The organism is Bradyrhizobium tropiciagri (assembly GCF_001189845.1).
Classification (GTDB): domain Bacteria; phylum Pseudomonadota; class Alphaproteobacteria; order Rhizobiales; family Xanthobacteraceae; genus Bradyrhizobium; species Bradyrhizobium tropiciagri.
The window spans coordinates 1-57,671 of sequence record NZ_LFLZ01000043.1; the positions used below are offsets into that span (position 1 = coordinate 1).

Below are 57,671 nucleotides of genomic sequence, written 5' to 3' on the forward strand. Positions count from 1 at the left end.
CCCTTGCCGCCGACTTCCTTGGCGAAGGTGTCGCGCAGGCCGATGGTGCGGTTGAACACGAGCTTGTCCGGCCTCGAATCCGCGTCACGCACGAAATAGCCCTGCCGCTCGAACTGCATCGCGTCAGGCGAGTTGCCCTCGGCGATCGCAGGCTCGACCCGCGCATCCGTCAGCACTTCCAGCGATTGCGGGTTGAGGTCGGCGGCGAAATTGGCGGCGTTCGGGCTAGGGTTCGCGAACAGCTGATTGTAGATCCGGATCTCCGCCGGCTTCGACTGGGCTGCCGGCAGCCAGTGCATCGTCGCCTTCACCTTGCGGCCGTCGGGCGCATTGCCGCCCTTGGTCGCCGGATCATAGGTCGCGCGGAGCTCTGTGATCTCGCCGGCGGCGTCCTTGATCACGCCCGTGCACTTGATGAAGTAAGCATAGCGCAGCCGCACCTCGTTGCCGGGCGAGAGGCGGAAGAACCTCTTCGGCGGGTTCTCCATGAAGTCGTCGCGCTCGATGTAGAGCTCGCGGCCGAACGCGATCTTGCGGGTGCCGGCTTCCGGATTGTCGGGATGGTTGATCGCCTCGATCTCCTCGACCTGCCCTTCCGGATAGTTCTCGATCACGACCTTGAGCGGCCGCAGCACCGCCATGCGGCGCAGCGCGGTGCGGTTCAGTTCCTCTCGGATGCAGAATTCGAGCATGCCGACATCGACCACGCTGTTGGCCTTGGCGACGCCGATGCGCTTGATGAACTCGCGCACCGCGGCCGGCGGCACGCCGCGCCGCTTCAGGCCGGCGATGGTCGGCATGCGCGGATCGTCCCATCCCGAGACATGCCCGTCACGGACGAGCTGGGTCAGGACGCGCTTCGACAGCAGCGTGTAGGTCAGGTTCAGCCGCGCCATTTCGTACTGGCGCGGCTTCGACGGCACCGGCAGCTTGTCGAGCAGCCACTCATAGAGCGGGCGGTGGTCCTCGAACTCCAGCGTGCAGATCGAATGGGTGATGCCCTCGATCGCGTCCGACTGGCCGTGCGCGTAGTCGTAGCTCGGATAGATCGACCACTTGTCGCCGGTGCGCGGATGATGGGCGTGCAGGATGCGGTACAGCACGGGGTCGCGCAAATTGATGTTGCCGGCGGCCATGTCGATCTTGGCGCGCAGCACGCGGGCGCCGTTGGAGAACTCGCCGGCCTTCATGCGGCGGAACAGGTCGAGGTTCTCCTCGACCGAACGGTCGCGGAACGGCGAGTTCTTGCCGGGCTCGGTCAGCGTGCCGCGGGACGTGCGGATCTCCTCCTGCGACTGATCGTCGACATAGGCATAGCCGGCCTTGATCAGGCCCTCGGCCCAATCGTACAGGCGCTCGAAATAGTCCGAGGCGAAGAAGAGGTTCTTGCCCCAGTCGTAGCCGAGCCAGTGGACGTCAGCCTGGATGGAGTCGATGTACTCCTGCTCCTCTTTTGTCGGATTGGTGTCGTCGAAGCGCAAATTGCACTGGCCGCCGAACTCCTGCGCGATGCCGAAGTTCAGCGCGATCGACTTGGCGTGACCGATATGCAGGTAGCCGTTCGGCTCCGGCGGGAAGCGGGTCACGATCCGGTTGTGCTTGTGGGAGGAGAGATCGGCCTGGACGATGTCGCGGATGAAGTCGCGCCCTGCCTCTGCCGTCGTGTCAGTCGTCATCAAAGGGTTCCCTGGAGGATTAAGCTCAACCTTCTGCCAAATTCGCGCCGTCCGGCCAAGTCCGGTGTCGGGCCGGTTTCAAGTCCGGTTTGACGGGCAAAAGGTCAACCGAGGCTTTAGTTATGTCCTGTTCCTGCTATACACCACCGCCCGTTCCAGCATACGTCTCGCTCGATCATGACCAATCCCGTCGTTACCCGCTTCGCCCCCTCACCGACCGGCTTCCTCCATATCGGAGGTGCCCGCACCGCGCTGTTCAACTGGCTCTATGCCCGGAAGCTCGGCGGCAAGATGCTGCTCCGGATCGAGGACACCGACCGCGAACGCTCCACCAAGGAGGCGATCGACGCCATCCTCGACGGCCTGAAATGGCTGGAGCTCGATTGGGACGGCGACGTCATCTACCAGTTCAGCCGCGCCGCCCGCCATCGCGAGGTCGCCGAGGGCCTGCTCGCCGCCGGGCGCGCCTATTACTGCTACGCCACGCCCGAGGAGTTGGCCGCGATGCGCGAGAGGGCACGCGCCGAGGGCCGCACCCGGCTCTATGACGGCATGTGGCGTGACCGTGATCCGGCCACCGCGCCCTCGGACGTCAAGCCGACCATCCGCCTGAAAGCGCCGCAGACCGGCGAGACCGTGATCGAGGACCAGGTCCAGGGCCGCGTGGTCTGGCAGAACGAGAACCTCGACGACCTCGTCCTGCTGCGCGGCGACGGCACCCCGACCTACATGCTCGCGGTCGTGGTCGACGACCACGACATGGGCGTCACCCACATCATTCGCGGCGACGACCACCTGATCAACGCCGCGCGCCAGAAGCAGATCTACGACGCGCTGGAGTGGGAGCTGCCGAGCATGTCCCACATTCCGCTGATCCACGGCCCCGACGGCTCGAAACTGTCGAAGCGCCATGGCGCGCTCGGCGTCGATGCCTACCGCGCGCTCGGCTATCTGCCGGCCGCCCTGCGCAACTACCTCGTCCGGCTCGGCTGGAGCCATGGCGACCAGGAGATCTTCTCGACCCAGGAGATGATCGACGCGTTCGACCTCCCGGGCATCGGCCGCTCGGCGGCGCGGTTCGATTTCGCCAAGCTGGAGAACCTCAACGGTCACTATATCCGGCAGAGCGACGATCAATCCCTCGTGACCCAGTTCGAGAGCGTGCTGGACTATGTTCCTGAAGGCGCCGCGCTGAAGGCCAAGCTCAACGACGCCACCCGCGCGCAGTTGTTGCGCGCAATGCCGAGCCTGAAGGAGCGCGCCAAGACGCTGATCGAGCTGATCGCGGGCGCCTACTTCATTTTCGCCGATCGGCCGCTCGAGCTCGATCCGAAAGCTGTGGCGCTACTCACGCCGGAAACGCGCGCATTGATCGGCCGGCTGCGTACCGCGCTGGAAGCCGTGAATGAATGGACGGCGGAAACCACCGAGTCCGCCATGCGGAATTTCGCCGAGCAGAACAATCTGAAACTCGGCGCCGTCGCCCAGCCGCTGCGGGTGGCGCTGACCGGGCGCACAACGTCGCCGGGCATCTTCGACGTGCTGGCCGTCCTGGGACGCCAGGAGTGCCTGGCCCGCCTCGCCGATCAGGCGGCGTAATCCTGCATGGACCCCCTCCAGGGTCCATCTTGCAGCGCACATTGCAATGAGCTACCCATCCCCGGACGCTTTCTCAACAAGCCGTTCCGCCCGGCCATGGGCCGCACATTAGCGACTGGGCATGGTCGGTTTTCGCAACGAATTCATCGGGGATATCGCGATGGACGCAAAATCCAGCAAGACAGCCACACTCACCATCGGCAACAAGAACTACGATTTCCCGATCCTGAGCGGCACGGTTGGGCCTGATGTCATCGACATCGCCAAGCTCTACGGCCAGGCCGGGGTGTTCACCTACGACCCCGGCTTCACCTCGACCGGCAGCTGCCAGTCGAAGATCACCTATATCGACGGCGACGCCGGCGTTCTCGAATACCGCGGCTATCCGATCGAGCAGCTCGCCGAGCACGGCGACTTCCTCGAGACCTGCTACCTGCTGCTCTACGGGGAGCTTCCGACCCCGGCGCAGAAGAAGGACTTCGACCATCGCGTGATCCATCACACGATGGTGCATGAGCAGATGGCCCGCTTCTTCCAGGGCTTCCGCCGCGACGCTCATCCGATGGCGATCATGGTGGCGGCCGTCGGCGCGCTGGCTGCGTTCTACCACGACTCCACCGACATCAACGATCCGCGGCAGCGCATGATCGCCTCGATGCGGATGATCGCGAAGGTGCCGACGCTGGCGGCGATGGCCTACAAGTACACCATCGGCCAGCCCTTCATCTATCCGAAGAACTCGCTCTCGTTTGCCGAGAACTTCCTCAACATGTGCTTCGCGGTGCCCTGCGAGGAATACAAGATCAATCCGGTGCTGGCTGACGCACTCGACAAGATCTTCATCCTGCATGCCGACCACGAGCAGAACGCCTCGACCTCGACGGTGCGCATTGCCGGCTCCTCGGGCGCCAACCCGTTCGCTTGCATCGCGGCCGGCATCGCCTGCCTGTGGGGCCCGGCGCATGGCGGCGCCAACGAGGCCGCGCTCAACATGCTCTACGGCATCGGCAAGGTCGAAAACATTCCGGACTTCATCGCCAAGGTGAAGGACAAGAACAGCGAAGTCCGCCTGATGGGCTTCGGCCACCGCGTCTACAAGAACTACGACCCGCGCGCCAAGATCATGCAGAAGATGTGTCACGCGGTGCTCAAGGAGACCGGCCACGGCGACGATCCGATGCTCAAGGTCGCGATGGAGCTCGAGAAGATCGCGCTCAGCGATCCCTACTTCATCGATCGCAAGCTCTACCCGAACGTCGACTTCTATTCGGGCATCACGCTGAAGGCGATGGGCTTCCCGGTCTCGATGTTCACCGTGCTGTTCGCCGTCGCCCGCACCGTCGGCTGGATCAGCCAGTGGAGCGAGATGATCGAGGATCCGCAGCAGAAGATCGGCCGTCCGCGCCAGCTCTACACCGGCGTCGCGCGCCGCGACTATGTGCAGATCGACAAGCGCACGTAAGCTGCATTCCTGAGTGAGTCCGAGACGGCGCCATCATTCCCGATGGCGCCGTTTTCGTTTGCCGCGCGCGACTTCGGTCGCGAGCGCATCGAGGCGCGGCAGCCAGAACGCCCTGAAGCGATCGAGCCAGTCGTCGACCTCGCGCAGCCGCCGCGGCTCCACCGCGTAGATGCGGCGGGTGCCGTCGGCGCGCACCGACGCGAAACCGGCGTCGCGCAGGATCCGCAGCTGCTGCGAGACCGCCGACTGGGTGATACCGAATTCGCGCTGCACGACGGCGACGACATCACCCGAACTGTGCTCGCCAGTCGCCAGCAGTTCCAGGATGCGCCGGCGAACGGGATCGCCGAGGATGTCGAAGGCGTGCACGGTTACGAGCCTCCACCCGGCTCGGGCTCGCCGCAATAGAACGCCGTGGTGTTGGCCCCGGCCCGGCGCGCGGCGGCCTCGTCCGTGCCAGCCTTGATCGAGGCCGTGCACCAGTCTGCGCTGCTGCGGCGGATGAACTCCCTGCCGTCATCGGAGCCGGGCCACGCCTCCGCGGCCGCGCGATCGAACTGCGCACCGGGGCCCGAGGCGATGTAGAGCGCGAGCCCGATCAAGGCGAGGTCCCAGCCGACGCCAACCGCGCCGGGTCCATAGCGATCCCAGAAATCGCCCTCGATCAGCGAGAGATGCTCGAGTTCCAGGCGCGTGCCGCCGGCGCCATCGTCAGCCAGGGTGACGGCGAGCCAGCTGACGGTGCCCATCGCCTCCCAGGTCACGGCAAGCCGGCGCGGCGGCTCGCACGTTGTGATCTCGCCGCCGGCCTGGCCCTGGAACTGGTAGCGGCCGCCGAGCTTCAGATCGCCCGAGACGGGTAAGAACCAGCGCGGAATGCGCTCGGGATTGGTCAGCGCGTCCCAGAGATCGGCGATGTCGGTGTCGTAGCTGCGCGTTGCAATCACTGCCCGCGCCGGTTTGCCGTCGCGTTCCCGGACGGCAACTTCGCGAACGACCGCTCCGACATAGGCGACAGGATCGATCTTCATGGAGGGCTCCGCATTAATATTAGACCACGCTAATATTAGCGCAGTCTAAATATCAGAGGCAAGCGGAACCGTTGCGACCGGATGTCGCCGCAGAGCGCAGCATGAGTGAACGACTAGGCCGAACGCCGGCCCAATTCCGCCAGCACGATGTCGGCGGCGCGGACGCTCGGCGGCTGGTCGCCGGTCGACATCTTGCCGTCCATCGTCGCGAACGCCACAAGCTGCCGCAGGCGCTCAGGTGAATCCTTGATCACCTCGACCAGCGCCTGCGCAAGCTTGTCCGGCGTGCAGTTCTCCTGCAGGAACTCGGGAATGATATCGCTGCCGATCACGAGATTGGCGAGGATCACCGACGACACCCGGATTGCGCGGCGCAGGATGAACGCCTCGGCGGCGCCGACGCGATAGGCCGTTACCATCGGAATCCCTGACAGCGCGAGCTCCAGCGTCACTGTGCCCGACTTCGCGAGCGCGGCGCGGGCGACGCGGAATGCGGCGCGCTTCTCGGTCTCGCCGATCGCAAGCCGCGGCGCCACGGGCCACGAGGCGACGCCTTCGCGCACCATCGCCTCGAGATGCGGCATGGTGGGAAGCACGAGCTCGAACGGCGTTTGCTGGTTGAGCTGGCCGAGCGCGGCGCCAAACAGCGCCAGATGATGCTTGATCTCGCTGCGCCGGCTTCCGGGCAGAACCAGCAGGACCGGCGGTTGCGCGTCGCGCCGCTTCTGCTCCTCCTCGTTCGGCCGCAGCGAGGCGAGTTGCTCGGTCAGGGGATGGCCGACATAGCTGCATGGCGGTCCCTGCAGCTTGCGATATTCTTCCGGCTCGAACGGCAGCAGCGCGAGCACATGATCGACATAGCTTCGCATCGCGCGTGCCCTGCCCGGCCGCCAGGCCCAGACCGACGGTGACACGTAATCGATGATCGGAATATTCGGATTGCGTGCACGGACCCGGCGCGCGACGCGATGGGTGAAGTCCGGGCTGTCGATGATGACGAGCATGTCGGGCGCGTCGGCGAGCACTGCGTCGGCGGTGCGGCTGATCAACCGCAGGATTTTCGGCAATTGCTTCACGACCGCGGAAAGGCCGACGATCGAGAGCTCCTCGATCGGAAATAGCGGGTCGATGCCCTCACCCGTCATCTGCCGGCCGCCGACGCCGGCAAATTGCACGTTATCGCCGAGCCGCTGGCGCAGCACCTGCATCAGTGCCGCGCCGAGGCGGTCACCGGATTCCTCGGTCGCGATGAGGAAGATCTTGCGGCCGGTGCTGGGACTGCGCGCCTGCATCAGCCTGCCAACCCGATGACGAACAGCCCCTTGGCGTCGGCGGCCTCGATCAGGGCCTGCGGTTCGGCGGCGAGCGTATTGCCCGCGATCACGGCGATCCCGGCAATCCCCGCCGCGGCCGCACCCTCGACCGTCCGCGGGCCGATGGTCGGCAGATCGAAGCGCAGATCCTGCTTGCTCTTCGGCGCCTTCACCAGCACGCCGCGGCCGCTTTGGCGCGGATCCGGCCCTCGGCGCGCAGCCGCGCCACGCGCGCGAGCAGCCCGTCGGTGCCTTCGATGTCTTCGACCGCAACCACGTGACCGTCGACCACCACGGCCGCCTGTCCGATGTCGAACGGCCCGAGCGCGTCGAGCACGCCGCGGCCGCGCGCGATATCGGCGAGCGCTGCGCTGTCCGGCGTCGCGCGCGTCACGGCGCCCTCGGGCATCAGGAGATCGGGCGCGACGTCCTTGATCCCGACCATGCGAAATCCCTGCTGCTCGAGGATGCGGCCGACGCTCGACAGCAAATGATCGTCGCCGCCACGGAACGCGCGCACGACATGGCCGAGCAGGCGCAGCGTCCCCCAGTCGAGCCGGATCTCCGACAGCGCCGGGCGGACCAGGGTGCCGATGAAGATCAGGTCGCGGCAGCCTTCATCGCGAAACAACCGTGTCGCCCGCCCAAGCTGGCCGACCGAGATCCAGCGATGACGAAACTTCTGCAAGCGCGCGGGATCGCAGGCGCCGCGCAGTGCGAACAGCACCGGCGTGATGCCGCGCGCGGCGAGCTGATCCGCAACCGCGAACGGCATGGCGCCGCCGCCGGCGATCACGCCGACCGGCGAGGAAAGCGAGGGAGCCGCTGACGTCATGCTGGCGGCCATCCCCTGCTCAATTGGTATCGGCGGGAAGACAGAGCGGTCGCAGCTTGCCGCCCTCGATGAAGGTGAGGATCTCCGCGATCGCGGGATCCTCGCTTGCCAGCGGCTGCACCGAAGCCAGCCGCTCGGCGAAGATGCCGGGGCCGTGGAACAGTTTTTGGTAGAACGCACGCACGGTTGCGAGCCGCGCCTTGGTGAACTGGCGGCGCCGCATACCGATGATGTTGAGGCCTTCGAGCACCGCGTACTGGCCGTTGGCGAGCCCGAACGGGATGATGTCGCCGCGCACGCCGCAGACGCCGCCAATCATCACCTGCGAACCGACGCGGGTGAACTGGTGCACCGCCGACAGGCCGCCGATATAGACGAAGTCGCCGATCTCGCAGTGACCGCCCAGCGTCGCCGACGTCGCGAAGATCACGCCGTTGCCGACCATGCAGTCATGGCCGACGTGGCTGTTATTCATGAAGAAGCCGCGATCGCCGACGCGGGTGAGCCCGCCGCCCTTGATCGTGCCGACATTCATCGTCACGCCCTCGCGGATCGTGCAGGCTTCGCCGACTTCGAGACGGGTCGGCTCGCCGCGATAGCTGAGATCCTGCGGCGGCCCGCCGAGCGCGGCAAACGGCGAGATGACGCAGCCGGCGCCAATCCTGGTATGTCCGCTGACCGTGACATGCGCGATCAGCTTGCAGTTCTCACCGAGCACGACATTGGGGCCGATGATGCAGTACGGACCGATCTCGGTGCCGGCCCCGATCACAGCGCCATCCGCAATCCGCGCAGTGGGGTCGATCATGCTCATGAAGTTTCGATCCGGAATTCGTTAATCGCGCCAAGGTGCTATCAAGGCGCCATGCTGTCGATTTGGCTGGTCGTTAGCGCGACTTTGACCGCCCTGTCCAGTGACGTATCATGACGGCCTGTTGCAAACGAGAAGGTCGCAACCGATCCATGGTCCGGGCCGCCGCGCTGATCCTCAGCCTGCTCTCTGCGCCGATCGGCACCGAGATCGTCGACCTCGGCAACAGCACGGCTGTCGATCTCTCGCGCTTCGACTGCCGCGACATCAATCGCAGCACGATCGTCCAGCGGGTCTGCTACAGCGCGGGCGAGCAGACATTGCTGGTCGCGGTCAGGGGCAGCTACCAGCACTATTGCGGCGTGCGTACTGAAACCTACGACGCGCTGATGATCGCACCATCGATGGGCGTCTTTCTCAACCGCGTCCTGCGCATCGCAGGCGCGGACGGCCGATACGCCTGCCGGACGTCGTGAGCCCTGCAGCGCGAAAGCGCTTTAGTCCGTCAGCATCGCGCCGACATCGGCTTCAGCGACCACCTGGCCGTTGACCTTGGCATCGCCGTGAAACCACCACATCGTCTTGCGGCGGCCGAGCGAGCGCATGTGGTATTCGATGGTGTCGCCCGGCATCACCGGCTTCCTGAACTTGCACTTGTCGATGGTGAGGAAATACACCGCGCGCGGCTTCTCGGTGCCCTCGACCGACTTGATGCCGATCACACCGGCGGTCTGGGCCATCGCCTCGATCATCATCACGCCGGGATAAACCGGGCGCTCCGGGAAATGTCCCTGGAACGGCGGCTCGTTGAATGTGACGTTCTTGATGCCGATACCGCTGTAGTCGGTGCGGATATTGATCACGCGGTCGATCAGCAACATCGGAAAGCGATGCGGGAGCGTCTTCAGGATATCGTTGATATCCACCAGCTCGAATTTGACCGGTGCCTCCTCCATCACTCCTGTTCCTTGCCCTTGGCTTCGTTGTCGCGCACCAGGCGCTCCACTGCGATAATTTCCCTGAACCACTGCTTGGTCGGCTTGGCGAAATGCCCGCCCCAGCGGCCATTGGCCGGGATGTCGTCCTTGACCGCGCTCATCGCCGTCACCTGGGCGCCGTCGCCGATCTTGAGGTGGTTGTTGATGCCCACCTTGGCGCCGAGCGCGACATTGTCGCCGATCGTCAGACTGCCGGCGAGCCCGATCTGGGCCGCGAGCAGACAGTGCCGGCCGATGGTGACATTGTGGCCGATCTGGACCTGATTGTCGATTTTGGTGCCCTCACCGATCACGGTGTCGCGGAGGGAACCGCGGTCGATGGTCGAGGCGGCGCCGACCTCGACATTGTTCTGGATCACCACGCGACCGGTCTGCGGCACCTTCACGTGGCCCTTGGGCCCGAAGAAGATGAAGCCGTAGCCGTCCTGGCCGATATTGCAGCCGGGATGGATCAGGACGTTGTTGCCGATCAGCGCGAACTGAATGGTGGTCTTGGCGCCGACATTGCAGTCGCGGCCGATCTTGACGTCGGCGCCGATCACCGCGCCGGCGCCAACGATGGTGCCCGAGCCGATCTCGACCCGCGGGCCGATCACGACCAGCGGATCGACGATGACACCATCCTCGAGGCGCGCGGTCGGATCGATGATCGCCGACGGGGCGATCCCCTCGGTATCGAACCAGGATTGCGGCCGCAGCGCATCGGCGTGCCATTCGCGGGCAAGCTCGACGAACACCTGGAACGGCTTTGCGGCCCGCAGCACGGCGGTGCCCTTCGGCACCTGCGCCTCGAAGCGCGGGCTGACCAGGCAGGCGCCGGCCTTGGTCGCGGCAAGCTGGTCGGCGTATTTGAGATTGTCGAAAAACGCGAGATGCATCGGACCGGCCTCGTCGAGCGAGGCCAGCCCCCTGATCTTGTGCGCGCCCCTTTCGGGGTCGACCAGTTGCGCCTTCGTCAGCGCGGCTATTTCAGCCAGCGATGACGAAGGAGGACTTTTGAAGAAGATCGGCTGCGCCATTCCATCCGTCGCAGTCCGGTCGGGTCGCGGTGTTAGAAAGTCGTACCGCCACCAAACCGGAATTCTTGCACGCGGTCATACGCACCCTTGGTCAGCGGCACGGCGTAGTCGAAGCGCAGCGGACCAAACGGCGACTGCCAGATCAGACCGACACCGACCGAACTACGGACAACCTTGCTGTCGTCGAACTGCAGGCCAAGGCAGGTGCCCGGAGACGCCGGGTTGTTCGTCGGCTTGACGCAGCCGGGCACATTGACTTCGCCGGTTCTCGCCCACGATGTCGGGCCCTGATAGTCATACAGCCCGCCAGCGTCGGCATAGACCGCGCCCTTGAGCCCGACTTCCTTCGGCAGGAACCAGAACGGCATCTGCAGTTCCGCCGACACGCCCCAGTACTTGGTGCCGCCGATGGCGTCCATCGTGCCGTACGGGTTGATGTCACGCGGACCGATACCGTTCGGCGCGAAGCCGCGGACCAGGTTCGGGCCCATCTGGAAGTGATCCAGCATACGCAGTTCGTCGCTGCCGAGCTTGTTCAGGATGCCGCCCTGCGCGTGGATCACGCCGACGATGTCCGACACCAGCGGGGTGTAGTACTTCGCGTCGATCGCGCTCTTGATGTAGCTGACGTCGCCGCCGACGCCGGCGAAGTCCTGCTTGAAGTCGATGATCAGACCGTCGGTCGGGTTCTTGTTGTTGTCGAGCGTGTTGTAGTTGAGCGTATAGCCCAGCGCCGAGGTCAGGGTCTTGCCGCCATACAGTTCCTTGCGGACCGGCAGCGAGGCTTCACCGTCGGAGAAGCAGCCCAGACCATTGGTCGACACCAGGCTGATCCCGTTCAGGTTGGCATAGGCGGGGCTCGGATTGAACGCGGGATTCGGCGTTCCGTCCGGCAGCAGCGGCACGTTGTTACAGTTGTTGAGCGTCGACGGCAGCGTGATTTCCTGCTGATAGATCGAGTAGCGCAGCTGCAGCGACAGATCTTCCCGCAGGCTGAAGCCGAGCCGCGGGCTGAAGCCCAGCGTCTTGGTGCCGTAGGCGATGTAACTGTTGGACAGCTGCTGGCGCTGGTAGAAATCGAGGCCGAGCGCGACGCGGTAGTCGAGCAGATAGGGCTCGACGAACGACAGCGAGTAGCCGCGGGCGTACTGGCCGTAGGTCACCGAGGCCTTCGCGAACAGGCCGCGGCCGAGCAGGTTGCGCTCGGAGACGCTGACTTCGGCCAGCGCGCCGTCGGTGGTCGAATAGCCGCCCGACACCGAGAAGTCGCCGGTCGACTTCTCCTCGAGATCGACGATCAGGATGACGCGATCGCTGGAGGACCCGGGCTCGGTGGTGATTTTCACGGTCTTGAAGAAGTCGAGGTTCTTCAGCCGGCGCTCGGCACGGTCGACCAGCGCACGGTTGTAGGCGTCGCCTTCGGAGATATCGAACTCGCGGCGGATGACGTAGTCGCGCGTGCGGCTGTTGCCGCGGATGTTGATGCGCTCGATATAGGTACGCGGACCTTCATCGATCGCGAAGGTGATCGACACCGTGTGACTGTCGAAATTGCGATCGCCGCGCGGCCGGACCACCGCGAACGCGTAGCCGCGGCGGGACGCCTCGATCTGCATCTCCTCGACCGACTTCTCCAGCGCCTCGGCGTTGTAGAGCGAGCCGACATTGACGCGCGAGAACGAGCGCAGCGCGTTCGGATCGAGCGTGTTGATCGACGACGTGAAGTTGACGGATGCGACGCGGTACTGCTGGCCCTCCTCGATCTTGAAGGTAACCAGGAAGCCCTTCTTGTCGGGATCGTATTCGGTCAGCGCGGCCACGACCTGCACGTCGGCATAGCCGTTCTTGAGGTAGAAGCGGCGCAGCAGGTCACGGTCGGCCTCGACCCGGTCGGGGTCGTAGACGTCGTTACCGCCGAGGAAGCTCAGGATGTTCGATTCGCGGGTCTTGATGACATCGCGCAGGCGCGACGCCGAATAGGCATTGTTGCCGACGAACTCGATCGACCGCACGCCGGTCTTCACGCCTTCATTGACCTCGAAGATCAGGTCGACGCGGTTATTCGGCTGCTCGATGATCTGCGGATTGACCCGCACGTCGTAGCGGCCGGAGCGGCGGTAAATTTCCGCGATTCGCAGGGCATCCGACTGCACCATGGACGCGAGAAGGTGCCGCGCGGCTTGGACTGGACTTCGGCGGTGAGCTGCTCGTCCTTGACCTTCTTGTTGCTTCGAAGGCAACGCGGCCAATCACCGGGTTCTCGACCACGACCACGACGAGGCGTCCGCCCCGCTGGTCGATATGGACGTCCTGGAACAGGCCGGTCTCGATCAGCGCCTTCAGGCCGTCGTCGATCTGGGCCTGGCCCAGCCGACCGCCCGGTCCGGGATGGAAATAAGAGCGGATGGTTTCGAGCTCGACGCGGCGGTTCCCCTCCACCGTGATCGAATCAACCGTCTGCGCATACGCAGGCGCAGACACAGCTACGGCCGACAGAGTGGCCGCCACCGGCGCGGCGAACATGACCAAGGCGGCGAACAAGCCCCCCTCACTCGCATTCCAAACATCATGCGCAACGCGCCCTTATCTTAACAGTGCCAAGTCGTTCCCCAACGACCCGACAGATTCCCAACCTGCCGCTCAGCTTGTAGCCAAATTTGCCAAGGGGGCAAACTTACTAGAGCTGAACATTTCCATTTTCGTTCCAAGACGTTGCCCATTGGCAACGTCACAGAAAAGCCCCGTTTCAGGACCCGGCGATCCTGAGGATGTCGTTATACGTCGCAAACACCATCAACATCAGAACCAAACCCAGACCGATTCGGAAACCCACCTCTTGCGTCCGCTCGGAAAGCGGGCGTCCACGGAGCGCCTCAGCGCTGTAGAACAGCAGGTGTCCGCCATCCAGAAGCGGGATCGGGAACAGGTTCAACAGACCGATCGAGACCGACAGGATGGCGCAAAGATTGACCACGAACTGGAACCCGGCGCTCGCCGCCTGGCCCGAAAGCTTCGCGATTCCAATGACTCCGCTCACCTCGGCCGGATTGCCGGTCCCGACGAACAGCGACCCCAGGAACTTGAACGTGCTGGCAATGATGTACCAGACCTGCTCGACGCCGATCTTCATGGCCTCGAAGACGCCAACCGGCGCGCTGGAGGCTTCGCCGACCTGAGCCTTGTGCTCGATTCCGAGCACGCCGATCTTGTGCGCGTTGCCGAAGGGATCCTTGACCTCCTTCAATGCCGGCGTCGCCTTGAGCGCGACGACCGCGCCATCCCGCTTCACCTTGAAGCCAAGCTCTGAACCAGCATTCGATGCTACGATCCGCTGCATGTCAGCAAAGCTCTGGATGGCGCTGCCGTCGATATCCACGACGACGTCGCCGACCTTGAAGCCCGCATTCGCGGCGACGCTCTCGGCGACCAGGCCGTCGACCCGGGCGATCGTGCTGGGCTTGCCGTAATAGAGTGCCATGCCGGCAAAGATCAGGGCACCAAGAATGAAGTTCGCGATCGGGCCGGCCGCGACGATGGCGGTGCGCTTGCCGACCGACTTGTGGTGGAAGCTGCCCTCGCGCTCTTCCGCCGTCATGGCGGCGAGCGTCTCCGTCGACGGCGTCGACGCCTCGCTGTCGTCACCGAAGAACTTGACGTAGCCGCCGAGCGGAATCGCCGAGATCTTCCAGCGCGTGCCATGCCGGTCATTGAAGCCGGCAAGCTCCGGCCCGAAGCCCAGCGAGAAGGTCAGCACCTTCACGCCAGCCCAGCGCGCGACCAGGAAATGGCCAAGCTCGTGGAAGAAAACGACGATGGTCAGGACGAAGAGAAACGGAACGATATAGCCGAGAAGCCCATGACTCAACGCATCGATACTATGAAGAAAATACTCGGGCATCCGAATTCCCCTCGACAAGAGCGATTAAGCTCCGTCCCCAACCCTCTAGGTTGCCTTTAAGGCAATTTGAGGCAATAGGGCGGCAGCTTTATTTCGCGCGATATGGTCAACGGAAATCGCATCATCCGCCGAATGCAGTGGTGGCTGATTCCCCGACCTGATCCAATCATTCATCGTCGCCTCGACCAGCCGGGCGATCGCACCGAACTTGATCTTGCCAGCGATAAACGCGGCGACCGCGATCTCGTTCGCGGCATTATAGACCGTCGTCGCGCCGTACCCCATCCGCAGCGCCTCGTAAGCCAGCCGCAGCCCCGGGAAACGCTCGAAGTCCGGCGCCTCGAAGGTGAGCTGTCCGATCTTGGCGAGATCGAGCTTGGCCGATGGGCCGACGACGCGGTCGGGCCAGCCGAGGCAATGCGCGATCGGGATCCGCATGTCGGGTGTGCCGAGCTGGGCCACCACCGAGCGATCCGAGAACTCGACCATGCCGTGGATGATCGACTGCGGGTGCACCAGCACGTCGATCTCGTCGGGCGCCAGGGCGAACAGATAGGACGCCTCGATCACCTCGAGGCCCTTGTTCATCATCGAGGCGGAATCGATCGTGATCTTCTGCCCCATGCTCCAGTTCGGATGCTTCAGCGCCTGTTCCAGCGTCGCCTGCTCGATGTCGGCCGGAGCCCAGGTGCGGAACGGCCCGCCGGATGCGGTGATGATCACCCGCGTCAGTTCCTCGCGATTGCCGGAGGCGAGCGCCTGGAACAGCGCATTGTGTTCGGAGTCCGCCGGCAGGATGCAGGCGCCGGCCTTCTTGGCCCGCTCCATGAAGATGTCCCCGGCGCAGACCAGGCACTCCTTGTTGGCGAGCGCGACGGTTGCGCCGCGATCGACCGCGGCAAGCGCCGGCTTCAATCCGGCAGCACCGCTGACCGCCGCCATCACCCAATCCGCCGGCCGTGCGGCGGCCTCGATGATGGCGCTCTCCCCGCCCCCGCATTCGATCCGGGTTCCAGCCAGTGCGTCCTTCAGCTCGGAAAGCTTCGCCGGATCGGCAATGGCGGCGAACCGCGCACCGAACTCCCTGGCGAGCTTGGCAAGACCCTCGACATTGCTGTTCGCGGTCAGCGCCTCGACCTGGTAGCGGTCGCGCGCGCCACGCAGCAGATCCATCGTGCTGTCGCCGATTGAGCCGGTGGCACCGAGGACAGTCACGGTCCGCACGGCGGATGCCGCCGCGGCCTTGTTGTTACGCAACGGAACTGCGCTCATCTCATCACCAAACCATAAGACCGCGTCCGACGCCATCGGCGCCACCACGGAGAAAGCCGAAAATCGCCGCCACAATGACGGCCGCGACAAATCCGTCCAGGCGATCCAGCAGGCCGCCATGGCCGGGAATGATGTGGCTCGAATCCTTCACCCCGAACCGCCGCTTCACCGCGGATTCGAAGAGATCGCCGAGTTGCGAGACCACCGACAACACGGCTCCGAGCATCAACAACGGCCCTGTCGTCCCGATCTCGAAGGCGGCAAAGCCGGCCGCAACAACCAGGCTCGCCACGAAACCGCCGATCGCGCCAGCCCATGTCTTCTTCGGGCTGACCCGCACCCAGAGCTTCGGCCCGCCGATGCTGCGGCCTGCGAAATAGCCGCCGATATCGGTGACCCACACGACCAGCAGCACGAACATCAGCGCGGCGAAGCCGTTCGCCGGATCGAGACGCAGCACGACCGCTGCGATCTCGGCGGCCGCCGCATAGAGCAATCCCGCAATTGCCCAGCCGCGCCGCTCGCCCGACGTCAACGCCACCGCGACCACACCGACCACGAGCACGTCCAGCGCCGCATCGATGCGGCCGACCATCAAACAAAGTCCGATCAGCAGCAGCGCTAAGGCACCGGGCACCACGACGCGGAGTTCGCGTCCGAACCCGGTTACAGCAAGCCATTCCACAAACAAGCCGACCGCCGCCAGCGTCACCAACAGCGACCAGGCGATACCGCCCAGATAGGCCAGTGCGATCGCGACCGGCGCCAGCACCAGCGCCGCAACCACGCGCATCGCGAGGTTGCGCGCCCCCTGATCGCCTGCTGCCTCAGGCGGCTGCTCGCTTGCTGCCGCCGGCGCGGCTTCGCCCTCGCTCACGAGCCGGTTTTCGCGGCGAGGCCGCCGAACCGGCGCTCGCGTTTGCCGTATTCCGCAATCGCGCCCTCGAGCGCCGCCTTGTCGAAATCCGGCCAGTGAATCGGCACGAACACCAGCTCGCTATAGGCCGCCTGCCACATCAGGAAGTTCGACAGACGCTGCTCGCCGCTGGTGCGGATGATCAGATCCGGATCCGGAATGTCGGGCGCATCGAGGTAGTGCCCGAGCGTGTCGGCATCGATCGAGTTGGCGTCGCGCTTGCCTTCGGCAACCTCGCGCGCAAGGCGCCGCGCGGCGGCGGCGATCTCCGCCCGCGAACCGTAGTTGAAGGCGACAACAAGGTTGAGCTTGGTATTGTTCCTCGTGAGCTCTTCGGCCTCGTTGAGCAGCGCGCAGATGTCGCCGTCGAGCCCGTCGCGCTCGCCGATCACGCGCACCCGCACCCCGTCGCGGTGCAGCGTCGCCAGATCGTTGCGGATGAAGCGGCGCAGCAGGCCGAACAGATCGCCGATCTCGCTGGCGGGTCGCGACCAGTTTTCCGAGCTGAACGAAAAGATCGTAAGGTAGACGATGCCGAGTTCATGAGCTGCCCGCACCACGCGGCGCAGCGCCTCGACGCCGCGGCGATGGCCCTCGACGCGCGGCAGGCCGCGCGACGCGGCCCAGCGCCCGTTGCCGTCCATGATGATCGCCACATGCAACGGACCGCCGGAGCGATCCGGTCCGTCAGTTGCTGGGGCGGCGGCGTTCGACATCTGCTGTTCCTGTACCGTCTCAGACCGTCAGGATTTCCTTCTCCTTGGCGGCAAGCAGCTGATCGATTTCGACGATCATGCCGTCGGTCGCCTTCTGCACCTCGTTCGACAGGCGCTCCTGATCGTCCTCGGAGATCTCGTGATTCTTCTCGAGCTTCTTGATCACGTCGAGGCCGTCGCGGCGCACATGGCGCACCGCGACCTTGGCCGCTTCGGCGTATTTGTGCGCGACCTTGACGAGCTCCTTGCGGCGCTCCTCGTTGAGCTCGGGAATGCGCAGCCGCAGCACCTGACCTTCGGTCGCCGGCGACAGGCCGAGATTGGAATCGACGATCGCCTTTTCGACCGCCTTCACCATCGTCTTGTCCCAGACCTGCACCGAGAGCAGGCGCGGCTCGGGCACGCTGATGGTTGCAACCTGGTTGAGCGGCATATGCGAGCCGTAGGCCTCGACCTGGACCGGCTCCAGCATGGAGGCCGCGGCGCGGCCGGTACGCAGACCGCCGAGTTCGTGCTTGAGCGATTGTGTGGCGCCCTGCATGCGGCGCTTCACGTCGTTGATGTCAAAACCAGGTGCGGCCATGACGTTCTCCCTTTCACTAGAAACCGGCTGTCGACGCCCTCGGGTCCAAAATCCGGACCCGGAGGCGCGGCAATCAGCCGGCGACGACCGTGCCGTGTCCAGACCCGCGCAGAATCGCACCGATCGAACCGGGCTCCGCGATCGAGAACACGATGATAGGCAGCGACGTCTCGCGGGCAAGCGCGAAAGCAGTCGCGTCCATGACCTTGTAGCCGCCCTCGATCGCCTGCGAATGGGTGAGACGGTCGAAGCGCTTGGCTTTGGGGTCCTTCTTCGGATCGGCGTTGTAGACGCCGTCGACATTGGTGGCTTTCAGCACCGCCTGCGCGCCGATCTCGGCCGCGCGGAGCACGGCCGTGGTATCGGTGGTGAAGAACGGGTTGCCGGTTCCACCGCCGAGCAGGACGATGCGTCCCTCGGCGAGATATTTGTGCGCCGCACCACGGGTGAACAGCTCGGAAATCTCCGGCATCACGAATGCCGACAAGGTCCGCGCCGGGGCCCCCTTGCGCTCGATCGCCGCCTCGAGCGCGAGGCAGTTCATCATGGTGGCAAGCATGCCCATGGTGTCGCCGGTCGGCCGCGACACGCCGCGCGAGGACACCTCGACGCCGCGGACGATGTTGCCGCCGCCGATCACGACGGCGACCTCGATGCCGAGCTTGCGGGCCGCGATCAGGTCGTCGGCGACGCGGTCGACCGTCGGTTGATCGATACCGAACCCGTGGGAGCCGGCCAGATATTCGCCGGACAGCTTGATCACCACGCGACGATAGATCGGCTCAGCCATGATGCGATCGCTTTCTCATCCCGCGCAGGCAGGCCTCCGGCGCAAAGCGCCGGACGCCCGGTGTCAGCGGTTACTTCTTGCCGCTGGCGGCCGCGACTTCGGCGGCGAAGTCGCTTTCCTGCTTCTCGATTCCCTCACCGAGAGCATAGTTCACAAAGCCAGCGATTTTGATCGGCCCGCCGACCTTACCCTCAGCTTCCTTCACCGCCTGGGCAACCGACTTGCCGCTGTCGTGGATGAAGGCCTGATCGAGGAGGCAGACCTCCTTGTAGTAGGTCTTCAGGCCGGAATCGACGATCTTCTCGATGACGTTCTCCGGCTTGCCCTGCTGGCGGTACTTGTCGGCCAGCACGTCCTTCTCGCGCTTGACGGTCTCCGGATCGAGTCCGGCCGGGTCGAGCGCCAGGGGCTTTGCCGCCGCGACATGCATGGCGAGCTGGCGGCCGAGTACCGCGAGCTCGTCGGTCTTGCCGGTGGACTCCAGCGCCACGATCACGCCGATCTTGCCGGCGCCTTCGATGACGGCGTTGTGGACATAGCTCGACACCACGCCCTGGCTCACCTCGAGCGAGGCGGCGCGGCGCAGCGACATGTTTTCGCCGATGGTCGCGATCGCGTCCGAGATCGCCCGCTCCACCGTGAAGTCGCCAACCTTGGCGGCCTTGATAGCCTCGACGTCGGAGCCGTGCTTCAGCGCGACCTGAGCAATCATCTTGACCAGCCCCTGGAACTGCTCGTTGCGCGCGACGAAGTCGGTCTCCGAATTGACCTCGACCAGCACGCCCTTGGTGCCCGCGGTCAGCGCACCGATCAGGCCCTCGGCTGCAACGCGGCCGGCCTTCTTGGCGGCCTTGGAGAGGCCCTTCTTGCGCAGCCAATCCTGCGCCGCCGTCATGTCGCCGTCGGTCTCGGTCAGCGCCGCCTTGCAATCCATCATGCCCGCGCCGGTCGACTCGCGGAGTTCCTTGACCATCGCTGCAGAGATCGTTGCCATCGTTCCATGTCCTTCTTGCCTGTACAGAAACCGCGGCGCCCGATGGCGCCGCTGTCAGCAACAGGAAAATCGTTGTTCGTGGAATAGAAGCGGCGGCCGGGCAGACCCCGGCCACGCCGCGTAACTGTTATTCCGCTTCGGCGAGCGTCTTGGCCTGAGCAACCCACGCGTCGGCACGGCTCGGCAGACCGACTTCTTCGCCGATCTTGTGCGCGGTGTCGTGATCGAGCTCGGCGAGCTGCCAGTAGTGGAAGATGCCGAGGTCGTTGAGCTTCTTCTCGATCGCACCGGACACGCCGGTGAGCTTCTTGAGATTGTCGGCAGTGCCGCGCGGGCCGGCGAGCCCCTGGAAGCCGGACGGCGCCGCCGCCGGAAGGTCTTCCTGGATCGGAGCGGCCGACGCACCGATATCGATTCCGGAATCGCCCTGAGCGCGCGAGATGCCGTCGATGGCGGCGCGCGCCACGAGGTCGCAATACAGCGAGATCGCGCGGCCGGCGTCGTCATTGCCCGGCACCACGTAGGTGATGCCCTTCGGATCCGAATTGGTGTCGACGATCGCGGCAACCGGGATGTTGAGCCGCTGGGCTTCCTGGATCGCGATGTCTTCCTTGTTGGTGTCGATCACGAAGATCATGTCGGGAAGACCGCCCATGTCCTTGATGCCGCCGAGCGAACGGTCGAGCTTGTCGCGCTCGCGCTGCAGCGTCAGCCGCTCCTTCTTGGTGTAGGAGTTGGCTTCGCCCGACGAGAGCACGTCGTCGAGATGGCGCAGGCGCTTGATCGAGGCCGAGATCGTCTTCCAGTTGGTCAGCGTGCCGCCGAGCCAGCGCGAGTTGACGAAGTACTGCGCCGAACGCTTGGCCGCATCGGCAACGCCGTCCTGGGCCGAGCGCTTGGTGCCGACGAACAGGATGCGGCCGCCCTTGGCGACGGTATCGCTGACCGCCTGCAGGGCACGGTGCAGCATCGGCACGGTCTGCGCGAGGTCGATGATGTGGATGTTGTTGCGGGCGCCGAAGATGTAATCCTGCATCTTCGGATTCCAGCGGTGGGCCTGGTGGCCAAAGTGAACGCCAGCTTCAAGCAGCTGACGCATAGAAAAATCGGGTAGCGACATAGTGATAATTCTCCGGTTGGTTCCTCCGGAAACGTGTGAGCAGACGAGCCTTATGGCCCGGCTGCCACCGGACGGCCTTTTGAGCCATGTTTCCGTGTGAGATGGCGCGCTATATAGCCTGATTTGCGCCAGAAGCAAGGAAATATGGCCGGTTTGACCGGCGCTTTCGCCACTTTTGGCCCCAAAATGAACCGTTTTACCCCGGATTGGGCGGATCCGGACGCCTGCGCCCGCCGCGACCCAACCGGACCCGGCCCTACCGCACCAGTTGCAACTCCGCGAGCGTCGTGCGGGCGGTCGGCTCGTCGAGCGCCACGAAATCCGCCGGCCCCGGATTACCCGCGTTCGCGGTCGCGGCCGACGCGATGAAGCCGCCAACCAGGCCACCCACCATCGACACGCCCGCGACCGAATCGTGCCGCTCGCTGGATTTGACCAGGAAGAAGTAGGTGCGGCCCGGCTCGATTACGAAATTATGCGTCGTATCGCCGGGAAACATCAGCTCGCTTGCGATCAGCTGGTGCCGGCCCGCGGGCCGGTCGGCGAACGCGTAGCTGCCGACGATCACCTTGCCGATCGGCTCGCCGTCGAGCTTCACGTCGCAGGCGCAGAACGCCATGCTGAGCCCCTTGCGCTTCTCCTGCAGCACGACAATGCGAGAATGCCCCGGCTTCGGCGGCCCGAACCTCTGCGAGACCGCCGCATAATTGGTCCCGACGCCATCGCTCACGCAGCCCGACAGCACAAAGTACCGGCCAGCACGGCCGCTCCACGCCCAATCATCCCGCCCCCAAACGATTCCCAGCGGGGCGACGATAGAGAAGCACGGTGTAGTTGCAAGGCCGCGCGAGGTCGCGTCGGCAGCTTTCCACGGCTGCAAAAATCGCCGCTACAGCGTCTGCACGTCGACCACGCCCGCGACGGCCTTGATCGCGCCGGCAATCTGCGGCGAGACCTTGTAGCGGCCGGGCAGCTTCATCTCCACCTCGGTTTCGAGGTCCAGCATCATCACTAGCGAGACGTCGCCATCGGCGCCGACCGCGGCCGGCGGTGCGGCAGCCGGCTTCAGCACCGGAGCCTTTGCGGGAGCGCCCGGCGCAGGCGCGGCCTCCGGCATGTTGAGCCGGCGAGCGATCGACTCCAGCGGCTTGGTGTCGCGCACGAAGATCCGCAGGCCCTTTTGCGTCTTGGCCGCGGCATGATCGAGCGGTTCGGCGTGCAGCACCCTCGCCCGCACATCCTCGCCCTGCAGCTCGGCGCCGAGTTGCAGCAGCACGGCCGCGCCCGGCTCGAGCACATCGCGGTACTGCGCCAATCCTTCAGAGAACAGCACTGCCTCGAAATGGCCGGTCGGATCCGACAGGCCCATGATGCCCATCTTGTTGCCGGTCTTGGTGCGCCGCTCCATGCGCGACACCACGGTTGCCGCGACCTTGCCCGCGGTGGCGCCGGTCTTCACCGCGCGCGAGAACTCCGCCCAGGATTGCACGCGCAGCCGCTTCAGCGCGGTCGCGTAATCGTCAAGCGGATGGCCGGACAGAAAGAAGCCGATCGCATCATATTCGCGTCGCAGCCGGTCCGCGGGCAGCCACGGCTCTACCTGCGGCAGCGTGATGCTGGGCGCATCCGGCGCGCTGCCGAACATGTCGTTCTGGCCCGAGGTTGCCGCCTCGTGGCTGCGCTGGCACGCCGCGAGGATCGCATCGGCGCCGGCGAACACGCGGGCCCGGTTCGGGTCCAGCGTGTCGAAGGCGCCGGCGGCCGCAAGGCTCTCGATGATCCGCTTGTTGACGGCGCGCGGGCTGACCCGCGCAGCGAAATCGGCGAGCGAGGTGAAAGCGCCCTTCTTGTTGCGCTCCTCGATGATCTGCTCCACCGCCTGGATACCGACGCCCTTCAGCGCGGCGAGCGCGTAGTAGATCGTGTTGCCGCTGACCTCGAAGGTCGGGCCGGAGCGGTTGATGTTGGGCGCCTCGACCTTGATGCCGAGCCGCTGCGCCTCGGAGCGGAATTCGGACAGCTTGTCGGTGTTGTTGAGCTCCAGCGTCATCGACGCCGCGAGGAACTCGACCGGGTAATGCGCCTTCATGTAGGCGGTGTGGTACGACACCAGCGCATAGGCCGCCGCGTGGCTCTTGTTGAAGCCGTAGTCGGCGAACTTGGCGAGCAGCTCGAAGATCGTCTCGGCCTGGCCCTTGCCCACGCCGTTCTTCATCGCGCCGGCGACGAAGATGTCGCGCTGCTTGTCCATCTCGGCGCGGATCTTCTTGCCCATCGCGCGGCGCAGCAGGTCGGCCTGGCCGAGCGAGTAGCCCGCCATCTGCTGTGCGATCTGCATCACCTGTTCCTGGTAGATGATGACACCGAAGGTCTCCTTCAGGATCGGCTCCAGGATCGGATGCAGATATTCCGACTCCTCGTCGCCGTGCTTGCGCGCGCAATAGGTCGGGATGTTCGCCATCGGGCCTGGGCGATACAAAGCCACCAGCGCGATGATGTCCTCGAAGCGGTCCGGCCGCATGTCGATCAGCGCGCGCCGCATGCCCTGGCTTTCCACCTGGAACACGCCGACCACATCGCCGCGCGCCAGCATCTGGTAGCTCGGCGCATCGTCGATCGGCAGCGTCGCAAGGTCGACATGGACGTCGCGCTGCTTGAGCAGCTTGACCGCGACGTCGAGCACCGTCAGCGTCTTGAGGCCGAGGAAGTCGAACTTCACGAGCCCCGCCGGCTCGACCCATTTCATGTTGAACTGGGTGACCGGCATATCCGATTTCGGATCGCGGTACATCGGCACCAGCTCGCTCAGCGGCCGATCACCGATCACGATACCCGCGGCGTGGGTCGAGGCGTGGCGCGTCAGACCTTCGAGCCGCTGCGCGATGTCGAAGGCACGCGCCACCACCGGATCCTCGTCGCGGAACGCCTGCAGCTTCGGCTCGCCTTCGATCGCCTGCGCCAGCGTCACCGGCGCGGCGGGATTTTGCGGCACCAGCTTGGTCAGCTTGTCGACCTGCCCGTACGGCATCTGCAGCACGCGCCCGACGTCGCGCAACACGCCGCGCGCCTGCAACGTACCGAAGGTGATGATCTGGGCCACCTGGTCGCGGCCGTAGCGCTCCTGGACGTACTGGATCACCTCGCCGCGGCGGTCCTGGCAGAAGTCGATGTCGAAGTCCGGCATCGAGACGCGTTCGGGATTGAGGAAGCGCTCGAACAGCAGCGCGAACCGCATCGGATCGAGGTCGGTGATGGTGAGCACCCATGCGACCAGCGAGCCCGCGCCGGAGCCGCGGCCCGGTCCGACCGGGATGCCCTGCGCCTTCGCCCATTTGATGAAGTCGGACACGATCAGGAAGTAGCCCGCGTATTTCATGCGCGTGATGACGTCGAGCTCGAAGGCCAGCCGCTTGCTGTAGTCCTCCTCCGTCATGCCCGGCGAGAGACCGTGCACCCGCAGGCGGTTGGCGAGCCCCTCCTCGGCCTGGCGCTTCAGCTCGGCGGCCTCATCGGCCGCGGCATCAGAACTCTGCGCGGCACCGACCGTGAAGAACGGCAGGATCGGCTTGCGGGTCTTCGGACGGAACGAGCAGCGCTCGGCGATCTCGACCGTCGAGGCCAGCGCCTCCGGGATGTCGGCGAACAGCACCGCCATTTCCGCCCGGGTCTTGAAGCGGTGATCCGGGGTCAACTGCTCGCGGTTGGTCTCGGCGATCAGATGGCCGCCGGCGATGCACAGCAGCGCATCATGCGATTCGTAGTCATCGCTACTGGCGAAATACGGCTCGTTGGTCGCAACCAGCGGCAGGCCCTTCGCATAGGCGAGGTCGATCAGGCCGCCTTCGGTGCGGCGCTCCTTGTCGATGCCGTGGCGTTGCAATTCGATGTAGAGGCGATCGCCGAACAGGCTGGCTAGGCGTTCGCAGCGCGTAGCCGCCAGCGCCGCCTGCTCGGCGCGCAGCGCCAGCGCGATCGGCCCGTCGGGACCGCCGGTGAGCGCGATCAGATCCTCGGCGGCGTCAGTGAGCCAATCGAGCTTGATGTGCGGCGTCTGGTTGACCGGCGTCTCCAGGAACGCCCGCGAGTTCAACCGCATCAGGTTCTGGTAGCCGCGCTCGCGTGCCGCCAGCAGCACGATTCGCGTAGGTCCGGTCGTCGCCAGGATGCTCCGCGTATTGGGGTCGACATCGCCGAAATCCACCGCAACCTCGCAGCCGACGATCGGCTGGATGCCGTAGCCGGCCATCTTGTCGGAGAATTCCAGCGCCCCGAACATGTTGTCGGTATCGGTGAGCGCCAGCGCCGGCTGGCGGTCGGCCTTCGCGAGCTCGCCGAGCTTGGCGATCTTGATCGAGCCCTTCAGCAGCGAATAGGCGGAATGAACGTGAAGATGAACGAATCCGGCATTCGGCATGGCTGCTTACGGGATCTCTTGCGTCAGGGATGGAGCGAGTGCCAAAGCCGGAGCTCGGAAGCGTCAGACCCGACTCGCATCCCCATCGTGGGGCCTTCACCCTGCCAAGTCCACGCCGAACGCGGCGTGGCGTCGGGTCCTCCCGCTTTTCCCCAGGGGGACATTGGAGGGGTCACCAAAGGCGAGCTATGCCCCTGCCCCCACGAGGACATTTTCAGAACTGGGTGATCAGCTGAGCCCAAACCGCGATCATCCCGACGAACAGCGTGATCGATGCCAGCGCTGCAGCTTCCTGCACGAAAATCTTCAACATGGCCGCTCTCCCTGAACTGGAACGTACGCAGAACATTGTTCCTTTTTTGTTCTAGGAGTCAAGCAGGGCTAGTGGGTCAATTTGAAAACTGACCCCGAAAGAATTCCCTTGGTTAATCATGGCGGGAGCTGTCACCCACCCCGCTAAAAAATCCAGGCTAATGGGGAAAGAAGCTCTAAACGTGTGGAGCGATACCATATCACCAGCACAACTTTGGGATGGCCAGTGGCCGACAAGATCGCCTTCTATTTCTTTATGGGCCTATGGTACCTCTTCGAAGCCATCAATGCGGCCGTGCGCTTCGTATACTTTTATGGCCCGGCGATATTGGTTTCTTGTCTCCTAATCGGCGCTGGGATCGGGGTCTATTTGGCCGCAACCAGCAAGTCCCAAAAGAAATTCTTTTAGAGGCCGCCTCAGCGCGTCATGCTCGCTGTCGAAGCCAAGGATGGGTAGTGGGTCAGTTTGAAAACTGCCCTCGAAACAATTCGCTTGGTTAATTCGGCCGATTAAGCGGACAGACCACGCTGAGAAGTGACGGGGCCGCACTCTAATCCCAAGGCATCACGATGCAGGACCAGCCGTAAGGCTGGTGTCAGCCAGAAATGTTTAGATATGCCCACTGCAACATGGAGAGAACAGTTACCGCCCGGCAGCCTCCCGGTTGCCGGGCGTTGTTCATTTGTCTCCGACAAATTCAGAAACAAAAGTTCCGCTCGTCAGCCTCGCGTAAGCCGGCGCAGCTAAGCGTTGAGCCGCGCTGGGTTCTCAGCTCAGCGAAAAGCATGCCCTTGCTTGGGAGCCTCATCCGTTGGCAACAACGGGTGAGGCTTTTTCCATGCGTCCGAATTTGCCGCGTCGGGTGTCCTGGCTGGGATAAGCCCCGAACAGTTGCCGCCGGTGCCCGGGCGTTCTTCCAACCGTGATCCTGATGGTTAGTCGCGGGGTGGCCGGTGCAGTCCGGATGAGAACGCTCATCCGGATGAGGCGGTCCCAAGGCTCATGACATTCCCCCCGTACGATTCCGGTACTCCCTGTGAGCAGCAGAAAGCGCCCGCGCCAGGCCTAGGATCGCGCGGCTGAGTGCTCCGGCCTCAGCGTAAGGTCTCAATCAAACAATCTCGGGGGAGCGTCGTGATGCCTCGTATCTCCACCATTCCTGCCGCAAGACTTCCTGTCAGTGTCCTCGCGATAATGCTGCTGACCTTGGCGCCCGCCAGCGCGGAAAAGATGTCCAAGCGACAGCAGGCCGTCGTCAAGCACATCAAGGCCGAATGCAAGGCGAAGGCGGCGGAGCAAGCCAAGGGCTACGGCTTCGTCGAAAGGTGGCGCGCATACTCGGATTGCGTCCACGATGCAGCCAAGGCCAATAGCGGGCTCGACTTCGCCGATTTCGATTGATGGTCCAGGCTCGGTCATTGCTCAGGTAGGAGGATCCGCCAAGCCAATAAAAAACCCCGGGCCGAAGCCCGGGGTTTTCGTTGCCGCTTGGATCAAGCGAGCAAGCGGTATCAGTACTTGGCGATGATCGGGCCACCGAACTTGTAGTTCAGACGGCCGAGGACCATGTCGGTGTCGCCACCGGTGTGGAAGCCAGCAACAGCAACACCGGCCGGGGTGACGAAGGTCGCGCCGTGGGTGTCTTCGAAGATGTGGTTGTATTCCACGCCGAGCGACCAGCCCTGCGAGAAGGCGAATTCGAGGCCAACACCGACCGTCGGGCTCCAACGGGTGTCGAAGCCGGTCGAGGACGCCAGGGCGCCGCCCGGTGCCAGGAACTGGTAGTTGCGATCGGTGACCGCAGCACCGCCCTTGGCGTACAGCAGGACGTTGTTCCAGGCGTAGCCGATCTGACCGGTGAACAGGCCGAACGCATCCGTCTTCGAGCGAACGGTGCCGCCCGGGACGAGCAGGTTGCCGGTGCTGCCGGTGAAGTCAGCCCAGTTGCCCTGAGCTTCCAGACCCCAGACCCAGCCGCCGGTCTGCCAGCGGTAGCCGATCTGGCCACCGACGGTGCCGCCGTTGGCGTCGTAGCTGCCGACGCTGCCAACACCATCGACCGAACGGTTGTCGTGGCTCTGGCCCCAACCACCGTTGATACCGATGTAGAAGCCGGTCCAATCATACACAGCGGCAACCATGGGCGGCGGAGCCTTGGTGTAAGGGCGAGCCGCGAGGTCAGCCGCGGAAGCAGCCGTCGCGCTGAGCGCAATCATGCTGGCGGTGACAAGCAAAATCTTTTTCATTTTCCCGTTCCAACTTTTTCTACAGGCCCCCAAGGCCGCGAGACACCGTCATAGCAGCCCCCGACGGAATTGCTGTAACTTCGCTGCAACAGACAGGCCCAAACGACTTCGCTCAAATTTGAAGTTAATACTGTATTACAGGGACTTCTTGGAACTTTTGCCACATAGCTGCCGTACAATTTTCACAATTCAAGCCTGCCTGCGCAGCTGCTCGTAAGATCGTGTTGACCGGAACCGGCTTGTCCGATTTGGATCGCAGCCGAGATCGAATCTTCGCAGCGATAAGGAATGCACATGCGGACGATGATTCTGGCTGCAGCGGCGTCTGCGGTCGCGCTCGCAACGCTTGGTCCGGCGCCCTCGCATGCGGTCGGCGTGCGCTACCCGTTCTGCATCCAGGGCGACCGCTATCCCGGCCTGAGCAACTGCTCCTATCCGTCCTATGAGGCGTGCCTGGCCACGGCCTCGGGCATCGGGCAGAACTGCATCGCCAACCCCTATTATGCCGGCGACAACGACCCGCGCTCCTATCTGCACATCCCCCCGCGAGACCGTCGCGAGGGCAATTTCTTCGACCTGTTCTTCACTGACCGCTGATGCGGCCGAGATCAGCGCGGGAAAGTGAGTTGATGCGCCCCCGCGCAACTGTCTATTCGCACGCACGCTCAGCATGAGCGTGACCGGCACGTGATCGACGGGGAGATTCTGATGCGCAGCTTGATTCTGGCACTCTTGGCCCTGGGCACCGTCGCCAGCGCGCCAGCCAGCGCCCAGAAATACGATTCGACCTCGCCAGTTTGCAAAACCAACTATCGATGGGGCGGCGAGGATACCGATTGCGGCTACACGTCGATCGAGCAGTGCCGCGCCTCGGCGTCCGGCCTGGCGGCTATCTGCATCAACAACCCCTACTATGCCGGGCCGCCGATCGACCGCCGACCGAGTGAGGCCGGCAGACGGCGCCGCCCAGCCAATTGAGGGCCACGGCCGTTCCGTTCCGATTGAGGCGGAACGGAAAAGCCTTCCAGCACATGATCTTGACGTCCGTTCTTCACGCGAACCATCAACCGCTTCGCGTGTGAAGGCCGCGACCTACTCGAGCTCGACGACCTGCCCGTTCGACAGCGACACCCGGCGATCCATCCGCGCGGCGAGCTCCATGTTGTGGGTCGCGATCAGCATCGCGACCCGGGTCGCCTTCACCAATTGCATCAGCGCGTTGAAGACGTGATCGGCGGTTGCAGGATCCAGATTTCCGGTCGGCTCGTCCGCAAACAGCACCCGCGGTGCATTGGCAACCGCGCGCGCGATCGCCACGCGTTGCTGCTCGCCGCCCGACAGCTCGGCCGGACGATGGGTGATGCGGTCGCCAAGTCCGAGATAGGCGAGGATCTCGGTCGCCCGTTTCACGGTTTCGGAGCGCTTCAGGCCACGAATCATCTGCGGCAGCATGACGTTCTCGAGCGCCGAGAACTCCGGTAGAAGCCGGTGTGATTGATAGACGAAACCGATATCGGAGCGGCGAATCTGCGTGCGGTCGACGTCGGACATCTGCGAGGTCGGCGTACCCGCGACATAGACCTCGCCGTCATCAGGGCTTTCGAGCAGGCCGGCGATATGCAGCAGCGTCGACTTGCCGGATCCCGAAGGCGCCACCAGCGCCACCGACTGGCCGGGCCACAGCGCCAGCTTGGCGCCGTTCAGGACCGTCAGCGTCGCCTCGCCCTGCCTGTATTCCCGCTTGATATCATGAAGATAGACGACCGGTACGTCTTCCGCCCCCTCCGCCATGTGGGCTCCTTATTCGTACCGGAGCGCTTCGACCGGGTCGAGGCGCGCGGCGCGCCACGACGGGTAGAGCGTCGCAAGGAAGGACAGCGTCAGAGCCATGATCACGACGGCGAGCGTCTCGCCGAAATCGACCTCAGCCGGAAGCTTGGAGAGGAAATACAGTTCGGGCGAGAACAGCTCGGTGTTGGTGAGCCATGACAGGAACTGCCTGATCGATTCGATGTTCAGGCAGATCAGCATGCCGACCGCAAAGCCGGTCAGCGTACCGACCACGCCGATCGAGGCACCGGTGATCAGGAATATCCGCATGATCGAGCCTTGCGAGGCACCCATGGTGCGCAGGATCGCGATGTCCTGGCCCTTGTCCTTCACCAGCATGATCAATCCGGAGACGATGTTGAGCGCCGCGACCAGCACGATCATGGTCAGGATCAGGAACATCACGTTGCGCTCGACCTGCAACGCGTTGAAGAACGTCGAATTGCGCTGCCGCCAGTCGACCAGGAAGACCGGCCGCCCGGCCGCCTCCGTCACCAGCTTGCGGTAGGTGTCGATCTTGTCCGGATTGGTGGTGAACACCTCGATCGAGGACACATCGTTGTTGCGGTTGAAATAGGCCTGCGCTTCGGCGAGCGGCATGAACACGAAGGTCGAGTCATATTCCGACATGCCGATCTCGAACACCGCGGTGATCTTGTACGGCTTGATGCGCGGCGTGGTGCCCATCGGCGTCACCGCGCCCTTCGGCGAAACCAGTGTGATCATGTCGCCGGCATGCAGCGAGAGCTGATCGGCAAGTCGGCGGCCGATCGCAACCCCCTGCCCCTCGTCAAAACCCTCGAGCGTGCCCTGCTTGATGTTCTTGGCGATCGAGGTGAGGTTGTTGAGATCGTCGGCGCGGATGCCGCGGATGAAGACGCCGGCCGCGTTGAACGGCGACGATCCGAGCCCCTGCCCGTCGACGACCGGTGCGGCGAGGCGAATGCCCTGCACCTGGCTGATGCGGTCGGCAACGTCCTTCCAGTCCGTCAGTGGCGATTCCAGCGGCTGCACCAGAAGGTGGCCGTTGAGCCCAAGGATCTTGTCCAGCAATTCCTTGCGAAAGCCGTTCATGACGGCCATCACCACGATCAGCGTGGCAACGCCGAGCATGATGCCGAGGAACGAAAAGCCGGCGATAACCGAAATGAAGCCTTCCTTGCGGCGCGCGCGCAGGTAGCGTCCGGACAGCAGCCATTCGAATGCGCAAAAGGCGGGGGTACGGACTGGCTCGCTCATGGTCTCATCCATCTCTCGATAATCCCATGATTCGGGCCAAATGTGGCCGGATTACCCCGCCGAACACGCGGCGTGAATAAACTTTAACCCGCGAGCTTCGCGACGACGTCGGCCGGGCTCATATTGTCGCGTGAACCGTCGCTGCGGCGCTTCACCTCGACCTTGCCCTCGGCAAGCCCCTTCGGCCCGACCAGAATCTGCCAGGGGATGCCGATCAGGTCGGCCGCGGCGAACTTGGCGCCGGCACGCTGATCGGTGTCGTCGTAGAGCACGTCGACGCCCTTCGCCGAGAGCTCGCGGTAGAGTTGCTCACAGGCGCCGTCGACCGCGGCATCGCCCTGCTTGAGGTTGAGGATCGCGGCGCGGAACGGCGCAACCGCTTCGGGCCACTTGATGCCGGCGTCATCGTGGCAGGCCTCGATGATCGCGCCGACCAGACGCGACACGCCGACACCGTAGGAGCCGCCATGGATCGGCACGTCGACGCCATCGGGCCCGGCCACCATCGCCTTCATGGTGTCGGAATATTTGGTGCCGAAATAGAAGATCTGGCCGACCTCGATACCGCGGGTGTTGAGCCGCTTCGCTTCGGGCACTTCCTGCTCGAAGCGCGCAGCCTCGTGAACGTCCTCGGTCGCAGCATAGACCGAGGTCCACTGCTTGATGATCGGCGTGAGATCGCCGTCGTAATCGACGTCCTCGCCCGGCACCGGCAGATCGAGCACATCGCGATTGATGTAGACGCCGGACTCGCCGGTGTCCGCGAGCACGATGAATTCATGGCTGAGGTCGCCGCCGATCGGGCCGGTCTCGGCCCGCATCGGGATCGCCTTCAGGCCCATCCGCGCAAAGGTGCGCAAATACGCAACGAACATCTTGTTGTAGGAACGCCGCGCGCCGGCCTCGTCGAGGTCGAACGAATAGGCGTCCTTCATCAGGAATTCGCGGCCGCGCATCACGCCGAAGCGCGGACGCTGCTCGTCGCGGAACTTCCACTGGATGTGGTAGAGGTTGAGCGGCAGGTTCTTGTAGGACTTGACGTAGGAGCGGAAGATCTCCGTGATCATTTCCTCGTTGGTCGGCCCGTACAGCAGCTCGCGCTTGTGACGATCGAGGATGCGCAGCATCTCCGGGCCGTAGGCATCGTAGCGGCCGCTTTCACGCCAGAGATCGGCGAGCTGCAGCGTCGGCATCAAGAGTTCGAGCGCACCGGCGCGATCCTGCTCTTCGCGAACGATCTGCTCGATCTTCTTCAGCACCCGGAAGCCGAGCGGCAGCCAGGCATAGATGCCGGCCGCCTCCTGCCGCATCATGCCCGCGCGCAGCATCAGCCGATGCGAGACGATCTCCGCCTCTTTCGGGTTTTCTTTCAGGATGGGCAGGAAAAACCGCGACAATCGCATGGCGTTACTCGGGAATCAGGAAAGCATGGGAAGAGCTGCAGTGAAACCGGATCGGCTGTGAAAACACAAGGCCGCCGAATGACAAAAACCCTTCAAATCAGGCGATTTTCGGCCATTTGAACGAATTGCGTCCCGCCGACGTGCCCAGCGCACTGATCGTGCGTTTACCTGACCTCGAAATCGTCTTCCAGTGTCACTTTCTTGAAATCGGACACCAGAGCGTCGATCTGCATGTGCCAGCGGCCCGGGACCGGCAACGGCACCTTCTTCACGTGCCAATAGCCGTCGGATCCGCGCGCCGCGGCGCGTTCCAACGGCTCGATGCCGCGATCCGGCAAGCTCAGTGTCAGCGTCGCCTCCTTGGCCGCAAACGGGCTGGCATCGCCGTTCATCAACTGCAGCACGAAATCGTTCTGCCCGACCTTGCCCGGCGCGATCAGCACCTGGAACATCGCGGAATCGGAGTGGATGTGGACCGCGAGCGGAACATCGTCCGACATCGCCAGCACGCGCGGCGGCGGCGTGAAGCGCCAGAGTGCAACGAGGCCGAGGATCGCAATCATGAGCAGGAACTCGAGCGCGATCGAGCGCTGCAGCGGCCGCGTCCGGTGAAATTCGCGCGCGATGGCCGGCGTGAACACCAGCCGATTCAGCGCGGCGAGCCCGAGCAGCAGCGCGACAAGCACAAGTTTCGCCAGCAGGATGTTGCCGTATTCCGTGTCGATCAACGCGCCAAAGCTTTCGAGTTGGACGATCGCGAGCGCCAGGCCTGACAGGACAATCAACGCGACGACCGGCACCGCCAGCATCGAGAAGCGGCGGAGCACACGGAGCAGTGAATCCTTGCGTTGCCAGGCAAGCACGGCCAGCGGCGCGAGCGCGCCCATCCAGAACGCGAGGCCGACGCCATGGATGAACAGCGCGGTCCGCGTCAGCCATTGCGGAGAGGCGGTCGCGGCGTGGCCACTGACGGCAAACGACAGTCCGACGCAGATCATTGCGACCGCAGTGCGGATAAAGGCTGCGCTGAACGACGGGCTGCGCCATGCAATCGCTGCGATCAGCATCGCGGCGATCGCGAGCAGCAGGGCGGGAAACAGGCTGGTGCCGGCGGCACTGGCCCACGCCGCCCATGTCAGGACGCCCGTGATCGGCAGGTTCAGCAGGTCGACGCCCTGCAGGCCAAGCGAGGCGATCGCGCCGATGAGGCCGATCTTGAGCGACCACATGATCAGCCGCTCGCCGGCCGGGCCCTGCCCGATCCAGGCAGCAAAGAACACGCCGCCGACCCCGGCAAACAGCCCCAGATAGAGCCCGAGCCGCGCCAGCCAGATCAGCGCATGAAGCGCGCCGTCGCCTGACGGCGCCGCCGAGCCGGTGACGACGCCGATCGAGAACAGCAACGAGCCCGCGACCGGATGGCCATCCTGCGACACCACGCGATAGCTGACCACCTGCGTGCCCTGTGGCAGGCCGGCCGGCAGCGTCACCGTCACCGATTGATCGACAGCGCGGAACGCGACGTCGCGCGGCTTGCCTGCGGCGTCGAGCAGGCTGATCGCAGTTGGCGCCACCGCTTCGTTGAAACGGAGCACCACCGTCTTCGGTGCTTCCGCCACCACGCTGCCATCCGCCGGCTCGGCGCCGATCAGGACGGCATGCGCGTAGGCTGGGGTCGCAAGACACAGCGTCAGGAACAGCGCCGCGAGCCGCGCGGCGAGACTCCCGACAACATGACCTGCGAACAGCCGCACGGTTTACGGCTTCGGCAGCAGCTTGACGCCGGGCGCCGGCGTCTTGCTGCCGTGGTCGTGCCCGCCGCCCTGCCCCTCGGCCGGAATATCGATCCAGCGGCTGACGCCCTGCTCGCATTCCTGTACGACCGGGAAATACAGCACGGTATTCGGCTTCAGCGTATCGGTGAGGAACGTCTGCATCACGAACTCATCGTAGTTCTTGTCGGCAAGCTTGCCACCGCTCCAGGCGACTTCCTTGACGCCTTCGGAAAGCTTGGCGCCGTGATAGTCGTATTCGGCGGCGTATTTTCCGGTGACCGTATCGAGAGTCCAGCCGGGCTTCGGCATCGGCTTCACCCCGATCACGCCTTCCGGAATCTGCACGCGGATCTTGATCGTCGCCGATCCTGCACAACCGTGCGGCACGGCGAACACCGCCTTGTAGTACGAACCGACCGGCGCCTGCTTTCCTTCAAGCGTGATATGGGCGATCGCCGGCGACGCTGCGAGCAGCGCCGCTGTTGCGACGAGGAGCGTGGGTGATCGCATGGCGCCCTCACATCTTCTTCATGTCCATGTGACCGGAATGGTCGCCATGGCCGGAGTGATCGCCGCCACCCGGCGCCTGCGCGCCGACGGCCTGCACGTCGAGCGAGACCGCGACCTTGCCGGCCTTCTCGAATTCGAGCGTGACCGGCACCTTGTCGCCCTGCTTGAGCGGGCTCTTCAGGTCGAACATCATCAGATGGAAGCCGCCGGGCGCGAGCTTCACGGTCTTGCCCGGCTCGATGGCCAGTCCCTTGTCGAGCGCGCGCATCTTCATCACGCCATTGTCCATCGACATCTCGTGGACTTCGACCTTGCCGGCGACGTCGGCTGAGCCTGAAACCAGACGGTCGGGCGATGTCCCCTTGTTCTCGATCGTCAGGTAGCCGCCGCCGATCTTGGCGCCGTTCGGCGTCGCGCGCGTCCACGCCTGCGTGATCACGAGGTCGCCGGCCTTGACGTCCTCGGCGCGCGCGGACGTGGACATAACAGCAGCAGTCAGCGCCGCGAGAGCGAGGATACGAGAGAGCGTCTTCATGGCGACGGATTCCTTTCAGGTTGAAGTCGTGGTGTTATCGGGTTGCTGCGGCCTGGGCGTCAGACCATTTGTTCAAATCGGCGATTTCGGCCGATCCTTCGATTGTCGTGATTGTGCCGTCCCGGGCGATCAGCATGGTTCGCGGGATATCGCCCTGCCAAGCCGGATCAATCTCAAATCTCAATCGTTCGGCAAAACCATCGCCGAAAATCCAGTTCTCCGCTGATGCGAGCCCCGCGTTATCCAGCATCGATCGCGTTGCCTCCGGCAGGTTTGGAACCAAATCCGCGCTGATCGTCACGACGTCGATACCAGGATGATCCTTCATGAACCGGCCGAGCTGCGGCAGCTCGACCTTGCATGGTCCGCAAGTCACGCCCCAGAAATGCACCAGGGTCGGATGGCCGGCATGCGCATGCAGCAGCTTTTGCCAGCTGCCGCGTTCGAACGGCTTGGGCGCGCCCTCGCCTGCCGCGAGTGCGGACGGCAGCGTTGCGAGCAGGATCAGAACAGCGAGAAAACGGCGTTTCATGGTTCGCCCTCGATCACCTGAAAATGGTAGCCCTCCGCCTTCGTCATCCACGACAGGTAGGTTTGCCGCCCGTCTGTCACGAGCAACGGGTGGTCGGAGCTGTCTGTCGTATCCGCGGCAACAGTGGGTTTCGACCAGGTCGCTCCGTCGTCGTGCGATGTCATCAGATTGATCGACGTCTTTTGCCCATCGAATTCCTTCCAGGCCATCACGAGTCCCTGCGGGCCCGCGATCACCTGCGGCCGTGACGGGCTTCGGCTCGGCTCGCCAATCGGAAGCGGATCGGAGAAGGTTTTGCCGCCATCGCGCGACCGTGCGTAGAACAGCCCCTTGCGCGCCTTGCCGTTGGTGTACCAGGTCACATGATAGGTACCTTCGGGCGAAATGGTCAGGCTGGGACCGTGATGCGGACATGCCGCGATCTGCCAATCGTCGCGGCTCACGCGATGCAACTCGCCTGATGTGGCCAGGTCGGTGAACGTCACGATCGCATGGTCGCGTACACCGCCGTCGAAGATGTTGCGGAACACCACCACGGGATGGCCTGCGCCATCGAACGCCAAAGCGAGACGGCAACACTCGCAGGTGTTGTCGGCCGCCATCCGCGCATCGGAATAGGTCGCGCCATTGTCGTTCGACGAAGCGAAGAACAATCCGGCGCCATCATATTTCTCGCCGCGCTGCTGCGCCGGCACACGATTGCGCTTGTCGAGCCAGACCGCGAACACGGCGCCGGCAGGATCGAAGCCGATCGCCTCGAACCTCTGGCTCTCGTTGTTTGCGGTGATCGGCTTCGGGGGATCGAAGCTGCGTCCGCCATCGGTCGAACGCGTGGTCAGCACCTGGCCGTTGAAGGCCTGATCGCGGAAGATCGAGAAGGCCAGCGCGATGTCTCCCTTGGCATCGATCGCAAGCTTCGGCCGCGCGTCCGGCCCCCAATCCAGGTTGAGCCGGTCCCGCGTCACCTGCACCGGCGCGGAAAAGCTCTTGCCCTGATTCTTCGAGCTCGCGACGGAAATCTGACCTCCGGCCATCCACGCCAGCCAGAGCGTCCCGTCCGGCGCGAAGGCCGGAGTGACCTTGCTCGCGCAACGCAGGACGGTCTCCTCGCACGCCGCTTCCGAAGCGTGCTGATGGCTCATCTGCGCCTTGCAGAGGTTCGGAAAGGCCGCGAGCATGGCTGCAGCGAGCAGTATCCGAGCCGCAGGTTTGCGAGAGATCATCGATGCGCTCCTCATTTGAACGCAATCTTCATGCCCGCGACAAACGCCCGCGGCGAACCGGCATAAATCGAGTTGGGGTTGTTCGCCAGTATGCTCGCAGGATTTTGAACGCCTGCCACTGTCACCGAGTTGGCAATATTGTTCGCGGAGGCGATGTAGGTTCGATCGAACACATTCCGCACCTCGAGATACAGATTCAGCGACTTGAAATAGTCGGAGATCAGATCCGTCGTGTAGTGAACGTTGAGATTGACCAGCTCGTAACCCGGCGCACGCAGCAGATTGGCGTTGTCCATGTAGAAGCCATCCTTCCACTGGACCTCGACGAACCCGCCAAGCCCCTGGAACGGACCCGACAACTGGTCGTAGCCCAACCGCGTTGTGAGCTCGTTCGGCGAAATGCCGGGGATCTTGTTGCCGGCGCGATTGAAGCTGAAGACCGCGCCATTGGTGATGTTCTCGACATATTCTGTGTAGACCTCGTCGAGATAGGTATAGGCAGCCGAGAACCGCCAGCCCGGCAGGAACTTCCAGTCGGCGGCCAGCTCGACACCGCGATGCTCCGACCGCGGCGCGTTGAAGGTGTAAGAGACACCCGCGAGTGGTGTTGCCTGGGAGACCAGCTCGTCCTTGAAGAACTCGTAGAACCCGGTGACGCTGACCTTGACCGCGTTGTTGGGCGTCCAATCCGCTCCGAGGTCGTAACCGAGATTCTTTTGCGTCCGCAGCTGGGTGTTATTGCCGGACGCACCGCTCGGCAGGATGAAGAGATTGCTCACTTGCGGAGTGCCATAACCGGTTGCCACTCGCCCGCGCAGTTGCCACTCGCTGTTCAGGCGATAGAGCAGCGCGAGTTCGGGCGCCGTGTTCTGGAATTGCCGGTCCGCCGTCGTGATGGCCGTGGTAGTCGCCCCGGCCGCGCCGGTATAGGTATAGCCGGTGTTTCGCCCCGTGAGATTGGTGGTCTCCCAACCAATGCCGGCGACAGCCGTCAAGTCAGACGTGAGCTTCAGTTCCTCGCGCGCGCGAAGGCCGTAATTCGTCGTCGTGCTGAACAGGTTGCTGGACAGGCTGCCGAGCGTCGCATTCCCGCCCGGCATCACGTTGCGCGTATCGCTCGAGGCCGTGAGCGTGTTGTAGAAGCCACCAAAATAGGCCGTCGAATCCATCCCGAAGATATCGCCGCGCCTGACGATATCGCTCATGTAGTTGTAGGACGGGAAATCGCCGATCGCGCTCGTCGATCCCGTCGGCTGGCTGATGTTGCGATCGTCGAACACAAACTGGTTGCGCCAGGTGGTCTGGTTGTCGAAATCGTGCTCCCAGCGACCGCCAACGATGGTGCGGCGGTCGTCGCGCCCGAGGCCCGCCTGGACCGCGGTCTCCTTGTCGGTGCCTGCCGCCGAATTGAAACCGTTGTTGAACAGGGTCACGGTTCCGCATCCCGGCGCGGCGGTGGCTCCGGTCGTGCAGCCCTGCTGGAACGGGTTCTGGTTGAACTGGTTGAGCGACGAGCGGATCGGCAGGCGTGTCGTCAGGTCGTTGTTGATCAGCTTGAACGTGAAACGGTCGTCCGGTGTCGCCTGAAGCGTGCCGAGGAAGTTGACGGTCTGGGTGTTGAACCAGCTGTTGCCGATGTAACCATCGCCGCGGGTGTCGCTCGCGAACAGCGCCCCCTCGAAATTGCCGATCTTCTTGCCTGCGGCCAGATAGTTGTTGAGATAGCCGAAGCTGCCGCCATCGACGCCATATTCGACGCCGTCGATCGTGCCGCCCGGCCGGGTCCGGAAATTCAGCGCACCGCCGGTCGCGTAATTGCCGTAGAGCGCCGATGACGGGCCGCGGACCACGTCGATCGCGCCATAGGCATGCGGATCGATCAGATCGCTACGCGACAGACCGTCCGGCTGGGTGACCGGGAACCCGTCATCGAAGATGACGAGGTTGCGGATGCCGAAGCCATTACGGGCATTCGAGCCGCGGATCGAGATCCCGAAGTCACGCGGACCATTGCCCTGCTTGATCGAGATGCCCGGACTGTCCCGCAGCACATCGGCGACGGAGAACGACGGCCGGTTGTCGAACTGGCTGCGGTCGATGGTAGTCTGCGTCTGGCCGGCCGGCGCCTGGTTCAGACCGTTCCGGGCCGCTGCAGCGGTCTCTCCCGGCCTCGCGGCGCGTGTTGTATCCGCGGCCACCGTCGGTGCCGCGCGCGGCTTGGGCGGTCGCCGGACCGATGCCGCGCGAACGCGGGGCTTCTGCGCAACCGGCTTGGTTCGCGCCGCCGTCTGCGGCGCCTCGACCGTGACGGAGGGCAGTGTCGTCTGGGCCTTCGCCCAACAATTGATCGTGGAAAGGGCCGCACCGAGCATCAGCGCACTTGCCCTGCCCCGCGGTTGAAACCGAAACATGGATGAATCCTGACAACCGGCTCTCTGGCCGGCTTGCTCAAGGGCACTCGCCGGCGCGGGACGCGCACCGGCAGCAACAATCTCGTCAGGAAAACAGCGGCGGCGCGCGGGCCTGCGCGGCAAGGTGTGCCCGCGAACGATCGAACTCGCTGGCGAAATCGAGCCAGACGATCCGGCTTGGCACGCGCGGGGCGGCCTGCGCTGCGACTTGCGGGTTATCAACGGGCGCACCGGTCTGCAGCACGCTGCACGCCGAGCAGCAGCCGTCATGGGCGTCATGACCGGTCTGGTCACCCTGCCCGCCGCCTGAGCCGGCATCGCCGTGGCAGATGGTCGCCACCGCGAGCGGATCGGACGCGGCAAGGCTCGCCGCCCAGCAGGCCCCGATCGGCGCAAAAATCTGCACCAGCAGGGCAATCAGGACTATGGGCAAAAAATTCTTCAGCCGCCGGCGCATCGCAAAACCCATCCGGGACGGAACTAACCACCAAGGGCGTCGAAAGTCGAGATCGCGGACACACCCGGCTTCTTCCAGCCGACGGAATTTGCTCAACGTGACGTTGGCGCTGCGACTGCCTCGCAATTGGTCGTATCTCCTTACCCCGTCACGGGTTTTCACACGAATGTCACAACCGGCGGTGGCACTATCCCAATCATTTCGCAAACTGCTCGAAATTTGAACAATCGTTGCCGAAAATGATGACAAGGCTGGAAAGATAGTCTACCAATTCGGGCGCAGGTCAGCCGCGAGGTGTGTCCTGGTGGTCCAAGTCTCGGGAGGAGCCCGACGCGCACAAGCAGCGTCACCCCATCAATCAAGATCAAATCGAATTTTTGGGGCAAATAGGGTCGACACAATTTTTGGAGCAGGGCTTGGAGCCCTGCTCTTTTTTTGTGTGATGATCGCATCAAGCAATGACCTCATCATCGAATCCAATCGAACGTAGTTTCGAACTCGCGGCAGCAGCTTGCGATGATCTGACGCCGCACGTGTACCAACGGTTGTTTCGCGAGCATCCCGAGGCGCAGACGATGTTTCGCACTGAAGGCAGCGAGCCGGTGAAGGGCTCGATGCTGGCGTTGACCATCGAAGCCATCCTCGATTTCGCGGGCAAACGCCGCGGACATTTTCGCCTGATCGAATCGGAGGTGTTCTCGCACGACGCCTACGGAACGCCGCGCGAACTGTTCGTCGCTTTCTTTGCGGTGATTAGGGACTGCCTGCTCGACATTCTCGGCGAGCAATGGTCGCAAGAGATCGATGCTGCGTGGCACAAGCTGCTCCGCGACATCGAGGCCATCGTGCTGCAGCAGACACATCTCGTGGACGCGAAGGCGTAGCGTCACCGTTCCGATTGTGACACACTCCCTTTATCCGCGGCGCGTGCAACTGACGCCGACGGTCAGAAAAACGAAGAGGGAGCAAACAATGCCAGGCACCGACAAGGGGATGGACAAGGCGTCGACGACGCGGCGCGACCTTCTGCAAATGGCGGCGGCAGGCGGAGCCGGCCTGCTCGGCGGAATGGGCGTGACGACGGCGGCGCTCGCAGCCGAAATGGGACGTTCGGAAAAGCCGCTGAAGGCCGCATTCTCCAACGCCGGACTGCAGGCGACGTGGTGCGCACAGGGCAAGCAGGCCGCCGAGTTCTGGGGCAAGCTGTTCAACGTCGAGGTCACCTGGTTCGACGGCCAGCTCGACGCCGTCAAGCAGCGCGCCGCGATCGACAACATGGCCTCGCAGAAATGGGACTTCGTCGCGATCCAGGCATTCGGCATCGGCACGCTGACCCAGCCGGTGCAGAAAATGATCGACGCCGGGACCCCCGTGATCGACATGGACACGCTGATTGCTCCTCTCGATCAGATCAATGTCCATTCGTTCCTCGCGCCCGACAACGAGTTCATGGGCGCCTCGGTGACGCAGGCGCTGTGCAACGCGATCGGCGGCAAGGGCAAGGTCATCATGACCCAGGGCGCGCTCGGCCACACCGGCGCACAGGGCCGCGCCAAGGGCTTCAACTCGGTCGTGAAGCAGTTCCCGAACATCGAGGTGCTGGACACCCAGCCCGCCGACTGGGACGTCTCCAAGACTGCCCGGCTCTGGGAAACCTATCTGACGAAGTATTCGCAGATCGACGCGGCGTTCTTCCATAACGACGACATGGCGCTCGCGGCCTACAACATCATGAAGGCGCGCAACCGCACCAACATCCTGATCGGCGGCGTCGACGCCATGCCGCCGGCGATCCAGGCGGTCAGCGAGGGCCGCATGTTCGCGACCGTCCGCAATCCGTCCTGCCGCATCCATGGCGGCGCGATCGTCGCTGGCGTCGCCGCCGTTGTCGGTGGCGAGAAGAGCGGCCAGGGCATTCCGAAGAACGTCGTGACCGACGGTCCCGTCGTGACCAAGGCCAATGCCGCCGGCATGCAATGGATGGAGGATCACTTCCTGATCTGAGCGGGCCTCATGTCGCAGGGACGCTCCCCGATCCTCGAGTTGAACCAGATCACGAAGGCCTTCGGCGGCGTCGAAGCCCTTCGTGGGGTCGACTTCGCGCTGCACGCCGGCGAGATCCATGGTCTCGTCGGCGAGAACGGCGCCGGGAAAAGCACGCTGATGAAGATCATCGCCGGCGTGCACCCGGAATTCTCCGGCCGCTTCATGCTCGACGGCAAGGAGACCCGCTTCCGCTCCACTCGCGACGCCCATGCTGCCGGCATCGGCATGGTGCATCAGGAGCTCAGCGTCGCGCCTGATCTCACCGTCGCCGAGAACGTCTTCCTCGGCAATCAGCCGACCAACCGCCTCGGCTTCGTGCAATGGCGGCGGATGGCACGCGAGGCCGGCGAGCAGCTGTCCCGGTTCGGCATCGACGTCGATCCGATGACGCGACTCGGCGACCTGCCGATCGGCTTGCAGCAGCTGATCGAGATCGCCCGCGTGCTGTTCTCCGGCGCGCGCATCATCATCCTGGACGAGCCGACCTCGGCCCTCTCTCCGCCCGAGGTCGAACGCCTGTTCGCGACCTTGCAAAAGCTTCGGGACGAAGGCACCAGCATCGTCTTCATCTCGCATTTCATCGAGGACATCCTGCGGGTCTCCGACGTCGTGACCGTGTTCCGCAACGGCCGCAAGATCGCCGAGACCGCGTCCGCCGACACCACCAAGGGCGCGCTGATCGAGGCCATGATCGGCCGCGGCGGCGAGGCACTGGAGCACAGCTATACCGACGACCTGATGCTCCCGCAATCGGGCACCGGCCCGGCGGTGCTGAAGGTCGATCAGCTCTCGCTTCGCCGCAGCCTGCAAGACGTCTCGTTCGAGGCCCGCGCGGGCGAGGTGCTCGGCATCTATGGCTTCATGGGCTGCGGGCAGTTGGAGCTGTCGCGCATCCTGTTCGGCAAGCTGCGGCCCGACGGCGGCACGCTTGCGGTCGACGGCACCGCGAGGACCTTCCGCAGCACGGCCGCCGCGCGGCGGGCCGGCGTCGCGCTGGTGCCGGAGAGCCGGCGCGCGATGCTGTTCCACCAGGAGCCGGTCTACAAGAACATCTCGATCAGCGTCCTCGAGCGGATCTCGGCGGTGCTGCTCAAGCCGGTGCGCGAGCGCGCCATCGCCCAGCGCCAGGTCGAGCAGTTGCAGATCAGGCCGCCGGTGGTCGGCCTCGATCTCGGCATGCTCTCCGGCGGCAACCAGCAGAAGGTGGCGCTGGCGAAATGGCTGACCTACCCACCGCGCCTGCTGGTGCTGTGCGAGCCGACCCGCGGCATGGATGTCGGCGCCAAGAACGACGTGATCAACATCGTGCGGGACCTCCGCGCCAAGGGACTGGCGATCATCGTGCTCTCGACCGAGCCGGAGACGGTGCTGTCGCTGGCCGACCGTATTTTGGTGCTGAAGCGCGGCGCGTGGTGCGCGAATTCGCTGGCGAGGCGGTCAGCAAGGATCGGCTGCTAGAGGCGGCCTAATGGAGTAGCATGATGGCAAGCAGTGACAGCGCGACAGCGCCAGCGGATCACAAGCGGCCGCGCGGGCTGGCGTCCTTCCTGCGCTCGCAGATGCGGAACATCGCGCCGTTCCTGACGCTGATCTTCCTCAGCGCCTTCTTCGCGATCGCGAGCCCGTCGTTTGCGACCATCGACAATGTCGGCAACATCCTGACCCAGGTGTCGGTCACCGGCATCATCGCGGTCGGCCTCACCTTCGTGATCCTGTGCGCCGAGATCGATCTGTCGATCGCCAGCATCGCCAATGTCACCGGCATCGCTGTCGCTTATTTCACGCTGCAGGAATCCTACGTCAACATCGCCAACGTCCCGATGCCGGGGATCGTCGCGATCCTGCTGGCGCTGGCGCTGTGCGCGCTGCTCGGCCTCGTCAACGCGCTGGGGCTGACCATGATCGGCATCCCCTCCTTCATCATGACGCTCGCCATGATGCAGATCGCGGCCGGCGTCTCGGCGCTGCTGGTGCGCGGCCAGATCGCCTACAAGGTGCCGGACCTGATCACGACGCTTGGCTCGGGCTCGATCGGCGGCATCCCCTGGATCGTGATCGTCGCGGCGGTGATGCTGCTCGGCGGGCACCTGATGCTGACCTACACGCGGTTCGGCCGCTACGTCTACATGGTCGGCGGCAACCGCGAAGCGGCGGAATTCGCCGGCCTCAACGTCAAGCTCATCCTCGGCAGCGTGATGGTGATCTCGGCGGTCTGCTCGGGGATCGGCGGCATGCTCGGCGTCGCGCATTTCGGGAGCGCGCAGCAGAACGAGTTCGACACGTATCTCCTGGATTCGATCGCGGCCGTGGTGGTCGGCGGCACCAGCCTGTTCGGCGGCCGCGGCGGCATCGGCAACACCATCGTCGGCCTGTTCGTGCTCGGCGTGCTCAACAACGGCCTCGACCACGTCAACATCGACAGCTTCCTGAAGATCCTGATCCGCGGCCTGATCCTGCTCGCGGCGCTGATCATCAACGTCTACGCGCAGCGGCTGCGGGAGCAAGCGGCAGACTGAGGACACCAGAGTCATCGCGAGAAGCGACAGCCGCAATCAGGTTCTCGGTGTCCCCCCCCCCCGCGAAGGCGGGTAATATTTCTGCTGCTGGGGCTTGCGCGGTCGGACAAGCCAGTGCCAGGGCCGTCGGTTCAAGAGGCCCTGAAGCTAGCCAAGCCGATCGCCGTGGAGGTCGGATGCGAGCCACTGGCGGACATTGGCCCGCGCAGCTAGACTTGCGGCTTGCGCCCCAGCGCACCTCTACCCTTGATCCGGCATGACTGACCGTCTGACGCGTATTGCACCCGGATTGATAAAGCTCTTGTCCTACAGTTTTGCCGATGACTTTCGGCACGATCTGTTGGCAGGAATCTCCGTTGCCGCAGTGGCCTTGCCGGTTGCGATCGCCTACGCGCAGCTGGCAGGCTTCGATCCGGTGGTGGGCTTATATTCGAGCATTCTGCCGATGGTCGCGTACGCCATCTTCGGCACTTCGCGGCAAATGATCGTGAATCCCGATGCAGCCGTTTGCGCTATGGTCGCTGCCGCAGTCGCTCCGCTGGCGGGCGGCAATGTCGAACTGTACTGGTCACTGTCGGTCGCAGTTGCGTTTCTGGCAGGCATATTCTGCATTGCAGCGAGTTTCATGCGGCTCGGCGCGCTGGCGGAATTTCTCTCCAAGCCAATCCTTGTTGGACTTTTGAACGGGGTCGCAATCTCCATTTGCCTGGGGCAAATCGGCAAGCTGTTTGGCTTTTCCATCGAATCCAAAAGGATCATTCCGCAACTATTCGAAATCTTCGCCAAGCTTCCTCAGACGCAGGTTCCGACGTTGATCGTAGGAGCGGCAAGCTTGGCGATATTGTTTGGGCTGGCGCGCTGGGTGCCGCGACTTCCGACTGCACCAATCATTTTGATCGCCGCCGGCGCCGCGGTCGCACTGTTCGGGTTGGACCGTCACGGAGTAGCGATTCTGGGACCGGTTCCTGGAGGTCTGCCGCCGCTGCGATTGCCTAGATTTCCGACGGCCGACATACCATCGCTGCTCGGCAGCGCCGCCGGCCTGGCTCTCGTGCTGTTTTCGAGTGGCATGTTGACGGCGCGCAGCTTTGCGTCGAAGGGCGGCTACGAGATCGACGCTGACCGCGAGTTGGCGGCATTTGGAGCGGCTAATCTCGCCTCCGCCCTATCTCAGGGGTTCGCCGTGACCGGCGCAGACTCGCGCACGGCGGTGGCCGCGGCTGCTGGCGGTCGCACCCAGGTGACGGGACTGGTGGCTGCTGCGACGATCGCCGCTGTGCTGCTGTTCTTGACCGGGCCAATGCGGTATGTGCCGATTGCTGCGTTGGGCGCATTGCTCGTGTTCGCTTCGCTTTCGCTGTTTGATACGCGAACGCTGCGCGAAATCTGGAGCATTGATCGGGGCGAGGTCGTCCTCGCCGTGGTCACCACGCTGGGAGTCGTTGCGCTGGGCGCCATCAACGGGATCCTTATCGCGGTCGGATTGGCTCTGATCCGCTTCGTCAAATTGACCGCGCGGCCCAGGGACGAAATCCTGGGAGCGGTCGACGGACTTCCCGGTCTGCATTCGATCGAGCGGCATCCAAACGCCAGGACGTTTCCAGGTCTCGTACTCTACCGCTTCGATGGCCCGCTTACCTTCTTCAATTCCGATTACTTCAAGACACGGGCGCTTGCGGCAGCTGAAGCCGCGGGCCCGGAACTTCGATGGTTCGTGATTGATGCAATACCAGTGAGCCAGATCGACACGACCGGGCTGTATGCACTTCGCGACTTGCGGGAACGGCTCGAAGCGCGCGGTGCGTCCCTGATGCTAGCTGGGCGCAAGGCCGAGTTGCTCGAGTGGTTTCGGGAAGCCGGTCTCTATCGGCCGGAGCATGAAACATGGATCCTGCCGACACTACGCCAGGCCCTGAAAGCCTATCTGCGAGCGGCGCAACCCATCGCGCCGCCCCCTAACCAGGACGATCTGTGAACGTGACGGCACATCGGGAGACAGGCAGGAGGTTCGGCAGGACAATCGCCGTTGCAGTCGGACTTGCTCTCAGCCAGGCCGCGGTAGCAGCACCGCCCGATAACCCCAATCCCGCGCTTGCCCCATGGTTTGAGAGCCTGAAGCAACCGGGCACCGGTGCGTCGTGCTGCTCGATCGCGGATTGCCGAACGGTCGAGTTCCGGCAGGACCGGGACGGCTACGAGGTGTTGATCGATAGTCGCTGGAAGCTGTCGTCTCCATTTTGGCTGCGGGTCCCGCCGAACAGGATCATCAACAGAACCGACAACCCGACGAACCGCGCCGTGGTCTGTTTCACGCCTGAGGCCGGCATTCTCTGTTTCGTGCGTCCGGCCGAAAGCTAGTCCATGCCGCTGCGGCTGACACGACTATCGGTAGTTCCCGTTCATCTGGCAAAATCCGGCTGCCAGTGGCGCAACTCGCGCGCGGCGTAAGTGACCGCGCCGATCGTTGTGTAGGACGGCGCCTCAAGCATCATGTTGCGCGCGAGCTTGAGGCTGCGCGCCTCGCAGATCGCGCGCAGCTTCTCGTCCGCGATCCACTCGAAATCGATGTTGTGCGCGAGGCCGAGGATGCGCCGGATGGTCTTGGCCGCGGCGAAACCGACCGTGTCCTGGAATAGCCGCGCCATGTAGGCCTGCCGTTCCGCCTCCAGCCGCGCGGCACCCGCCTCGCTGTCGAACAGCGACACCGGATAACCGTCTCCCCTCGCCTCGTTTCGCCACAGCTCAAGGAATTTTCGAGAAAACCCGCTCCAGACGCCCTCGATGGTTTCCAGAAGCCAGGCCTCGAACGAGGCGCGCTCGCCTTGTGCGCGCTCGTGGCCGGCGGAGGCCAGATAGGCCATCAGCAGGTTGCCGATCACGGCGCCGATATCGAAACCCATCGGGCCGAAGAAGGCGAATTCGGGATCAATCACCCTGGTCTCGGTTTCGGTGACCATGATCGAGCCGGTGTGCAGGTCGCCGTGCAGCAGCGCCTCCGGGCTCGCCATGAACTTCAGCTTCAGCCTGGAGATCGCGACATGGAGGTCGAGGTCCTCGCGGAACGCCGCCGCGGTCGCGTCGAGATACGGCGCGGTCCAGCGGTTCTGCTCGGCGATCCGGTACGGATCGGTGAAGATCAGGTCCTCGGTGATCTTGCAGAGCGCATGGTTGCCGGCAAACGCCGCGATCCCGTCCTTCTTCTCTGCCGCCGACGATGCGAGATCGGACGACAAGAACAGCGTCTGCGCCAGGAAGGTCGAGATATCCTCGACAAAGCGCGGATAGCGCGTGGCGCCGATCAGCCCCTTGCGCATGATGATGTGCGGCTCGAGCAGTTCCATCGCGGTGAGCGCAAGCGGCGCGTCGTGATGCAGCACCGCCGGCACCAGCCTTGGCGCCAGCCGCGCCTGATGCACCAGCGCCAGATGTTCGTAGTGCGCCCGCGACAGCGGCAGCGGCCAGCTCTCTCCGACCAGCCGCACGTAGGGCAGCGCCTGCTTGACGGCGATACCGCCGCTCCTGCCCTTGACGATGAAGACGAGGTTGAGATTGCCGTCGCCGACCTCGCTGATCGACCAGTCGGCCGGCGCGCCGCCGAGTTGGGTCACGATGGCCGGAAGCCCCGCGAGATAGTCCCGCAGATCGGCCTCGCGCAGGATTCGATATTGACTGGCCTCGGTGGAGCCCGGTTGCGCCTGCAGGTTCATGATGGCCCCTCCTTCGATTGCCTCGGGGCAAGGTTGATCCTCGCTCCCGTTCCAGGATGTTCGCGCCGATGGCGGCCTTTCACCTGGCTGGATCATAGTTGCAGCAAATGCGGGCGGCGACCAGCGCATAGCTCGCGATGACGGTGTCCCCGTCGGGTCCGAGCAGGATCAAGCCGATCGTCGCGGATCGCTTGCCACCGTCCATTTCAGGACAAACAGCCGCCACTTATTTCTGAAACTTGATGTCAATGTTTCCTGCAGTCCGCAGGGGATGGGATTTGCGTCCCGTCAAGCTGGATGTAACCTGCCGCTATCGAAACTTGTCGATCCGCGGCACAGGCATCGACCGCTAGCAGTTCGCACGATGACCGACGACACCGAGACCATTTCACTGCGCCACACCATGGTCGACGGCGTCCAGCAGGACGACGACTACGAGGTGATCTGGCGCGGCCTCCCGGTGGGGAGGATCATGCGGCAGCATGACAGCCGGCAATGGTGGTGGGGCTGCAACGTCTATGGCCGGCCGCCGACAAACGGCGACAGAGGTCCTGCGATCGATTTCAGGGACGGTCAGGTCCGCTTCAAGCTTGCCTGGGGGCGGCTCAGGCCGACCCTGACCGACGAGGAGATCGCCGTCGCGACACGCCACGCGGAAGGACTGCAGAAGCAAACGGCCGGACAAGCCGCGGCGGCCAAGGCGGATGTGGTTCAGGTGATGCAAAACAGCCGCGGGGCACTCCGGCATCGCGTGCTCAAGTCCGGCACCATCGAATTCAACGGCGGCGCCATCGACTGCGTGATCCGAAACATCTCGGAGACCGGCGCAGCGCTCGAGGTCACCAGCCCGGTCGGCATCCCCGAGACCTTCAACCTGGTGCTTCCCGGCGATCACACCACACGTCAATGCCGGGTCGCCTGGCGCAGGGAGCGCCGGATCGGGGTCAGGTTCACGTAGTCCTCGGGCCGGGGAAACTGTTCCCGCATGCCGCTTCGCTCATGTAGGTTACTTCGCAACTCGGCCTGCAGGTTCAGCCATGTTCGTCGCCGTGTTCTCGATCTTCGCCGCCAGTCGCAAGGATCCGCTTGTCGACATGGTCGAGCGCGTGCACGCCGGCTTCCTTGCCGCCGGTTTGGGTGAGCCGACGGTACGGTTCAGACTGTCCGATCCCCCGCTCAGCGCCGAGATCGCGGCCGTGCAAGCCGTTGCGGGGACGAAGCGCGTTTCAAGCATCGCCAGGGTGCTGAAGCGCTGGCCCGAATTGGAGCGCTTCGCGCGCACAACCGGCTCGGTTGGTCCCGGCAGGGCGGAAGTCCGCGCGATGTCGAACGTGACCGAGGCCGGCGCCATCGAGGCGGTCGACTTCGCGATCCTCAAGGAGATCGCAGCAGGCGTCCCGAAGTCATTTCCATGCCACGCCATCGACCTGCACTTCTCGGTGCCCGCCTTTTCGGATGGCCCGCAGCTGCCCGCTACGCCCGACCTTCAGACTCTTCGCGGCCTGATGCACGCCGGCGTCGACATCGGCGCCGGACATCCGACCTCGCCCGGCATCAGCGTGCACGACAAGTGGTGGGTGAACGGGCGGCAGCGGTCGGTCGCCGCGCTGCGCATCGTCGAAGCCGATCCGCAGGCGAAGAAATTGCCGGAGCCGCCGGCCGATGTCGCAGCCCTGCTTGCGCCTGCGGCAAGGTGCGAAAGACGGTGCAGGTGCCGATGGTCGCGGCCCCCGCCGCTGCGGCGCCGGCTGCCGCCCCACTTCCCGGCGGCTTACCTCAGCCGGTGGATGATGCCATCCGCACGGTCGTGCGTGAGCATCGGGCGGGGATGCGCGAGCTGCTCGAGACCCTTCCGCACGATCTGCCCCATCAGATCGAGAGCGTGGCTGCGACGGCCTCCGGCGAGAGCCCGGGCGCCGGCCCCAAGAAGCCCGATCTGGTTCGCGCCTTTGCGCCGCTCGGCTACGATTGCCGCGGCGAGAGCGGATCATTCCGGCTGCATCGGCGCACGCCGGGCAATCTCACCGTCAGGCTTCAGGTCGATGTCGGCAGCTGGGGCAGTTCGGTCACCGCCTTCATGCAGGTGATCGGCATGGTGAACGGGCATGCCTTCAAGGCGACGCTGCCGCTCCATGCCTCGCGCCGCGCGGTCCGCGGCGACGTGAGAGGGGTCGAGTTGCCGAGCCAATTCCCGATCGGCGACGCCCAGCGATGGCGGCAAATAACCGACAATCTGGCAACGCTCGTCGTAGCGCTTGATCGCAGCTTCGTGCCTGAGATCGAGGCGATCTCCGGCCCCTCGCCCGAGTGGTTCCGGCCGGAGCAGACCTGAGTTCGGCGCTCACCCGTCAGCACGACACGCCGCTCATGCGGGCGACTTGGCTGCCTCAGTTATGAAACTCCGGCATCCCCATCAGTTTCGACAGCCGCTCGATCGAGAGATAGCCGGAATAATACGCCCACATCGCGATCGCGAAGATCACCGCCGAGATCAGCGTGGTCCACGACAGCTTGCGGCCCATCCGTGCCAGGATCGGCGCGCCGGGGTCGGTGCCGGGCGCACCGACGCCGTCCTCGTGCTGGCTGCGCACACCGAACGGCAGCGTCAGGAACAGCACGAGCCACCAAAGGACAAAGTAGATCGCAAGCCCGGTGGTGATTTGGTACGCCATATGGCCTCAGGCCTGTTCGATCTCGACCAAGGCACCGGAAAAGTCCTTGGGGTGGAAGAACAGCACCGGCTTGCCGTGCGCGCCGATCTTCGGCTGGCCGTCGCCCAGCACCCGGGCGCCCTCGGCGATCATGCGGTCACGCGCCGCGATGATGTCGGGCACGTCGTAGCAGACATGGTGGATGCCGCCGTCGGCGTTGCGCTCGACAAATTTTGCGATCGGCGAGGCCTCGCCGAGCGGCTCGATGAACTCGATCTTGGTGTTCGGCAGCGTCACGAACACGGTGATGACGCCATGCTCCGGCAGCGGCACCGCGGCGGAAATCTCGGCGTTGAAGGCGGTGCCGTAGATCTTGGCGGCCTGCTTGGCGTCCTTGACCGCGATGGCGACGTGATTGAGCCGGCCCAGCATCTCTTTCTCCCTTGTGTCGTTGCGCGCGTTTCGAAACCGCGCGTCAAACCGTCAGTACGTGCACGACGCAGATCGGCTTCTTGCCCCATTGCTCGTTCAATGCCGCCCGCACCGCGCGGCGCACCGATTCCCCGAGCGCGTCCGGATCACGCCGCCGCGGCTTCGGCAAACCCTCGATCGTCGAGACCACCACGTCGAACACGATGTCGTCGAGCAGTTCGCCGGCCGCATTGTTCTCCGGCATGCCGACGAGATCAACCTCGGGATCGTCGACCATTTCGCCCTGCTGGGTCATCGCGATGGCGACGAAGGCGCAGCCGGCAAAGCCCATCCGCCGCCGCTCGACCACCGCGCGCGACTTGGAATCCTCCAGGATGGTGCCGTCCTTGTAGAGCCGGCCCGCTGGCACTTCGCCGATGATGCCGGGCTCGCCGGGCCCGAGCTTGACCAGGTCGCCATTGCGGCAGGTCAGGACCTTGGGGACGCCTGCGGCACGCGCCAGCTTGGCGTGCTCGGCAAGATGCAGCGCCTCGCCGTGCACCGGTATCAGGAGCTGCGGCCGCACCCAGGAGATCATGTCGCGCAGCTCGTCGCGGCGCGGATGGCCGGAGACGTGCACCAGATGCTCGCGGTCGGTGATGATCTCGACGCCCTGCGTCACCAGCCCGTTGATGATGCCGCCGACCGCCTTCTCGTTGCCGGGAATGGTGCGGGAGGAGAAGATCACGGTGTCGCCCTTGTTCAGGGTCACCAGCGGATGATCGTTGTTGGCGATCCGGGCCAGCGCGGCGCGGGGTTCGCCCTGGCTGCCGGTGCAGAGCGCCAGCACCTTGTCAGGCGGGAAATGTCCGTAATAGTCGGTGCTGCGGAATTTGTGCGAGCCGTCGAGATAGCCGCATTCACGCGCAACCTGCACCACGCGCTCCATCGCGCGGCCGACCACCACGACCTCGCGATCGGCGGCGTTGGCAGCATCCGCTACCGCCCTCACCCGAGCGACGTTGGAGGCGAAGGTCGTGACCGCGACCCGGCCCTTGGCCGCCTTGACCAGCTTCTTGATCGTGGCGGCAACCTCGGTCTCGGAGGGCGAGCGCCCGTCGCGCACCGCGTTGGTGGAATCGCCGACCAGCGCCAGCACGCCTTCGTCGCCGAGTTCGCGCAGCCGCCGCTCGTCGGTCGGCTGGCCAATGATGGGGGTCGGGTCGATCTTCCAGTCCCCAGTGTGCAGCACGGTGCCGATATCGGTCTTGATCGCCAGCGCGTGCGATTCCGGAATCGAATGCGCGACCGGGATGAACTCGACATTGAAGGGGCCGATATCGACCCGGCCGCCCGACGGGATCACGGTGACCGGGATTTTTGGCGGATTGCGCTCGGCGGCGCATTTGGCCTCGAACAGCGCCGCAGAGAACTGCGTCGCGTAGATCTTGCAGCCGAGTTTCGGCCAGAGGTCGATGATCGCGCCGAAATGGTCCTCATGGGCGTGCGTCAGCACGAGGCCCATCAGGTTGTTGCGCTCCTTCTCCAGGAAGCGGACATCAGGCATGATCAGGTCGATGCCGGGCAGATGCTCCTCGTCGCCGAAGGAGACGCCGAGATCGACCGCGAGGAAGGAGCGCTGGTGGCGGTTGCCGAGGCCGTAGATCGACAAATTCATGCCGATCTCGCCGACGCCGCCGAGCGGTGCAAAGGTGAGCTCGTCGGGTCGCGCCATCAGTTCGCCCTCGCCGAGGCTGCGGTGCCGAAATAGACCTCACCGGCCGTCACGGGCATGCGCTGTCCATCGGCAGTGCGGACGATCAGGCAGCCGGTATCATCGATCGTATCAAAGATGCCTTCGAGGGTCGCCGAGCCGGTCTGGACCGCGACCTTGTCGCCGAGCCCGGCAGCACGCTCCAGCCACAGCCTGCGGATCTCAGGAAAGCCGCGGCCATCGTCCCAGATGCCGCGAAACTCGACCCAGGCGTCGGACAACGCGGTGAACAGCTCCTCCGCGCCGATCTGGATGCCGAGTGCGGCGAGCGAAACCGCCGGCGTCGGCGTTCCCTCGGGCGCGGCGATGACGTTGGTGCCGATGCCGACGACGACCGCCAGCCGGTTTCCGATGGCCTCAGCTTCAAGCAGGATGCCCGACAGCTTCTTGTCGTTGGCGAGCACGTCGTTCGGCCATTTCAGGGTGAACTTCGGGCTGTCAGGCCCGAGCCGCAGCGCCGCCTCGATGCCGACTTTCTGCAGCGCGGCTTCGAGCGACAGCCCGGCGGCAAAGCCGAGCGTTGCCGCGACGGCCGGCTGGACGTCGGTCACTTCGAGGATGCTGCTGGCAAGATTGCCGCGCGGTGCGACCCAGACCCGCTGGCGCCGGCCACGGCCGGCGGTCTGCTCCGGCGTCACGAACCACATCGGCCCCTGCTCGCCGTCACGGGCGCGCAGCATCGCCTCGGCATTGGTCGAGCCGATCTGGTCGAAGGCGGCGAGCTTGGTGCCCGCCGCGATGGCCCGGGGTCCGAGCGTGAAGGTCATATCGAATCTATGCGCATGATCCGTTCCGAAAGCCAGCGTCCTGTTCCGGAACCGAGCGCGTTAAAATAGCGATTTCGCCGCCGCCGTCGCCACGCTCACCAGCGGGCCCGGATAGGCGAAGAAGAAGATGTTGAAGATGCCTGCGACCGCCAGCACGGTGCGCAGCTCGACGCGGACCGGATCGAGCTTGCCGAGCGGCTGGTCGAAATACATCACCTTGACGATCGACAGATAGTAGAACGCGCCCACCACGCTGGTCAGCACGCCGATCACCGCGAGCGTGAACAGGTTGGCCTTGATCGCGGCGACGAACACGTACCACTTGCCGAAAAATCCGGCGAGCGGCGGGACGCCGGCCAGCGAGAACAGCAGCATCGCGAAGATGAAGGCGATCAGCGGGTTGGTGCGGGACAGGCCGGCGAAATCGCTGATCTGCTCCAGCGCCTGGCCGTTGCGCTTCATCGCCAGGATGATGCTGAAGGAGCCGAGCGTCATCGCGACATAGATCGCGATGTAGATCAAGACGCCCTGCGCGCCCTCGACCGTGCCGGAGGCAAGGCCGACCAGGGCAAAGCCCATATGGCCGATCGAGGAATAGGCCATCAGCCGCTTGATGTTGGTCTGGCCGATCGCGGCGAACGAGCCCAGCGCCATCGAGGCGATCGCGACGAACACCAGGATCTGCTGCCACTGCGAGACGATGCCGGGGAACGCGGTCAGCGTCGCCCGCGTGAACACGGCGAGCGCCGCGACCTTCGGGGCGGATGCGAAGAACGCCGTCACCGGCGTCGGCGCACCCTCATAGACGTCGGGCGTCCACATGTGGAACGGCACCGCCGAGACCTTGAAGCAGAGGCCGGCGAGCAGGAACACCAGGCCGAACACGATGCCGATGCTGCCGGTGGTGGCCGCCGCCGCGATGCCGGCGAAGCTGACCGTGCCGGTGAAGCCGTAGATCAGCGAGGCGCCGTACAGCAGCATGCCCGACGACAGCGCGCCGAGCACGAAGTACTTGAGGCCGGCTTCGCTCGACTTGGCATTGTCGCGCTGGCTGGCAGCGACGACATAGAGCGCAAGGCTCATCAGCTCGAGACCGAGATAGAGCGAAATCAGGTCGCCGGCCGAGATCAGGACCATCATGCCGAGCGTCGACAACAGCACCAGGATCGAGAACTCGAAGGTGCGGCTCGACGGCTGCGACAGATATTCGGTCGACAGGATCAGCGTCGCCGCCGAGGCGATCAGCGCGAGCACCTTCAGGAAGCGGGCGAAGTCGTCGACGATGAAGCTGCCGCCGAAGGTCACGAGCTTGCCGGCCGGCAGCCAGAGCTCCAGCACGCCGGTTACGACCAGCAGCAGCACCGCGAGCGTGGTGACGAGGCGCGTCGTCCCCTGCCCGCGATAGGCTCCGATCATCAACAGCACCATGGCGCCGACCGCGAGCACCAGCTCCGGCAGCACCGGCTGCAACTGATAACCTGCACTGGAAAAGCTCATGGGCTAAGGCCTTACTGGACGGTCAGCGCGGCTGCCTTCACGGCAGTCACGGCGGTTTGGTAGTTGTTGACGAGCTGCTGCACCGAGGCGGCCGACATGTCGAGCACCGGCTTCGGATAGACGCCGAACAGGATGGTCAGCGCGATCAGCGGGAACAGCGTCACGCATTCGCGGAAGGTGAGATCCTTGATCGACATCAAGGACGGCTTGACGAGCGCGCCGAACACCACCTTGCGGTAGAGCCAGAGCGCGTAGCAGGCAGACAGGATCACGCCCGTGGTGGCGAAGAACGCCGTCGGCAGCGAGATCTTGAAGGTGCCGAGCAGCGTCATGAACTCTCCGACGAATCCGCTCGTGCCGGGCAGACCGACATTGGCCATGGTGAAGACCATGAAGGTCATCGCGTAGAGCGGCATCCGGTTGACGAGGCCGCCATAGGCCGCGATCTCGCGGGTGTGCATGCGGTCGTAGACGATGCCGACGCAGAGGAACAGCGCGCCGGAGACGATGCCGTGCGAGACCATCTGGAACATGCCGCCGGCAACGCCCTGGGTGGTCACCGCGAAGATGCCCATGGTGACGAAGCCCATATGCGCGACCGAGGAGTACGCGATCAGCTTCTTCATGTCCTCCTGCATCATCGCGACCAGCGAGGTGTAGATGATGGCGATGACGGACAGCGTGAACACGAACGGCGCGAAGTCGTGGCTGGCCAGCGGGAACATCGGCAGCGAGAAGCGCAGGAAGCCGTAGCCGCCCATCTTCAGGAGGATCGCGGCCAGGATCACCGAGCCCGCCGTCGGCGCCTCGACATGCGCGTCAGGCAGCCAGGTGTGTACCGGCCACATCGGCATCTTCACCGCGAACGAGGCAAAGAAGGCGATCCACGCCCAGGTCTGCATGCCGCGCGGCACCGCGGTGTGCATCAGGGTCGGGATGTCGGTGGTGCCGGCGTTCCAGTACAGCGCCATGATGGCGAGCAGCATCAGCACCGAGCCGAGGAACGTGTAGAGGAAGAACTTGAACGACGCGTAGACCCGGCGCGGACCGCCCCAGACGCCGATGATCAGGAACATCGGGATCAGGCCGCCCTCGAAGAACAGGTAGAACAGCACGAGGTCGAGCGCCGAGAAGGTGCCGATCATCAGCGTTTCCAGGATCAGGAACGCCATCATGTATTCGCCGACGCGCTGCGTCACCGACCGCCAGCTCGCGATGATGCAGAGCGGCATGATCGCGGTGGTCAGGATGAGCAGCGGCAGCGAGATGCCGTCGACGCCCATGTGGTAGGTGATGCCGGTGGCGAGCCAGGACGCCTTCTCGACGAACTGGAAGTCGGTCGAGGCGGGATCGAAGCGCGCCACCAGGATCAGCGACACCGCGAAGGTGATCAGCGTGGTCCACAGCGCGATCCAGCGCGCCGTGCGGTTGGCGCTCTCGTCGCCGCCCCGCGCCAAGAGATAGACCAGGATCGCGCCGACCGCCGGCAGGAAGGTCGTGACCGAAAGGATGGGCCAGGTTGTCATTTACTGGCCTCCCAAGCCGAACATGAACCAGGTGATCAATCCGGCCGCCCCGATCAGCATCGCGAACGCGTAGTGATAGAGGTAGCCGGTCTGCAATTTTACGACGTTGCGGGTGACGTCGAGCACCCGGGCCGAGACGCCATCGGGACCGAAGCCGTCGATGATGAAGCCATCGCCCTTCTTCCACAGCGTGTAGCCGAGCCACTTCGCCGGACGCACGAAGATCCAGTCGTACAACTCGTCGAAGTACCATTTGTTGAGCAGGAACTGGTACAGCATCGGCTGCTGGTTCGCGAGCTCGACCGGCAGATACGGCCTGCGGATGTAGAACAGATACGAGACGAACAGGCCGAGCGCCATCATCACGGTGGGCAGCGGCGCGAGCCAGCTCGGCATGTGCTCCATGTCCTCGAGGATGTGCGGGTTCATCTTCACGGATTCGCGGAAGAATTCCTCGACGCCATGCGGGCTGGCGAACACTTCCTTGAACGGCAGGCCGGCCAGGATCGAGCCGGCGGCGAGCACGCCGATCGGCACCAGCATCCAGACCGGGCTCTCATGCGCCGCCTCGTAATGCTTCTGGTCGTGAGGCTCGCCGAAGAACGTCTTGAAGATCAGACGCCAGGAGTAGAACGAGGTCAGGCCGGCGGCCACGATGGTCAGCAGATAGGCGTAGGTCGCGAACGGATTGTGCGCGGCATAGGCCGACTCGATGATCGCGTCCTTGGAGAAGTAGCCGGCGAACAGCGGGAAGCCGGTCAGCGCCAGGGTGCCGATGCACATCACCGCGAAGGTGTACGGGATCTTGCGCCACAGGCCGCCCATGTTGCGGATGTCCTGCTCGTGGTGCATCGC

52 protein-coding genes and 3 pseudogenes (1 of these 55 running past the window's edge) are annotated in these 57,671 nt (G+C 64.4%); 15 read left to right on the plus strand and 40 right to left on the minus strand.

From position 1 onward, the window contains the following. A partial coding sequence (locus tag AKN84_RS28315; RefSeq protein WP_050423834.1) for a glutamine--tRNA ligase/YqeY domain fusion protein occupies positions 1-1,676 on the minus strand: 1,676 nt, incomplete at its 3' end. 177 nt (positions 1,677-1,853) lie between these two features. Here AKN84_RS28315 and gltX point away from each other — a divergent pair. Then, on the plus strand, positions 1,854-3,275 hold the full coding sequence (gene gltX, locus AKN84_RS28320) for a glutamate--tRNA ligase (protein WP_050423835.1): 1,422 nt from the start codon (positions 1,854-1,856) through the stop codon (positions 3,273-3,275). A 160-nt stretch (positions 3,276-3,435) separates the two neighbouring features. Next, a complete protein-coding gene (gene gltA, locus AKN84_RS28325; protein WP_050423885.1) occupies positions 3,436-4,737 on the plus strand; it encodes a citrate synthase in 1,302 nt (433 codons plus the stop codon). Between the two features lie 33 nt (positions 4,738-4,770). Here gltA and AKN84_RS28330 read toward each other — a convergent pair whose 3' ends face one another. From AKN84_RS28330 to lpxA, 5 genes and pseudogenes are all read right to left on the minus strand, one after another. Continuing rightward, positions 4,771-5,106: an ArsR/SmtB family transcription factor gene (locus AKN84_RS28330; RefSeq protein ID WP_050423836.1), complete on the minus strand. Its 336-nt coding sequence runs from the start codon at positions 5,104-5,106 to the stop codon at positions 4,771-4,773. A 2-nt stretch (positions 5,107-5,108) separates the two neighbouring features. After that, positions 5,109-5,768 (minus strand): SRPBCC domain-containing protein, encoded by a 660-nt coding sequence (locus AKN84_RS28335; RefSeq protein WP_050423837.1) that lies wholly within the window; start codon positions 5,766-5,768, stop codon positions 5,109-5,111. A gap of 113 nt (positions 5,769-5,881) precedes the next feature. Next, positions 5,882-7,060, minus strand: coding sequence for a lipid-A-disaccharide synthase (lpxB, locus tag AKN84_RS28340; RefSeq protein WP_050423838.1), 1,179 nt, complete (start codon positions 7,058-7,060; stop codon positions 5,882-5,884). Further along, positions 7,060-7,916: pseudogene (locus AKN84_RS28345) on the minus strand (LpxI family protein). Before AKN84_RS28345 ends, lpxB begins: the two are co-directional and overlap by 1 nt. A 19-nt stretch (positions 7,917-7,935) precedes the next feature. Next, complete coding sequence (gene lpxA / locus AKN84_RS28350) at positions 7,936-8,730, minus strand: acyl-ACP--UDP-N-acetylglucosamine O-acyltransferase (RefSeq protein WP_050423839.1); 795 nt, start codon at positions 8,728-8,730, stop codon at positions 7,936-7,938. A 149-nt stretch (positions 8,731-8,879) separates the two neighbouring features. On the opposite strand from lpxA, the gene AKN84_RS28355 reads away from it, so the two are divergent. Then, positions 8,880-9,203 carry a KTSC domain-containing protein gene (locus AKN84_RS28355; RefSeq protein ID WP_050423840.1) on the plus strand — a complete coding sequence of 108 codons (324 nt, stop codon included), beginning with the start codon at positions 8,880-8,882 and terminating at the stop codon, positions 9,201-9,203. A gap of 21 nt (positions 9,204-9,224) precedes the next feature. Here the strand turns inward: AKN84_RS28355 and fabZ are convergent, their stop codons facing one another. From fabZ to dnaE, 13 genes and pseudogenes are all read right to left on the minus strand, one after another. After that, the gene (fabZ, locus tag AKN84_RS28360) at positions 9,225-9,683 is read right to left on the minus strand and encodes a 3-hydroxyacyl-ACP dehydratase FabZ (protein WP_050423841.1); all 459 of its coding nucleotides are present in this window, start codon (positions 9,681-9,683) and stop codon (positions 9,225-9,227) included. After that, positions 9,683-10,744, minus strand: coding sequence for a UDP-3-O-(3-hydroxymyristoyl)glucosamine N-acyltransferase (lpxD, locus tag AKN84_RS28365; RefSeq protein WP_050423842.1), 1,062 nt, complete (start codon positions 10,742-10,744; stop codon positions 9,683-9,685). Before lpxD ends, fabZ begins: the two co-directional genes overlap by 1 nt. Before the next feature lie 32 nt (positions 10,745-10,776). Then, positions 10,777-13,314, minus strand: a pseudogene (bamA, locus tag AKN84_RS28370) (outer membrane protein assembly factor BamA). Between the two features lie 176 nt (positions 13,315-13,490). Then, complete coding sequence (gene rseP / locus AKN84_RS28375) at positions 13,491-14,642, minus strand: RIP metalloprotease RseP (RefSeq protein WP_050423843.1); 1,152 nt, start codon at positions 14,640-14,642, stop codon at positions 13,491-13,493. Positions 14,643-14,687: 45 nt separating this feature from the next. After that, positions 14,688-15,914 carry a 1-deoxy-D-xylulose-5-phosphate reductoisomerase gene (gene dxr, locus AKN84_RS28380; RefSeq protein ID WP_050423886.1) on the minus strand — a complete coding sequence of 409 codons (1,227 nt, stop codon included), beginning with the start codon at positions 15,912-15,914 and terminating at the stop codon, positions 14,688-14,690. A gap of 4 nt (positions 15,915-15,918) precedes the next feature. Continuing rightward, positions 15,919-16,791, minus strand: coding sequence for a phosphatidate cytidylyltransferase (locus AKN84_RS28385; RefSeq protein ID WP_050423844.1), 873 nt, complete (start codon positions 16,789-16,791; stop codon positions 15,919-15,921). Further along, a complete protein-coding gene (locus tag AKN84_RS28390; RefSeq protein ID WP_050423845.1) occupies positions 16,788-17,546 on the minus strand; it encodes an isoprenyl transferase in 759 nt (252 codons plus the stop codon). Before AKN84_RS28390 ends, AKN84_RS28385 begins: the two co-directional genes overlap by 4 nt. A gap of 19 nt (positions 17,547-17,565) precedes the next feature. Next, positions 17,566-18,129, minus strand: coding sequence for a ribosome recycling factor (frr, locus tag AKN84_RS28395; protein WP_024583513.1), 564 nt, complete (start codon positions 18,127-18,129; stop codon positions 17,566-17,568). Positions 18,130-18,202: 73 nt separating this feature from the next. After that, on the minus strand, positions 18,203-18,919 hold the full coding sequence (pyrH, locus tag AKN84_RS28400; RefSeq protein ID WP_050423846.1) for a UMP kinase: 717 nt from the start codon (positions 18,917-18,919) through the stop codon (positions 18,203-18,205). A 70-nt stretch (positions 18,920-18,989) separates the two neighbouring features. Continuing rightward, a complete protein-coding gene (gene tsf / locus AKN84_RS28405) occupies positions 18,990-19,913 on the minus strand; it encodes a translation elongation factor Ts (RefSeq protein ID WP_050423847.1) in 924 nt (307 codons plus the stop codon). A gap of 127 nt (positions 19,914-20,040) precedes the next feature. Beyond that, positions 20,041-21,033: a 30S ribosomal protein S2 gene (locus AKN84_RS28410; protein ID WP_021079203.1), complete on the minus strand. Its 993-nt coding sequence runs from the start codon at positions 21,031-21,033 to the stop codon at positions 20,041-20,043. Positions 21,034-21,289: 256 nt separating this feature from the next. Then, positions 21,290-21,763, minus strand: a complete 474-nt coding sequence (locus AKN84_RS28415; protein WP_244485545.1) for a DUF2846 domain-containing protein — start codon at positions 21,761-21,763, stop codon at positions 21,290-21,292. Between the two features lie 159 nt (positions 21,764-21,922). Continuing rightward, positions 21,923-25,447 (minus strand): DNA polymerase III subunit alpha, encoded by a 3,525-nt coding sequence (gene dnaE, locus AKN84_RS28420; RefSeq protein ID WP_050423849.1) that lies wholly within the window; start codon positions 25,445-25,447, stop codon positions 21,923-21,925. Between the two features lie 538 nt (positions 25,448-25,985). On the opposite strand from dnaE, the gene AKN84_RS28425 reads away from it, so the two are divergent. Both AKN84_RS28425 and AKN84_RS28430 read left to right on the plus strand, forming a co-directional pair. After that, positions 25,986-26,168 carry a hypothetical protein gene (locus tag AKN84_RS28425; RefSeq protein WP_050423850.1) on the plus strand — a complete coding sequence of 61 codons (183 nt, stop codon included), beginning with the start codon at positions 25,986-25,988 and terminating at the stop codon, positions 26,166-26,168. Between the two features lie 729 nt (positions 26,169-26,897). Then, positions 26,898-27,161, plus strand: coding sequence for a hypothetical protein (locus AKN84_RS28430; protein ID WP_128971248.1), 264 nt, complete (start codon positions 26,898-26,900; stop codon positions 27,159-27,161). A 110-nt stretch (positions 27,162-27,271) separates the two neighbouring features. Here the strand turns inward: AKN84_RS28430 and AKN84_RS28435 are convergent, their stop codons facing one another. Next, positions 27,272-28,006, minus strand: coding sequence for an outer membrane protein (locus AKN84_RS28435; RefSeq protein ID WP_050423852.1), 735 nt, complete (start codon positions 28,004-28,006; stop codon positions 27,272-27,274). A 294-nt stretch (positions 28,007-28,300) separates the two neighbouring features. On the opposite strand from AKN84_RS28435, the gene AKN84_RS28440 reads away from it, so the two are divergent. Further along, the gene (locus AKN84_RS28440) at positions 28,301-28,603 is read left to right on the plus strand and encodes a DUF3551 domain-containing protein (protein WP_244485547.1); all 303 of its coding nucleotides are present in this window, start codon (positions 28,301-28,303) and stop codon (positions 28,601-28,603) included. Positions 28,604-28,714: 111 nt separating this feature from the next. Further along, entirely contained in the window at positions 28,715-28,984 is a 270-nt protein-coding gene (locus tag AKN84_RS28445) for a DUF3551 domain-containing protein (RefSeq protein WP_050423887.1), read from the plus strand. A gap of 114 nt (positions 28,985-29,098) precedes the next feature. On the opposite strand, the gene AKN84_RS28450 is transcribed toward AKN84_RS28445, so the two are convergent. The 10 genes from AKN84_RS28450 to AKN84_RS49380 form a co-directional block, all read right to left on the minus strand. Then, the gene (locus tag AKN84_RS28450; protein ID WP_050423854.1) at positions 29,099-29,797 is read right to left on the minus strand and encodes an ABC transporter ATP-binding protein; all 699 of its coding nucleotides are present in this window, start codon (positions 29,795-29,797) and stop codon (positions 29,099-29,101) included. 9 nt (positions 29,798-29,806) lie between these two features. Continuing rightward, complete coding sequence (locus tag AKN84_RS28455) at positions 29,807-31,087, minus strand: lipoprotein-releasing ABC transporter permease subunit (RefSeq protein ID WP_050423855.1); 1,281 nt, start codon at positions 31,085-31,087, stop codon at positions 29,807-29,809. Positions 31,088-31,158: 71 nt separating this feature from the next. Next, on the minus strand, positions 31,159-32,478 hold the full coding sequence (proS, locus tag AKN84_RS28460; RefSeq protein WP_050423856.1) for a proline--tRNA ligase: 1,320 nt from the start codon (positions 32,476-32,478) through the stop codon (positions 31,159-31,161). A 164-nt stretch (positions 32,479-32,642) separates the two neighbouring features. Next, positions 32,643-34,232, minus strand: coding sequence for a copper resistance CopC/CopD family protein (locus AKN84_RS28465; protein WP_244485549.1), 1,590 nt, complete (start codon positions 34,230-34,232; stop codon positions 32,643-32,645). 3 nt (positions 34,233-34,235) lie between these two features. Then, a complete protein-coding gene (locus tag AKN84_RS28470; protein ID WP_050423857.1) occupies positions 34,236-34,763 on the minus strand; it encodes a YcnI family copper-binding membrane protein in 528 nt (175 codons plus the stop codon). A 7-nt stretch (positions 34,764-34,770) separates the two neighbouring features. Further along, positions 34,771-35,298, minus strand: coding sequence for a copper chaperone PCu(A)C (locus tag AKN84_RS28475; RefSeq protein WP_050423858.1), 528 nt, complete (start codon positions 35,296-35,298; stop codon positions 34,771-34,773). 34 nt (positions 35,299-35,332) lie between these two features. Next, complete coding sequence (locus AKN84_RS28480; protein WP_050423859.1) at positions 35,333-35,830, minus strand: TlpA family protein disulfide reductase; 498 nt, start codon at positions 35,828-35,830, stop codon at positions 35,333-35,335. Beyond that, positions 35,827-37,053 carry a sialidase family protein gene (locus tag AKN84_RS28485; RefSeq protein WP_430649941.1) on the minus strand — a complete coding sequence of 409 codons (1,227 nt, stop codon included), beginning with the start codon at positions 37,051-37,053 and terminating at the stop codon, positions 35,827-35,829. Before AKN84_RS28485 ends, AKN84_RS28480 begins: the two co-directional genes overlap by 4 nt. Before the next feature lie 11 nt (positions 37,054-37,064). Next, positions 37,065-39,425, minus strand: a complete 2,361-nt coding sequence (locus tag AKN84_RS28490) for a TonB-dependent receptor family protein (protein ID WP_244485554.1) — start codon at positions 39,423-39,425, stop codon at positions 37,065-37,067. 124 nt (positions 39,426-39,549) lie between these two features. Further along, positions 39,550-40,170: a DUF2946 domain-containing protein gene (locus AKN84_RS49380; RefSeq protein WP_244485550.1), complete on the minus strand. Its 621-nt coding sequence runs from the start codon at positions 40,168-40,170 to the stop codon at positions 39,550-39,552. Between the two features lie 209 nt (positions 40,171-40,379). Here AKN84_RS49380 and AKN84_RS28500 point away from each other — a divergent pair, with 209 nt between their 5' ends. The 6 genes and pseudogenes from AKN84_RS28500 to AKN84_RS28525 all read left to right on the plus strand — a co-directional run bounded on the left by AKN84_RS28500 (position 40,380) and on the right by AKN84_RS28525 (position 46,841). Then, a complete protein-coding gene (locus AKN84_RS28500) occupies positions 40,380-40,805 on the plus strand; it encodes a globin (protein WP_050423861.1) in 426 nt (141 codons plus the stop codon). 88 nt (positions 40,806-40,893) lie between these two features. Next, complete coding sequence (locus AKN84_RS28505) at positions 40,894-41,925, plus strand: sugar ABC transporter substrate-binding protein (protein ID WP_050423862.1); 1,032 nt, start codon at positions 40,894-40,896, stop codon at positions 41,923-41,925. Positions 41,926-41,934: 9 nt separating this feature from the next. Then, positions 41,935-43,436, plus strand: a pseudogene (locus AKN84_RS28510) (sugar ABC transporter ATP-binding protein). A gap of 12 nt (positions 43,437-43,448) precedes the next feature. Next, a complete protein-coding gene (locus AKN84_RS28515; protein WP_050423891.1) occupies positions 43,449-44,483 on the plus strand; it encodes an ABC transporter permease in 1,035 nt (344 codons plus the stop codon). A 256-nt stretch (positions 44,484-44,739) separates the two neighbouring features. Further along, a complete protein-coding gene (locus tag AKN84_RS28520) occupies positions 44,740-46,458 on the plus strand; it encodes a SulP family inorganic anion transporter (RefSeq protein WP_050423863.1) in 1,719 nt (572 codons plus the stop codon). After that, the gene (locus AKN84_RS28525; protein ID WP_244485552.1) at positions 46,455-46,841 is read left to right on the plus strand and encodes a hypothetical protein; all 387 of its coding nucleotides are present in this window, start codon (positions 46,455-46,457) and stop codon (positions 46,839-46,841) included. Before AKN84_RS28520 ends, AKN84_RS28525 begins: the two co-directional genes overlap by 4 nt. Before the next feature lie 41 nt (positions 46,842-46,882). Here AKN84_RS28525 and mtnK read toward each other — a convergent pair whose 3' ends face one another. Continuing rightward, complete coding sequence (gene mtnK, locus AKN84_RS28530) at positions 46,883-48,190, minus strand: S-methyl-5-thioribose kinase (RefSeq protein ID WP_050423864.1); 1,308 nt, start codon at positions 48,188-48,190, stop codon at positions 46,883-46,885. Between the two features lie 718 nt (positions 48,191-48,908). Between mtnK and AKN84_RS28535 the strand changes: the two genes are divergently transcribed. Next, positions 48,909-49,148 (plus strand): PilZ domain-containing protein, encoded by a 240-nt coding sequence (locus AKN84_RS28535; protein WP_050423893.1) that lies wholly within the window; start codon positions 48,909-48,911, stop codon positions 49,146-49,148. A gap of 48 nt (positions 49,149-49,196) precedes the next feature. On the opposite strand, the gene AKN84_RS28540 is transcribed toward AKN84_RS28535, so the two are convergent. Together AKN84_RS28540 and AKN84_RS50075 are read right to left on the minus strand one after the other, a co-directional pair. Continuing rightward, entirely contained in the window at positions 49,197-49,568 is a 372-nt protein-coding gene (locus AKN84_RS28540; protein ID WP_050423865.1) for a hypothetical protein, read from the minus strand. Positions 49,569-49,593: 25 nt separating this feature from the next. Next, on the minus strand, positions 49,594-49,728 hold the full coding sequence (locus AKN84_RS50075; protein WP_283805546.1) for a hypothetical protein: 135 nt from the start codon (positions 49,726-49,728) through the stop codon (positions 49,594-49,596). A 179-nt stretch (positions 49,729-49,907) separates the two neighbouring features. Between AKN84_RS50075 and AKN84_RS28545 the strand changes: the two genes are divergently transcribed. Further along, positions 49,908-50,522, plus strand: a complete 615-nt coding sequence (locus tag AKN84_RS28545; protein ID WP_128971249.1) for a hypothetical protein — start codon at positions 49,908-49,910, stop codon at positions 50,520-50,522. Positions 50,523-50,577: 55 nt separating this feature from the next. Here AKN84_RS28545 and AKN84_RS28550 read toward each other — a convergent pair whose 3' ends face one another. The 7 genes in view from AKN84_RS28550 to nuoL are tightly spaced (at most 60 nt apart) and all read right to left on the minus strand, a layout consistent with a single transcriptional unit that may run on beyond the window. Then, complete coding sequence (locus AKN84_RS28550; protein WP_050423867.1) at positions 50,578-50,862, minus strand: DUF1467 family protein; 285 nt, start codon at positions 50,860-50,862, stop codon at positions 50,578-50,580. A 6-nt stretch (positions 50,863-50,868) separates the two neighbouring features. Then, complete coding sequence (gene mce / locus AKN84_RS28555) at positions 50,869-51,273, minus strand: methylmalonyl-CoA epimerase (protein WP_050423868.1); 405 nt, start codon at positions 51,271-51,273, stop codon at positions 50,869-50,871. Between the two features lie 43 nt (positions 51,274-51,316). Beyond that, positions 51,317-52,987 (minus strand): ribonuclease J, encoded by a 1,671-nt coding sequence (locus AKN84_RS28560; protein WP_050423869.1) that lies wholly within the window; start codon positions 52,985-52,987, stop codon positions 51,317-51,319. After that, positions 52,987-53,793: a biotin--[acetyl-CoA-carboxylase] ligase gene (locus tag AKN84_RS28565; protein ID WP_050423870.1), complete on the minus strand. Its 807-nt coding sequence runs from the start codon at positions 53,791-53,793 to the stop codon at positions 52,987-52,989. The genes AKN84_RS28560 and AKN84_RS28565 overlap by 1 nt, the downstream gene beginning before the upstream one ends. Positions 53,794-53,853: 60 nt before the next feature. Continuing rightward, positions 53,854-55,290, minus strand: coding sequence for an NADH-quinone oxidoreductase subunit NuoN (gene nuoN, locus AKN84_RS28570; RefSeq protein WP_050423871.1), 1,437 nt, complete (start codon positions 55,288-55,290; stop codon positions 53,854-53,856). 11 nt (positions 55,291-55,301) lie between these two features. After that, a complete protein-coding gene (locus AKN84_RS28575) occupies positions 55,302-56,816 on the minus strand; it encodes an NADH-quinone oxidoreductase subunit M (protein WP_050423872.1) in 1,515 nt (504 codons plus the stop codon). Continuing rightward, positions 56,817-57,671, minus strand: partial view of an NADH-quinone oxidoreductase subunit L gene (nuoL, locus tag AKN84_RS28580; protein ID WP_050423873.1) — the final stretch only. It continues 1,233 nt past the right edge of the window; only the last 855 of its 2,088 coding nucleotides appear in the window; its start codon lies off the right edge, out of view; its stop codon occupies positions 56,817-56,819. It lies immediately after the preceding gene.

Coding starts and splice junctions, on each gene's coding strand:
- gltX (WP_050423835.1), top strand. CDS start 1,854: ATGACCAATCCCGTCGTTACCCGCTTCGCCCCCTCACCGACCGGCTTC.
- gltA (WP_050423885.1), top strand. CDS start 3,436: ATGGACGCAAAATCCAGCAAGACAGCCACACTCACCATCGGCAACAAG.
- AKN84_RS28335 (WP_050423837.1), bottom strand. CDS start 5,768: ATGAAGATCGATCCTGTCGCCTATGTCGGAGCGGTCGTTCGCGAAGTT.
- lpxB (WP_050423838.1), bottom strand. CDS start 7,060: ATGCAGGCGCGCAGTCCCAGCACCGGCCGCAAGATCTTCCTCATCGCG.
- lpxA (WP_050423839.1), bottom strand. CDS start 8,730: ATGAGCATGATCGACCCCACTGCGCGGATTGCGGATGGCGCTGTGATC.
- AKN84_RS28355 (WP_050423840.1), top strand. CDS start 8,880: ATGGTCCGGGCCGCCGCGCTGATCCTCAGCCTGCTCTCTGCGCCGATC.
- fabZ (WP_050423841.1), bottom strand. CDS start 9,683: ATGGAGGAGGCACCGGTCAAATTCGAGCTGGTGGATATCAACGATATC.
- lpxD (WP_050423842.1), bottom strand. CDS start 10,744: ATGGCGCAGCCGATCTTCTTCAAAAGTCCTCCTTCGTCATCGCTGGCT.
- rseP (WP_050423843.1), bottom strand. CDS start 14,642: ATGCCCGAGTATTTTCTTCATAGTATCGATGCGTTGAGTCATGGGCTT.
- dxr (WP_050423886.1), bottom strand. CDS start 15,914: ATGAGCGCAGTTCCGTTGCGTAACAACAAGGCCGCGGCGGCATCCGCC.
- AKN84_RS28390 (WP_050423845.1), bottom strand. CDS start 17,546: ATGTCGAACGCCGCCGCCCCAGCAACTGACGGACCGGATCGCTCCGGC.
- frr (WP_024583513.1), bottom strand. CDS start 18,129: ATGGCCGCACCTGGTTTTGACATCAACGACGTGAAGCGCCGCATGCAG.
- pyrH (WP_050423846.1), bottom strand. CDS start 18,919: ATGGCTGAGCCGATCTATCGTCGCGTGGTGATCAAGCTGTCCGGCGAA.
- tsf (WP_050423847.1), bottom strand. CDS start 19,913: ATGGCAACGATCTCTGCAGCGATGGTCAAGGAACTCCGCGAGTCGACC.
- AKN84_RS28410 (WP_021079203.1), bottom strand. CDS start 21,033: ATGTCGCTACCCGATTTTTCTATGCGTCAGCTGCTTGAAGCTGGCGTT.
- dnaE (WP_050423849.1), bottom strand. CDS start 25,447: ATGCCGAATGCCGGATTCGTTCATCTTCACGTTCATTCCGCCTATTCG.
- AKN84_RS28430 (WP_128971248.1), top strand. CDS start 26,898: ATGCCTCGTATCTCCACCATTCCTGCCGCAAGACTTCCTGTCAGTGTC.
- AKN84_RS28435 (WP_050423852.1), bottom strand. CDS start 28,006: ATGAAAAAGATTTTGCTTGTCACCGCCAGCATGATTGCGCTCAGCGCG.
- AKN84_RS28440 (WP_244485547.1), top strand. CDS start 28,301: ATGCGGACGATGATTCTGGCTGCAGCGGCGTCTGCGGTCGCGCTCGCA.
- AKN84_RS28445 (WP_050423887.1), top strand. CDS start 28,715: ATGCGCAGCTTGATTCTGGCACTCTTGGCCCTGGGCACCGTCGCCAGC.
- AKN84_RS28450 (WP_050423854.1), bottom strand. CDS start 29,797: ATGGCGGAGGGGGCGGAAGACGTACCGGTCGTCTATCTTCATGATATC.
- AKN84_RS28455 (WP_050423855.1), bottom strand. CDS start 31,087: ATGGATGAGACCATGAGCGAGCCAGTCCGTACCCCCGCCTTTTGCGCA.
- proS (WP_050423856.1), bottom strand. CDS start 32,478: ATGCGATTGTCGCGGTTTTTCCTGCCCATCCTGAAAGAAAACCCGAAA.
- AKN84_RS28470 (WP_050423857.1), bottom strand. CDS start 34,763: ATGCGATCACCCACGCTCCTCGTCGCAACAGCGGCGCTGCTCGCAGCG.
- AKN84_RS28475 (WP_050423858.1), bottom strand. CDS start 35,298: ATGAAGACGCTCTCTCGTATCCTCGCTCTCGCGGCGCTGACTGCTGCT.
- AKN84_RS28480 (WP_050423859.1), bottom strand. CDS start 35,830: ATGAAACGCCGTTTTCTCGCTGTTCTGATCCTGCTCGCAACGCTGCCG.
- AKN84_RS28485 (WP_430649941.1), bottom strand. CDS start 37,053: ATGATCTCTCGCAAACCTGCGGCTCGGATACTGCTCGCTGCAGCCATG.
- AKN84_RS28490 (WP_244485554.1), bottom strand. CDS start 39,425: ATGCTCGGTGCGGCCCTTTCCACGATCAATTGTTGGGCGAAGGCCCAG.
- AKN84_RS28500 (WP_050423861.1), top strand. CDS start 40,380: ATGACCTCATCATCGAATCCAATCGAACGTAGTTTCGAACTCGCGGCA.
- AKN84_RS28505 (WP_050423862.1), top strand. CDS start 40,894: ATGCCAGGCACCGACAAGGGGATGGACAAGGCGTCGACGACGCGGCGC.
- AKN84_RS28515 (WP_050423891.1), top strand. CDS start 43,449: ATGGCAAGCAGTGACAGCGCGACAGCGCCAGCGGATCACAAGCGGCCG.
- AKN84_RS28520 (WP_050423863.1), top strand. CDS start 44,740: ATGACTGACCGTCTGACGCGTATTGCACCCGGATTGATAAAGCTCTTG.
- mtnK (WP_050423864.1), bottom strand. CDS start 48,190: ATGAACCTGCAGGCGCAACCGGGCTCCACCGAGGCCAGTCAATATCGA.
- AKN84_RS28535 (WP_050423893.1), top strand. CDS start 48,909: ATGCAAAACAGCCGCGGGGCACTCCGGCATCGCGTGCTCAAGTCCGGC.
- AKN84_RS50075 (WP_283805546.1), bottom strand. CDS start 49,728: ATGTCCGGCGCCGATGTCGACGCCGGCGTGCATCAGGCCGCGAAGAGT.
- AKN84_RS28545 (WP_128971249.1), top strand. CDS start 49,908: ATGGTCGCGGCCCCCGCCGCTGCGGCGCCGGCTGCCGCCCCACTTCCC.
- AKN84_RS28550 (WP_050423867.1), bottom strand. CDS start 50,862: ATGGCGTACCAAATCACCACCGGGCTTGCGATCTACTTTGTCCTTTGG.
- mce (WP_050423868.1), bottom strand. CDS start 51,273: ATGCTGGGCCGGCTCAATCACGTCGCCATCGCGGTCAAGGACGCCAAG.
- AKN84_RS28560 (WP_050423869.1), bottom strand. CDS start 52,987: ATGGCGCGACCCGACGAGCTCACCTTTGCACCGCTCGGCGGCGTCGGC.
- AKN84_RS28565 (WP_050423870.1), bottom strand. CDS start 53,793: ATGACCTTCACGCTCGGACCCCGGGCCATCGCGGCGGGCACCAAGCTC.
- nuoN (WP_050423871.1), bottom strand. CDS start 55,290: ATGAGCTTTTCCAGTGCAGGTTATCAGTTGCAGCCGGTGCTGCCGGAG.
- AKN84_RS28575 (WP_050423872.1), bottom strand. CDS start 56,816: ATGACAACCTGGCCCATCCTTTCGGTCACGACCTTCCTGCCGGCGGTC.